This window comes from Alteromonas sp. CH_MED4-4 (assembly GCF_037029575.1).
Taxonomy (GTDB): domain Bacteria; phylum Pseudomonadota; class Gammaproteobacteria; order Enterobacterales; family Alteromonadaceae; genus Alteromonas; species Alteromonas macleodii.
This window is the reverse complement of sequence record NZ_JAYMEU010000009.1, coordinates 1-57671: the sequence shown is the minus strand read 5'-3', so window position 1 is coordinate 57671 and position 57671 is coordinate 1. Positions and strand designations below refer to the sequence as shown.

Here is a 57671-nt window from a genome sequence, read left to right as displayed (position 1 = left end):
GCAGCAAGTCGTTGGGAAACTCAATATCAGCCTTATCAATTTCATCAATTAATAGTACCGGGCGCTTTTCTGCGCTAAAGGCTTCCCATAATTTACCTTTTACGATGTAGTTGCTTATATCGTGAACGCGATCATCACCAAGTTGAGAGTCGCGAAGGCGTGACACTGCGTCGTATTCGTACAAACCTTGCTGTGCTTTAGTGGTTGATTTAATGTGCCACTGAATTAGTTCGGTGCCTAAACTCTCGGCCAATTCTTCAGCAAGCATGGTTTTACCTGTGCCCGGCTCGCCTTTAATTAAAAGCGGACGCTCTAGCGTAATAGCTGCGTTAACCGCCAGCTGTAAGTCTTTGGTTGCGATATAATTAGACGTGCCACTAAAAGCCATTATTGTTGTACTCCGTATAATTTTTCGTCTTTGCAATTTTAACTATAATATCAAGGCCTTCTCATGATTGCCCATAGATATAACATATAGCTAAAAAGCACTTTGCATTTTACTGATTGGGACCAATGATATAGGGGTATGACGAAATCCCCTAATTCAGGCTGTGAATTATTAACTATCACACGCGTTGAATTATTAACTATTAAAAAGGTCGTACAGATCACGACAGACGGGGTTTCCTATAAAATAAGGAACGAGGTAAGGATTTATAATGAACGTATTTGACGACAATTCCCTATCTATTGGCCGCACGCCACTAGTTAAGCTAAATCGCGTAACATCAGGTAATGTATACGCAAAAATTGAATCGCGTAACCCAAGCTTCAGCGTTAAGTGCCGTATTGGCGCAAACATGATTTGGGATGCTGAAAAGCGCGGTGTCCTTACCGAAGGTAAAGAAATTGTAGAGCCGACCAGTGGTAACACAGGTATCGCTTTGGCGTTTGTTGCAGCGTCTCGCGGTTATAAGCTAACGCTAACCATGCCTAGCAGCATGAGCCTTGAGCGTCGCAAACTTCTAAAAGCTTTGGGCGCAAACCTTGTTCTTACTGAAGCGCCTAAGGGCATGAAAGGTGCCGTTGCCGCTGCACAAGAAATTGTGGCATCAGATCCAGACAAATACGTATTGCTTCAACAGTTCGACAACCCGGCTAACCCGGCTATTCACGAAAAAACCACTGGCCCTGAAATTTGGGAAGATACAGACGGTAAAGTAGATGCATTCGTAGCTGGTGTAGGTACGGGCGGTACTATCACGGGTGTAAGTCGCTACCTTAAAAATACGAAAGGTAAAGCGATCACTTCAATTGCTGTTGAGCCAACAGACTCTCCAGTAATTACCCAAGCGCTTGCGGGCGAAGAATTAACCCCTGGCCCACACAAAATTCAAGGTATTGGCGCAGGTTTCATTCCAGGTAACCTAGACCTAGACCTAATTGACGAAGTTGAGCAAGTTACCAACGAAGAATGTATGGACATGGCGCGCAAGTTAATGACCGACGAGGGTATTCTTGCAGGTATTTCTTCTGGTGCAGCCGTTGTTGCTGCTAAGCGTTTTGCTGAACGCCCAGAAAACAAAGACAAAGTGGTTGTAGTACTTCTAGCAAGCGGCACAGAACGTTACCTAAGTAGCCCTCTGTTTGCTGGTGCGTTCGACGAACAAGAAGAAGTTCAATAACCGCCAAAATGTTTCAATTATTTAAAAACGAGGCCTAGTGCCTCGTTTTTTTATGCCTACTCTTTTCTGTTTCTCATGAAGTTTTATGAACACAAACACCTGACTTTTCCACTCTATTACTTTGCTTTTGTGCACAATATTGTGAATAATCAAAGCATAGATTAGCGAAGCGGCGAGCGCATTGACTTCGTTGAGATATAAAACTATCAATAAGAAACGGACCTCTTTACATTAAGGTAATCCAAATGAAAACGCGTATGTGGTACGCCCTGTTCGGGCTTTTTACAGTGTTGATTTTATCCGCTTGCGGTAAAAAGGAAGAAGGCATCGGGCGGTACGGCATGCTTGATGAAAGTACCCCTGAGTACACCACCGTAGCGTTTCTCAAAAGTGTTTATGAAGATGACAACCTTGATACAGCAATTCGACTATCAAGCGAAAAACTGTCTCGTATATTAACGAGATACCACACTAACAGTAACGTTCAGCGCCACCTCTTAAACCTTAAATATGACACCGTCACCATCACTCCTCAAAGTGCAGGCCGAGTTGGCCGCAACGAGTTCGCAGAAAAATCGACAATCACCGTATTTTTAAGTGGAACATACAACGACGATAAAATTGAAGACTTGCGTAGCCTAGACTTGATTAAAGAAGACGGTGAATGGAAGGTTAATAAAATTCATCCAGATGCCTATTTATAACGTGTAGATAAACGTTGTTTTTATGGCCAGCAACGTAGCTTTTTACAAATGAAGAAAATAAAAAGGATGTTTTCCGGCTTTTATGCTTAAAAGCGTTTATTTTTTGTTTAATGGGTTGTTTTAGGGTAATTATATCAAAACGCTCATAAGTGATATACGGATAGTTTCCACCTTGCATAAAGGATTTTTTCTGTACATTAAATTGTTATGTGTCAAAGGTAAATCAAGATAAGAAGGATTTTTAACTATGAAACTAGGAACTAAAATTGGTTTGTCATTCAGCTTTATTGGCTGTGCTGTCGGCGCTTACTTCGGTCTATCACCTGTTTACTCGCAATTACAGTCTGGTGTTTTATCTGGTCAAGAAGCCGGGCTAGCATTCTGTATCACCGGTATCTTTATTGGTAGTGTATTGGCTACTGCTAGCATTCTTTCTTCGAATAAGCATGCCACATAACAAGCCAATAAACTCACTCACTACGTTCGCTGGGACGCATACACGCAGGGCGGCTTCGCCATTGTGCCCTACGTGCCTGCGCCCGTTATTGAAAAGTTAGCTGCCCAATTAACAAAAAAGGATTTTTCATAATGGATGTTTCAGAATTGGAAATGTTAATCGATGGAATAAAAACAGAATTGCCATTTCCTCCTCCATTTCAATATAAGAAATTTGGTCACGCTCCTTTTCCTCAAATCTTCGACGAAGACGTCACCTATTTGGGTGATTGGTCTGCATTATGCCTTTATCCATTAGAGGATCTTGAGTGGATTTTTGTTCGTCCGCGTTACTTAAAGAGAATAGGCAGACTAGTTCCAAAGCAAGTTATTTCTTGTGAGAGTGAATTTCTAAAACTATTAACCAAATTAGGAGTTTCATTCAAAAACGAATCAGGGAATGTCTATATTTATGCAAAAAGCAGCTAACAAAACACTGTAGTCACTCGCTGGCGCTCGTTGGGACACAAACACGCAGGCTCCCTTCGCTTCGCTCCGTATTATAGCCTGCGTATTTGTGCCCCTAAGTGGGGTGTTAGGCGTCATTTACTTACAGCATTAAAAAGTAGGTTCTGCCGTGACATTCCTACATCAAGGTTGTTTCGCTAGGTTGTCTTTACGGCTTGCTTTTTCGGTAGTTTCAATAGCTTTAGCAACGCGTTTTTTTTCAACACCGCAACGCCAACATTCTGCATCACCACTTTTCTAAACTCGCTTGTTTGTCCAGCAATGTCCTTAACATCTGGCATTTCGCACAAGGTTGTTTTATCTTAAATTCAATTATTTAAACACGCGGTCTATTTGGCTAGTGGTGGCAGCAAAGCTGCGTACTTTCAGTTGTACGCCTAACAAAACGCTGTTGGCACTCCCTCCGGTCGCTGGGACGCTAACACGTGGGCTGGCTCGCTTCGCTCGGATTTTAGCCCACGTGCTAGCGCCCCAAAGCTTAGCGTTAGGTGTCAGGGATGAAAACGATACTACTGTCATTTTTTATCATTGTATTGGTTGGGTGCACATCAGTCGCTAAACCTACTATTCACCTCCATTCAAACGGAGTTAGCGAAGCTAAGCTAACTAACCTGAGAATCAAATTAGAAAAAAGTGGATACACCGTAATAAGTGGCCATCAAGACTTCTCTCACTTCTTATTCACGCCACTCATAGTTGTTCCAAAAGATTCAAAGTTCAGCACTCCAGAACTTCAACAACAAATAACCAACACTTTAGGCTCTATCCCAATTGTCAAACGTGGTAACTTTAAAAACCATAAGTATTCGGGCGACCATATTGGTGTATATCTTCGGGGAAACAATGCCACCTAACAACTCAATAAACTCGCTCACTTCGTTCGCTGGGACGCATACACGCAGGGCGGCTTCGCCATTATGCCCTACGTGTATGCGCCCGTTATTGAAAAGTTATGTGGCATGGAAGATTAAGTGAAAATATTTATTGGAATTGTAGTTTTAACGTCAGCTTTGATTGCGATTATTGCCTTTAGTAACCAGGCTCAAGTTTTCTTGCTCCACAAGATGTACTCTTTAGGTTCTGGTATGGACGATGGGGCAACAGAGTTATTTATTCGTAATAAACACCGCTACAAATCTGTTGTTTTGGAATTGCTTAATGCTGAAACTCCCAACACTTATAAAGCTCAAGCTTCTTTTTTGTTTGGCGAGCTACTATTAGATGACCCTGAAATTCATGAAAAGATCGAAGATATTTCGGTTAATCACCCAAACAAACAAATTAGATGCTTTTGGTTTGATGTAATGGATGGTCGGTTCGAACATGAGCTTATCGCAGGTAGTGAATCTGATAAGTTTGCTACTTATGTGGTTAGAGACAAAGGAAGTAGGTGCGAGTAAGTGCCACATAACAAACAAATTATGTCACTCGCTGCCGCTCGCTGGGACGCAAACACGTGCGCGGCTTCGCCATTATTGCACACGTGTTTGCGCCCCATATTTGGAAGTTATATCCCTAGGAGATTTTTTTGATAAAAGGATTCAATAAACAAACATTGATTCGTTGGAAGGTCTATATAGACCGGTCCAAAATGTACATTGGATACATTCAATTCTTGCTAATCATTTTTGTCTTTATCAACTCATTGGACAACAACCCTGTAAGCCAGTTTGTTTTAGAAAAACCACTCATTGCTGTACCAGTAATCTTGGTTTTATTTGTGCTTTGCTCGCTAGTCCTTGGCTATATGGATTCAAAATTAGGGTTCAGAGAAGAAGAAATAAGAAATCATGCACGGTCAAACCCTGTATTGCGCCAAATTCAAACTTCACTAGATGAAGTAAACTCAAAACTCGATAAACTTGAAAGGAGTCAAAGTAGAAATGGAAGCAACGGGATATAACAAAGCGCTTAACTCGCTCACTTCGTTCACTGGGACAGTAACGCAGCGGCGCTTCGCGATTATACCGCTACGTCACTGCCCGTTAGCTTAGCGTTAGACTTCACGTTTGGAATCTCTTGTCTTGAACATTCTTAGGACTTTATTACCAGAAATTTTCGGTGCTATTTTTGGCATAACCGCGATAGCTTTTGCTTACTTTCTATTTAGCCTTTTCTTTCTAGCAATTGAAGAGTTCAATCATCTTGATATGACAGATAATATGAATCCACTATCAATAGGCGCGATTGTCGCAATTACACTTTTCATCATAAAAGAAGTATTGGAAGCCTACCGTAAAAATGCATCGAAAAATCGGAAAATAAAGGCACTAAAGACAATATTGGCTGAGGAGATAAAACTCAATTATTGGGTTTGGAAACAGATCGAGAGTATAGTTAAAAAAGTTAAAGAAATGCCCCCAGAAACCTTATATCAAATCATTAGTTCTACTTCAGGAACGGAACGATTTGAGTACGTTCGCCCAGATGGTGGTGGCGGTGGTATTTTTGTTCCTGAAATAAAGGACCAAGTCTTTACTCAATTGATTACCGAAATAGCAGAATTAGATGAGGATTTTTATTCCAGGAGCATAGAATATGGTAAAGGAGTTGCTGAACTTCAACATCTTAGACATGGGGTGTTTGACTTCATTCATGAAACTCCAAAGGGAGAACACTATGCTGAAGGTTTTTGCGAGTATGCGTTAGATGAGCTTCCTGATATAAAGGATAAGTTTCAAAAACTTTATATAGAATGCACTGGTGATACAGAGTTACAACATCGCATGAGGTGAAGTCTAACAATCACATTAAGTCGCTTCGCTGGGACAGTAACACGTGGGCTCTGTCGCTTCGCTCGGATTTTAGCCCACGTATTACTGCCCCTTATGGGGGTGTTAAGTCTCTATGAATATTGAATACTTCGAAAGATTTGAATCGGAGCTTGAGTTAGGCCTCAAGAAGAAGGCCGCTGCTTCGATCAAGCAGTTTGTTGATTCATTTGAAAATGACGATGAAATAAAGAGTTGGGTATGGAGTTATTTGCCAAAGCTAGAAAAAAACAGGCATAGCTGCATTAGGCATGAGGTCTTTATTGATCTTGTTTACCCCGTACTAAAGAAAGGCTATGAGCGCAGTGACTATAATTCAACGTTGTGGCTAGGAAAGCTGGTTCAGAATGTATATCAAACCAAAGGTATCTTTGAAGAACTTGGCTCTAATGTTGAAATGGATTTTTATAGGAAATGCCACGAAATTGATCCGAGCATGGAAGAAGGTAATGAATTACTTTTACAAAGTATTTTGAGTTGGTTGTCACATTGCGTACATGAATGGCCTTCGGGGATTCTATATGGCATGGACGGAGCCTCAATTGCACAGTGCCAAGAGATTAGAGTTGAAGCAAATTTTGCAAAATCTCTAGCAAGCAAAGAGAGGGAATTATCGTTTATTGATGATTTCCTAGTTAAATTAACCGAGTACGAATTACGACTTAACAAGGCAAGCAAATCGGACTCGTAAACTCGCCGTTTCTTGCGGCGTTAAGCCTTCGAGTAGGAATATGGATCTATCTAAGCTAATAAAAGATAAAAGCAAGGTTTTTGAAGGTACTAGCAATTATCTTGGAATTGAATGCGTATTAAATCACATTGAAATTGCTGAAAAGCACCTTAGCAATGGGCAGGGAGGCGAAGACTATTTGTTCAATGATGTCGTTTACCGTACTAACCAGGCCTTCGAAGGTGCTTTAAAAGAGGCTTATGTCGTATTGACTGGTGAAGCTGCAGGAAGAAAAACACCAAACGATATAGAAAAGTATCTTGAAACAAATAATCTTCTAAAAGAAAGAGTTCTCGAGCTATTTTCAAACTACAGAAAAGAATGGCGTAATAAATCCACTCATGACTATAAGTTGTATTTCTCCGAACAAGAAGCATTTTTGGCAATAGTTAATATCTATGCATTTTTCAATATTCTACTAGATCAAATGATAGGAAAGCACGCGAAGGATAAAGAAGAAAAAGAAGCCAAGTTGTTTGCTGATAAACTGAAAGCTTCATCTGAAATGGGGTTTTATGAGCAAGTGATTTTCTTGCTTACTTCCTACTGTCAGGAAACGCCAAAAATACAAAGAGGACACGCTCCTAGATTTCTTGAGGCCGAAGTCATGGGAAGTCTACATGGCTTTCTTAGCGCTGTAGCTCCAGACATTACAATATTTTCTGATCAAATAATTCGAATTGGTAATGGTAGAGTGTTAAGGCCGGATCTTATTTTGGAAAAAGGAGATGAAAAAGTTATTGTTGAACTCAAAAGTCCGATTATGAACCCCTCAGCAATCAGAGTTAGCGGGCGTGAACAGCTATACACCTATATGAGTGCTGCTAGTATTAACCATGGAATACTATTTATTCCGGCTCTTTCAGAGGGTCAAGAAGTCGTCATTACAAAAACTGAAAGAGAGGTAGCTGATGTTCAGCAATTCATCACCGAAATTTATGGCGGCAAGGCTTAACAAGCGCATGTTGTCGGACTGCTTTTCCGCTGCGCTTCAAAGCAGCCGCAAATGCGGGCGTTAGTTCTTTAGGGAGGAATCGTGACTCTATCAGTAGCATGGATTAGAAAAGTAAAAAACACAGAGGAGTTAGTAATAGCAACTGATAGTAGACTTCGATGGGGAAGGGCTTGGGATTGCTGTCCGAAAATAATTCCCCTTGTAAGACAGGACTCTGTTTTATGTTTTGCTGGAAACACACAATATGCATATCCAATGATGGTACAAATAAATAATTCTATCTCCATGCATACAAAATCGTCATCTCGCGCCATAGATATAACAGATTTAAAAGGGCACATCCTAAAAGTTATCGAAGGAATGAGAGAGCATATTCATGATCTTCCAAAAGGTAGCGATGCATTTGAAGTACCAGATGCGATGTTTTTATTTGCTGGATATTCTTGGAAAACGAATAGCTTTAAGATTTGGACACTATATTACGATCAAGATAAAGATGAATTTCATTTTCGCAAAGCGTCTAATCATATAAAGAGAGCCGATGGTACGAAATATTATGCCTTCATAGGCAATAATACGGATGTTGCGAGGCGGAAAATGACAAAGCTTATACATTCAAAAGGTATTGCTAACATCCCAGGTCTAGATATGGAGCCGCTTGAAGTTTTGATTGAAATGATTCGTGATGAAAAATACCCACATATAGGCGGCGCTCCACAAATCGTTAAAGTTTATAAGCATATGAATGTACTCCCATACTCAGTTTACTGGCCAAACAAAGAATCTGGAACCAAAACATTTCTTGGTCGCCCAATGCTAGATTATGAAGTAAATGAATACTTTACGTTAGATCCTGATAGTTTAGAGCTAAACAAAAACTAACAAACAACTGTTGACGCTCACTTCGTTCGCTGGGACGCATACATGCGGGGCGGCTTCGCCATTATGCCCCACATGCCTGCGCCCCTTATTTAAAAGTTATGTTTACCCTAGGAATTAGGCATTAATGAGTATTAAAACGGCGCGCTATCCATTTATTGGGTTGAGCATTCTATTCTTCATACTCCTTATTCAAAATCCATTGCTGGAAGCTATATACAATACTCTGTATATAACTTATTTCGTTTTTTCTTTTCTCTTCTTTATGTCACTGGCCCTAGGGCAATACACAAAGGTGGCAGTACAAAAAAGCAAGTTAATGGTGCTGTTTCCTGTTTATTCAGTACTCTTTGTTATTTATTGGCTTTCTCAAAATTGGCATCAAGGAAGAGTAAACTTTATATTGGCAACACCTATTGTTTGCGGATTACTGCTGGCGTTTATGTTAAAAATACAACTGCGCTTTTTAGGCAAGTAAACATAACAATCACATTAAGCCGCTCGCAGGCTCGCTGGGACAGTAACACGTGGGCTCTGTCGCTTCGCTCGGATTTTAGCCCACGTGTTACTGCCCCTTATGTGGGGTGTTATGTTGCAGAAAGGAATTGGTAAAACGGAGGCTGTTTTATGCAGGTTGATATACTTGGTGTCAGGATAGTATTTGGATTTTTAACGGTCGCAATGCTTATTTTGGTTCACGGATTGCTTTTCAACTACAACCTCATAATACTGGCGCTGGCTACGAGCTGCATGGCTGCCTTCTTTTTCATTACCGCTGTAAGCGCAAAAAAGCTTGCACAATCAAATTTTAAATTTAACAGATTACAAAAAATTTCCATTGGCGCATGGGCGCTACTAAGCGTGCTGGGACTAGTGAGCATTGCAACATAACAAACAAATTATGTCACTCGCTACCGCTCGCTGGGACGCAAACACGTGCGCGGCTTCGCCATTATAGCCTGCCTGTTTGTGCCCCATATTTAGGCGTTATGCACAAGGAAGTATTGAATGAAACATAAGATTATTTGTTCACTATTCTCAATAGCCATTTTTACTTCGGGATTATTTCTCGGCGCATATATCAGTACGTCGGCGGGCGCTAGTTCAAACTCTACAGAGTTATATAGCAGCATTATTCATCTTTCTTCTGTTCATCAACAAATAGAAAATGGTGAATTAGAAAACGCAAAACAAGCCATCTGTAGTTTCGTCAGAACACGCATCGAATTACTAGAGCTTGGCCATCAAATTCTTAACGAAAATAGGGCCAAGGAAGTAATGGTTCTAAAACAAAGTATGGAGAAAATGCTTTCAAACACATCGCAAGCCAGCACTTCGTTAGCTGAAACTTGTGTTTAACGAGGCGCTTAACGCGTTCCCTTTGGTCACTGGGACAGTAACGCAACGGCACTTCGTAGATATGTCGCTACGTCACTGCCTCAAAGCTTAGCGTTATATCGCGGGATAGTTCGATGGAAGACAAGGACTTAGTTATTTACGATGGGGTGTGTAACTTCTGTAATGGAGCAGTTGCCTTTATTTTGAAGCGCGACAAAACTGAACGTTTTATATTCTCACCAATGCAATCAGAATATGCTCAAGAAGTTATCGAACGTTACAAAGTTGATACTGTAGGTGTTGATACTTTTATGTTAGTTAAGAACGGAAACGTTTTTCTTTGGTCTGACGCTGCACTAGAAATCGCAAAAGACTTAACTGGGTTCTGGTTTTTATTCGGTGTAACTAAAATCTTGCCGCGTTCTTTTAGAGACTTCTTCTACAGAATTTTTGCTCGCAACCGTATTAAGCTTTTCGGTGGTACAAAGCATTGTCAAATACCCGATAAAAAGGTCGTAGGGAGGTTCAGAGGTCTTGCGATGTAACAAACAAATAAAGCCGTTCCCGTTGGTCACTAGAAGGCATATATGCGGGGCAGCTTCGCCATTATGCTCAGCGCATATGCGCCTCTTAGCTTAATGTTAGAAGCTTCTGAGAAATCAATGGCTAAATCAGAAATAAGACAATTGTTAAAAGAGATACGTACTAAATTTCCTGACGTTGTGCCTCTTATGGAAAAACATGAAAATTGGGCACTCACATTTCTAATGGAAGAGTTCGCAAATTTGACAACCATTTTGTTTAACCAAGGTAATTTAGAAGAAGCATTAGAACAGTTGCTGTACATAAGCGAAAAACTAGATACTGCAACCGAAGCAGAATTCGAGTACATAGATGTATATTATACAGAGCACTTATTTTGGAAAGGTACCAAAGAAGGTATTGAACGTGGCTGGCCTCTGGTACCAGATAATCTCAAAAAACTGTACTTGGACTTTCATGGTAAAGCCCCTAACGTGGTGATTTAAAGATGCACGCACCGAACAATGGAATAAACTCGCTCGCAAATTCCCTAGGAACCATACATGTGGGCTGCTTCACATTTTAGCCCACGTGCTACAGCCCTCTATCTGGGTACTTTTTGTTTACAGGAGTAAGGATGAAGTCTTGTAGAATTGAAATCAATGGATTGGAAGCTTTTGACGTGGGTGCGAATATCGAAGATGCTCTAGAGATTCGAATTGAAAAGCTACAAAACTCAGAATCATTTGTTTTAAGTGTCACCTCATTCAGTGTTGGCGACACGCATACGCAAGATTGGGGGTTACATCAATTATCAGAAAACGATGTTATCCAACTATGCTTGGGTAACAGCTGTACTATCAAGCCTACCGAATACGAACCTTTCAAAAAGGAATCTTCGCTTTTAGTTTGTAGCTTTTGCGGAAAATCACGACAAGAAGTAACCAAGCTCATAACAGGTAAAGATGGTGCTATCTGTAACTTTTGTGCTGACACAGTTTATTCCATTGCAAACGAGTGAATGTAACTAGGCACTTAGTGTCTTGTGCAATAAGAGGTTTAGGTCAATGAAAAGGAATCTTTTAACTTTGTTTTTTGTTTTCGGGTGCCAATGTGCTGAACTGGCATCTGAGCAGACTGCTCAAGCAACTGTTTTAAAATTGGAGCTAACTATTCGTTTTCTCCATTCAAAAGTACGTTATTTGGAAAATGCGTAAACTAATTCCAAGACAGACACTTCAAAGTACTAGACCTAGTCTAACTTTATAAAACGCGTTCTCTAAGTTAAAAGTCAAGGAGACAATATGCATCTCGCTCAATTGAATATTGGAAAAGTCAGGTTTAACTTGGAGTCCCCCGAAATGGCGGACTTTGTAAATAACTTAGACCCTATCAACGCCATTGCTGAACAAAGTCCAGGATTTATCTGGCGTTTGAAAGACGAATCAGGTGATGCCACTAATATAGAGGTAGAAAATACCCCAGATATCATTGTTAACATGTCTGCTTGGGAAAGCGTAGAGTCCCTTAAGAACTTCATGTTCAAGACGCATCACATTGATTTCCTTAAGCGTAAAAAAGAGTGGTTTTTGCCCTTAAGCGAAGCATCTTATGTGCTTTGGTGGATACCGAAGGGTCATATTCCAACCCTTCAGGAAGCTATCACTAAATTAGACCATCTTCGGGAAAATGGAGAATCTCAGGATGCATTTAGTTTTAAAAGTAGTTACCCCAAGCCTGAATTGGAGAATCATTGATGTTTCCAAGGTCAGAAGGCAAACTAGTAAGGAGCTCGAACTGGCCGTTGAAATACGTAAGCACGGATCCCGACACGTAGATTCTAATTTTCGCACACGAGTTTCACATCTTAGATGGCTGCCGTGTTCTCTATTAGATAGTTTAATAAGAAAGGATATTTTATGAACTTATCGTTTTTACTTGTACTTTTTATCTCTTTTTTCACAATAAATATCCTACCTTGGGTTCTAGCACTTATATCTAAAAAGGCTTCTGGTAATAACAAGGTCATCTGGTTCTTGATGTCGTTTTTATTATCATGGCTAGGCTTTATCGTTTATTACTATCTTGTGATTAAGCCAGAATGGAAAGCTGAGTTAGAAAGAAAAAAATCAAAAAGAATACTCAGAAATGAAAATGGAATGCCTATTAAAATGTATGAGCAATCTTAAGGTGAAAATTGACACGCATTTTATCAACGCTTATATGTAGATGAACACTAGTGATAGCCTAAATCTATATTTTGAAAATTTACGAAGGAACGACAATGCCTATAAAAAAATGGACTTTACAATACCTAGTCGCATTTCCCTTGCTGGCCACTACTTTTTCCAGTGTTCAATACTTTAAAGGCCAGTCTTTTTCCTACTCTCTTGAATTCGGGGTTACATGGGCTTTTATATCCATTTCTATATTTGCAGCTCGCCGCATTTACAATTTTAAAAAGCGGATCCATTGCGAAATATGCAACGATATACAAAATCATAAGACCATTGAATAATCGAACGCGCTATTTCAGTTGAGTACTCAACCTTAACTTTATGTTAAAAAAACGGGTAAAAAAATGAAAACACAAACCTTACTTATCTACTTTTTCTTTTCCTTGCTAGTCTCTTTCTCGTGTGAAGCCTCTACGCGCTCGCTAAAAATAGAAGATGATGGTTTTGTTGCTACGTATTACTCTTCAGAGTCACAAGAACGTAAAGTTGGCGTTTTAGTGCTTGGAGGATCCGAAGGCGGCGTGCCAGAAAAGCTCGCTAGTCCAATCGTTGAAGCGGGATTCCCTACCCTAGCTTTAGCTTATTTTAAGGAAGAAGGCTTACCACCAGAGTTAGAGAGAATACCTCTTGAATATGTAATTCAGGCTATGTCGTGGTTAAAATCACAACCCGAAACCACGCCGGACAACATTATTGTAGTTGGCTGGTCGAAAGGCGCTGAACTGTCACTTCTTCTAGCGTCAAAAGAACCAAGTATTTCAAATGTGGTTGCTATTGCGCCTAGCTCTGTTGTTTGGGCAGGTATTTTGAAAGATTGGAGTAAAGTGCCTGGTTCCAGCTGGACTTACGACGGGCAAGACGTAGCGTTTGTTCCTTTCAACCCGTCGGGTGAAGTTAATGGTTTGCTAGATCTCTATACGCAATCTTTAGAAAATCGAGCAGACAACGGTAAAGCTAATATTCCTGTACAGAAAATCAGCGCCGATGTTGTGTTAATGACTGGCGAAAACGATGAAATTTGGCCCTCGCCTACTATGGCTGAAACAGTTTGTGAAAAAATGAATGCGCGCACTAAACAGAAGTGTAAGCACATAAACTACCAAGGGGCAGACCACTTGCTTAACTACGAGTTCTTAAAAGAGGGTAGCGATATGAACCAAACCTTTATTAAGATGCTTACTAATCACAATAACCACTAGTCAGCTTCTTCAATAAATAGAATCATATGACCATTGATGAATTCAATCACTATTGCAAAGCACTCCCCCACACTACTCACGTCGTTCAGTGGGGGAATTCAGAAGTATGGAAAGTAGGTGGTAAAGTCTTTGCTATAGGGAGCATTAGCAAGGAAGGACACCCTGCTTTTACCTTTAAAACATCTGAGCAAAACTATTATTTTCTGGAAGAAAAGCTTGGCTATAGGCCTGCGCCCTATCTCGCTAGTCGTGGAATGAAATGGATACAACAGTACAATTGCGACAGTAACGAAGATGAGGAATTAGAATATTATTTAAGCGCATCTTATAAACTAGTATCGTTAGGGTTAACCAAGAAAATGCAAAAAGAGCTTGGTTTAAATCAACCTCAATAAAGGTGCTTACACCATGTTCAAAGCAAAAGGCTTTACGCGCAATATTCGCCCTTATGTAGAAGCTGAACTAGCGCTAGCTGATAGAAAGCAAAACCAAAACAGCCAAAAGTGTGCTTTTTCACACTTAGAAAATGCCCACGTTCTTGGTCAAGCCTCTACAAGGCTACACGTTAAAGTACACGTTCAAATGCTTTTATGGGCAGTGAAACAAGGCAATATTGGTGAGTTTTTTGGTCAACTTTTCAGAATTGCGGGCGCTGCCACAAAAACTGTTTTTGGGCTAGTACCTCATGGAAATACAGGTGGCGCTAACGTTAGCCCATTTAAGGCAATGCCAATTAAACCAGACTTAAATATGATCATAAAAAAAGCGCGTTCGAATGAAAATTAAAATTAACGTTGTCGATGCATTTACTAATGTAAGGTTTAAGGGCAATCCTGCTGCAGTAGTTATAACGGGTAAATGGCTTAGCGATGAAAAAATGCAAGAAATCGCTGCTGAAAATAACCTTTCAGAAACCGCCTTTTTAGTTGAAGATGATAATGGCGTATTCGCTATACGTTGGTTTTCCCCCTTGACGGAAATCGACTTCTGTGGCCACGCAACGCTGGCATCCGCGTTCGTAATCTTTAGCGAAAATTACCAATTACCGCATATTTCTCTATTCGCCAAGTCGGTTGGGATGATGAAAGTCGTTAAGAAAAACGACGGATTCATTCAAATGGACTTCCCCAATAGAATGCCTCACCCAGTCAACGATGTGCCTGAAGCGTTACTACAAGGGCTTTCTATCAAGCCCAAAAATATTTTAAAAAATAACCAAGCTTACTTTGCTGTTTATTCTGACGAAGACGACGTTTTAAGCGTAATTCAAGACAGCGAGCAGCTTAAATCACTCGCCCCCTATGATGTGGTAGTGACAGCGCCTGGTACGCAATTTGACTTCGTATCCCGTTACTTCTGGCCTGCGAACGGCGGTGATGAAGACCCGGTTACCGGTTCAATCCACACTGGGCTAGCGCCTTATTGGGCAAAAGTATTTGGACGATCAAAACTTATGGCTTATCAGGCATCTAAACGAGGCGGCACATTAAAATGTGAGGTGGCAGGTGACCGCGTGCTTATTTCTGGCCAAGCGGTGTCTTACCTTGAAGGTTATATTAATATTTGATGGTTGATTGCCTTACACGAACTAGTCGATAAAAGATAACTCTTCTCTCGAGTGTTACCGTCCGCCTCAAACAAAAAAGCGGAAGATATCTAACCTTCCGCTTTCACTCACTCAACAGCGCATTGCTGCATCTAGTTTTAACTAGGCAAACGCCAAATTAGCGCCCTACTGCAATGCCTTCTCTGCGAGGATCTGCGCCGCCAATTAATTTACCTGATTTAAACTGAATGCCATGAAGACCGCTGTTTAAATCCACTACTTTAACGTTATGGCCGAGTGCCTTTAACGGCTCTTCAAGCTCAGCTATTGGTGTGCCCTTCTCTAACGCCGTATAGTCGTTTCGATTAGTAATTTTAGGAAGATTGATGGCTTGCTGAATATCCAAGCCAAAGTCTAAAACTCCAATTAGGGTTTGAGCGACGTAGCTTACAATTCTAGAGCCGCCCGGCGAGCCTACAACAACCTCTAAGTTCCCTTCTTTGTCGAACACCATTGTTGGGCTCATAGCACTTCTAGGGCGCTTACCAGGCTCTACGCGATTTGGTACTGGAAAACGGTTTTTGGTTGGTGAAAATGAAAAGTCGGTAAGCTGATTATTAAGCAGGAAGCCTTCTACCATAATCCCAGAACCAAACATAAATTCAATGCTGGTAGTCATTGATACTGCATTGCCCTCTTTGTCTACTATAGAAACGTGTGAGGTATTGGGCAGCTCCATTGACGTACCAAGTGCAACATTCGCATCGGCATAAGGATTACCCGCGCGTTTGCGGCGCCACTCTTTATCAACAGCAATACTCTCGGCTCGGCGCTGAAGATAAGCGGTATTAATCATGGCCGCAAACGGCAAGTTAGTAAAATCGCTATCCGCAATGAACTTCTCGCGGTCGGCATATGAAAGCGCACTTGCTTGCGTATACAGGTTGGCAAACTCTACTGAATCCGGTGCGTATTGGCTAAGGTTAAAACCTTCTAACATTTTTAGAATCTGATAAACGTTTACGCCACCTGAGCTAGGTGGTGCCATACCGCAAATGCGTTTTTCGTGGTACAGGCCACATACGGGTTCACGTTTTACTGGTTCGTAGCTTGCTAAATCTTCCAACGACATTTGGCCAGGGTTAATCTCCGCATTATTAACCGCTTCCACTATTTTTTCGGCAACGTCGCCTTTCAGTAAATAATCGCTGCCTTTTTCAGCAATACCTCTTAAGGTTTTAGCCAGCTTCTTATTTTTCTTTACCGTGCCTTCTTTTAACGGCAGGCCTGCCGGGAAGAAGTAAGTAGAGCTTGCAGGAAAAGTTTTCAGGCCAGGATGATAGTCTAATGCAACAAGTTTGGCTAAACGCGGCGATACTTTAAAGCCGTCTTCAGCTGTTTTGATTGTATCGTCGAACAGCGTATTCCAAGGCAGCTTGCCGAACTCGCCCTGAGCCATTTCTAGCGCTTTTACTGCTCCAGGCACGCCAACTGACTTACCGCCTACTACGGCATCTAACCAGCGCATTGGCTTATTACCTTCAATAAACCAATGAGAATTGACAGCTTTCGGTGCGGTTTCACGGCCGTCAAAGGTGTGAAGTACTTTGTTCTTATTATCCCAATAAAGGATAAACGCACCACCGCCAATACCTGACGATTGTGGTTCAACCAGCGAAAGCATCGATTGCACAGCTACCGCTGCGTCAATCGCGCTTCCGCCCTTTTCTAAAATATTCTTTCCCGCCCAAGACGCATAGGGATTTGCCGCTACAACCATATAATCTTCGGCTTCAAATGCCTTTTTCTCTATGTAGCCTGTTGCCGCTTCTGGTTCTCCGACTTCACGTGTTTGCTTCGCGTTCGCACCAAAAATAAAACAGCTAGATAATGCAAGAGTTACCACTGAAGCTCTGAAAAAAGCACTGCGTCTCAAAATAATACTTCCTCTTATTTAAATTTTTCGGGGTTTATTGGGCGTTTTTTAAGAAACGCATCAAACGCTTCTTGAGCTGCGGTTGTGCCCAACGCTTCTAAAAATATATCAAACTCTTCGTTCATTTGTTGGTTTGTTCGCTCTCCGTCACCTTTTAATAGCGCTTTTGTTTGTTTAAGCGAAAATGAAGGCTTGGCGACGAGTTTCTCTACCGTAGTTTGAACCGTTTGATCTATTTCGTGAGCGTCGACAATTTTTGTCAGAATACCAAATTGATAAGCATCAGCAGAGGTAAAGGGTTCGCCCAGCATTAGCCACTCTGCCGCCTTTATATGACCCGCAACCTTAGGCAAAAGATAACTTGATGCATATTCAGGAACAAGACCTAAGTTGATGAATGGTAGAACAAATCGGGTATCTGGAGTGGCGTAAACAAAATCGCAATGAAGTAAAAGCGTTGTGCCTATGCCCACTGCTAGTCCGTGAACTTGTGCAATAACCGGTAAATTACATGCAGCCAAAGCTCGCATAAAGGCAGCTGTTTCTGGCACCTGAGCGTGATCTTGTTGCTGTGCGAAGTCTCCAATGTCATTTCCTGCAGTAAAACAATCGCCCGCGCCTTTAATAACCACCACTTTGGTTGAGCCATCGTTTTTAACACCTATTATGGCATTCGCCATTTCTTGATACATGTCGCGTGTTAACGCATTTTTCTTATCGGTTCGGTTAAGTGTAATGGTTAAGCATTGCTGATTTGTTTCGGTAATAATGTAAGACATAATTACTCCTTTACTGTCGTCTTTTTGTTTTGGGCGTACTTCAGTTTTCACCCTGTAGGCAATTTCTGTATCATAGCCAGCAAATTCTAATTTCAAAAATAACTAACACTGATGATGTCACTGCCGTTTTCGCTTAAGTATAGCGCTGGTCCTTTATTTATTGCGCTATGCTCCGTTGTCGCGTTTTTCTTTGAGCCTATGTCTGGCAATTATTTGGCTTACGACAGGTACGCCATTCAAGGTCTAGAAACTTGGCGAATAGTCAGCGGCAATATCGTGCATACCAATGGCTACCACCTACTTTTAAATTTAGCAGGTCTGGCGCTATTGTGGGCCCTACACGGTGAACATTATCGCATTGGTTTGTATTTAAGAGTTTTTGTATGGTGCTGCTTAGGAACTAGTGTCGGGCTTTATTTCTTCTCTCCAGATCTAATATGGTACGCGGGTTTGTCTGGCGCATTACACGGTATTTTCGCATGGGGCGCCTGTGTTGATATAAAAGAGAAGATGAAGTCGGGCTGGTTACTACTTATTGGGTTAGCGATTAAAGTGGGATACGAGCAAATAGACGGTAGTAGTGAACAAGTTGCAAACCTTATTGACGCAAAAGTTGCCGTAGACGCGCATTTATTCGGTGCGCTTACGGGTATCGCAATCTTTTTACTTATGTTCATTACGGCGAAAAAAAATAGAAACTAGAGCGATATAGCGTCACTCTTTTTGCGCATTTTGATTTGTTAAAACAGATTAACGTGCTGAAGCAAAAAAAGAAGATTTAAAAAAAGGCCCGAATTCATTGAATTTGGGCCTTTTGCTGTATGCCTATTACTTTATGAGCAACCCAGCGCTTCTTAGACGTTAGGCGATTCAAGTAAAGGCTTTGCTTATAAGTTTTCTTCAAATAACTTATAGATACGGCGGTATTCATCAAGCCAAGAGCTTGGCTGCACAAAGCCATGTGGCTCTACCGGATAAATGGCCGTTTCAAAATCTTCTTTCTCAAGCTCGATAAGACGCTGTACCAATCGCACGGTGTCGTGGAAAAACACGTTGTCATCAACCATTGGCGCATTGATAAGCAACGGCTTTTCTAATCCATCGGCAAAATAAATTGGCGAGCTACGCTCAAACGCAATGGGGTCGATATCAGGCGTATTAAGAATATTAGCCGTATATGGCGTGTTGTAGTGGGCCCAATCGGTTACCGGACGAAGTGCTGCACCTGCCGCAAACAGATCTGGCGCAGTAAACATAGACATAAAGGTCAAGAAGCCGCCGTATGAACCGCCGTATGTGCCAATACGCTCACGATCTACATTTGCATTTTCAACAAGCCAGTTAACACCATCACGCAAATCTTGCACTTCAGGCGTACCCATTTGACGATAAATAGCGGTTCGCCAATCACGTCCGTAGCCAGCACTAGCGCGATAGTCCATATCTAGTACGACATAGCCTTGCTGCACGAGCATGCTATGGAACATGTATTCTCGGAAGTAACCAGACCACCCCATGTGGGCGTTTTGCAAGTAGCCTGCACCGTGATTAAACACTACCGCTTTATTTGGTGCCGTCTTGTCGTAATTTTCCGGTAAATATACTCGTGCGTAAATAGGTGCATCGGTATGCGACGATTCAATAGCAACGATGTTAGGCACCGCCCATGGAAGTGCATTAAAATCTGCACTGGTGCTTTGCGTGATTTGCTTTGCCGCTGATGTTTCGTTTGCTGGCTTAATGTAAAGCTCTTGTGGCTGATTCACCTTGCTATGGCTTAGCAGCAAATTTTTACCATCAGGGCTAAGTGAGTAGTCTGTCATACCATTCAAATCAGTCATGGTATCGATGGTATTGTCACTTAAATCTGCACGATAAACTTCGTAAAGCCCCGGGTGCTCCATGTTAGCTTTAAAGTAGATATAATTGTCATCGCTAGAAAGCGTTAAATCGTCAACAATAAAACGGCCGCTGGTTAGCGCGACAGGTTTCTCGCCAGGCTTTTGAACGTATAAGTGCGAGTAACCAGTATGCTCAGATTGATAGTAAAGTGTTTCGCTGTCATTTAGCCAATCAAATGCGTTGAAACGGTAGTTTACCCACGCATCGTCATGAAGCCTATGTTGGTTTTCTAGCGTTTTATTCGCTAAGTCGACCGTTGCAATCCAGCGGTCTTTGTTGTCCCACGCTTCTAGCATGACGGCAACAGCATTACCGTTTTTGTGCCAGCGAATCGAAGGCTTAGTCCAATACCAGCTTTGCAGTAAGGTAATGTCGCGCGGCAAACGATTAACTTCATAGGTCTCGCCTTTTGCCTTCGCGTTTTCTGCTTTTACGTCAGCAAGTACGTCGTCATTGTAGCCAGGCAAATTAAAGTATTTAAGTTCACTCTTCTCGCCAGTTTTCAAATTAAGCAGCCACAGTTCATGATTTACCGATTCTGCATCTGCAACACGTTGGCGTACCGGCTTCGCGGCAATACGGCTGTCTTCTTGGATATAATGCGGCATGATGTCGCTGTCATCACGAGTCGGCTTACTTTCCGTGGTTGCTACTACCGCGAAGTTACCCGCAGGTGATACGCTAATACCCGCTAGTCGATGCGACTTATCAAAGTAAAACGGCGTAGGTGCTACACTGCTGTTTTCTTTGGCCAACGCTTTTTGAGCGTCGTCTTTTTCTTGTCTGTTTTTGCGCTGTAGTTTGATGTATTCCACCAGCGACTGTTGCTGCTCGGCAATATAATCTTTAGGCGGCTCAACCGCTTTGGGTTCGTCGCTAAACTCCCAGCTCAATAATTCTTCGCGGGTGCCGTTAGATAGGTCTATAGCAATAAATTTGTTACCGCTTAACGCCATTAAGCGGCCATCAGTCATAAATGAAAGCGTTGACAGCGCATTCCCGCCACGCGCGATACGCACGGTTTCACCGTTGGTAAATTGCACATAAACACTGTCTTCAAATGAATAAGCAATTACACCATCATTTCTTACTACACGTTCGTCAAAACGATACTTGTGTAAATCTGATAATGGCGCTTTTACGGCATTTGCAGGGTTTGAGAGTTCAGCAACATAAACATCTGTTAACGCGCTATCTTGCCTTTCTTTTTCAAAAACAATTTTATCGCCATTGACCGACCACCCCATACCTTCGGGTAGCGCGCCCATCCATTGTGGGTCTGACATTATTTGCTTTAAAGTAATTTCACCATTTTTCGCGCTGTTCTGAGGCGCGACATCGGGTGTAACGGTTTGCTGGACAGTGGCAGCAGGAAGCGATGTAGACGCTGTTTGGCTAGATGGTTCGTTAGTAGTGCTTGCACATCCGCCCAACGCAAAAGTAACGCTAGCCGCGATGAGTAAAGAAGAGTATTTTTTCATTATTTTAAGTCGTTGTTATGTAAAAAACGTTAACATTATACGCAGGGCAGTTACTAATACGCTAACGTTCATCGATTTAGATAGTGAACCAAACGTAAACCATCTGCGTTTATGGTTGTGAAACTGGTCTGTCGGCCTGAACAAAATAACAAAAATTCACTGATGAGGTAAAACACTATGAAAGCGAAAGGTTTTGTACCTGCGTTGCTTGCGCTCAGCTTTTTCACGACTCCTAGCTTTGCGAGCGAGTGCCCCAGCGTACTAAAGTTCATGAAGCGTAAGCTCAACTCACAAGAAACGGTGAATTTGTGTAACGAATATGCCGGAAAGACCCTTTTAGTGGTGAACACAGCCAGCTATTGCGGCTACACGCCACAATTTGAAGGTTTAGAAGCCCTTTATAGTGACTACAAAGACAAAGATTTTGTAGTACTTGGCTTCCCGTCGCACGATTTTAACCAAGAAGATAATGATGAAGGCAAAACGGCAGAACTGTGTGAATTGACTTATGGCGTAAAGTTTCCGATGTTTGAACCAATATCGGTAAAAGGTGAAGACGCCGATCCTATGTATAGAATGCTAAAAACCGCCACCGGCAAAGCGCCATCATGGAACTTTAATAAGTACCTTATTGACAGCTCTGGTAAGCAAATAACCCACTACCCTAGTTCAACAAAGCCCACTGATCCGGCTTTTATCGCTGACATAGAGGCACTCCTCAAAAGCGAATAAAACCGCGAATATCAACGCTGCATATAGGTCACACCAAACGAGAATCTAAAAGCCGCGCATAAAAAAGCCCCGCGTAACACGCGGGGCAATCAAGCACACTCAACTTGGAACACACTTTTAGCTGAAAACATACTTCCTACGTTTTAGCTAACTGCATTAAATTAGTGTGTTTAGTTGTTGGTTAGTTCAATAATTTTTTCGCTTGCTTCAGAAAAAGCCTTGTTTGCTTGCTCTTCGCCCATGTTAAGTCCTTCAGCGTAAACGAATTTAACGTCACTGATACCAACAAAATTTAAAAAGTGTTTTAAATACGGCGTTTGCGTATCAAAGTCTGAACCTGCATACACACCACCACGCGCGGCAAAAACAGTCGCTGATTTATTTTCTAGCAATCCGACAGGACCTGTCTCGGTATACTTAAATGTTATACCAGCTCTTGCAATACGGTCGAAGTAAGCTTTTAAGCTCGATGGGATGCCAAAGTTGTACATTGGCACGGCTAGCACAATTTCGTCAGCCGCTTTTACTGCTTCAACAATGTCATCAGAGACTTTTGCCAATGCCTGTTGTGATTCATTTCGCTCAGACGTCTCAGTCATCCACGCCTGCATTTCTTCACCTGTTAAATGAGGCAGTGCCAGAGAGGCAACATCCACGCGGTTAATGTGCACAGAACCGTCATTCTCGATTTTTGAAAGATACTCGTTTGCAAGCTTTGAAGAATTACCTTGGTTGCCATTTAGGCTGGAAAATATAGCCAGAACTTTTTTCATGCCGAACTCCAATATTCGTTGTTTCGATAATATAGGGCTATATTACGGCAATCGGGTGGGATGAAAATATCAAAAACATGAAGACTTCGTTCTATTTTTTAGAACAAACTACCAAGGAACAGAGCAAATGTGAAATTATTGAAAACATTACATTACGTTAATGTTGCAAGGAGGTTGATCTTCTCTTATTTGCTCAGCGTAACCGAGTTTGCCACAACACAATTAAGAGGATACAAAATATGAGAAGGACCAAAGCGCTCCTTGCATGTTCAATATTACCACTGTTTTTAATTGGCTGCTCGGATGACGACGACGATGTCGTACAAGAGCCCACACCCGCCCCAGAATACGCAAACGTTCGAGTTGTTCACGCAGCATCAGACGCACCAATGGTAAACATCACTGCAAACGACGCCATACTCAACGATCTCGAAAGCGTTGATTACCAAGTTGCTTCATCTCGCTTCGAAGTTGAGACAGGCATGTACGATATTGGTGTTACAGGCATTCTTCCAGGTGAAAACGCTGAAGTGTTGCAAGCTGACGTTACTTTAGAAGCTGACATGAACTACGATATTTTTGCCGTAGGTAATGTTGGCGATGAGTCGTTATCGCTTTTAACAGTGACCAGTATGGAAACCGCAGTTGACGCGGGTAATGCTCAAGTACAGATTGTACATGCAGCATCAATGGCACCTATGGTTGATATTTATGTTACGGCACCAGATACAGATATCACTGCCGAGCAGCCGCTTGTTACTGCTGAATTTACTGACGCAACCGATTTAATTCAAGTACCTGCGGGTGATTATCAAATTCGTATTACACCGGCCGGTGAGACAACGGTTGTATACGACTCTGGTACGGTAAACCTTGCAGACGGTGCCGATTTGCTTATCGCTGCTACTAATAACGTAGGTACCGGCGATTCACCAGTAACATTACTGGCCGCGGACGGTGATGGAAGCTTCAAGATTTGGGATGCAGAAGCAGGTGCTGCTATCCGCGTTGTGCACGGTATCAGCGACGCACCAGCGGTTGATGTTGTAGCAAATAACGAAATAGTATTGGTGGACGGAATACAGTTCCCGCGAACCACAGACTATTTGTCTGTTGCAGCCGGTGACTATCTTATTGACGTTGTAGCCGATAGCGACAACAGTGTTTTGGCAATTGACGATGCTGAGTTGACGTTAGAAGTAGGTATGTCTTATACCGCTATCGCAAACAACGTTTTGGCTGCACCAGAACTTGATGTGCTTGTTGATATGCCCCGCTCCGTAGCGACAGAAGCGAAAGTGCGTATTGTACATGCTTCACCTTCAGCGGGTAACGTCGATATTTACGTAACCGCAGATGGTGAAATTGATGCGGTTGACCCGGCATTTGCTGATATAGCATATGAAACAGGTGACTTGGTTGAAACTGGTTATGTAAGTCTTGCTGAAGGTGATTATGTGGTCACTGTTACACCAACAGGTACCAAAACAGTAGCGATAGAAACAGGCGTTTTAACGCTTGAGAATGGTGAGATTTACACTGCTATCGCACTAGATGGCGCGATGGAAGGTGATTTACCTCAATTAGCGTTGCTTGATGGCCTAGCACCACCTCCACCAGCTTTTAATGCTGACATGACTTACAATGTAAACTTAAGTGGGTCACAAGAAGTGCCTGCCGTAACTACTATGTCTATGGCAACTGCAGTGGTCGAAATTGACGAAGACTTACCGGCGTTTAGCGTAAGTGTTGACGTATCAGGCTTAACGGATGTTACTGGTGTACACGTACACGATGGCGGCATTGGTATGAATGGTCCGGTTGCTTTCCCACTGACTGATGCTGGTAATGGTACTTATGTTCTCGCTGAAACTAATATTTCACCTAGCAACTTAGACGCGCTGACTAGCGGTGAGTGGTATTTAAATGTTCACACTACCGCTAACCCTAACGGTGAAGTGCGTGGTCAGATTGTTCCCGACACAACTGCGGTAGTAACATTCTCACTAAGCGGCAGCCAAGAGGTACCAGCAGTTGACACCATGGCAATGGGGTCTGGCTATGCGCTCTTCGACACCACAAACAACAACGTTTCTCTTGTGGCGGTAACCACTATTGAAAATGCGACTATGGCGCACATTCATACTGGGTTTGCTGGTGAAAATGGTGACGTACTTGTAGGACTTGTGGAAAGTGAAAGCACCGCTGGCGTTTGGATGACAGACGGAAGCATAGCACTAGATGAAGCCACAGCTACGCAACTACTGGCAGGTGGTCATTATGTGAATGTGCATACAGCAGCTAATACTGGTGGTGAAATTCGCGGCCAAATCACGCCTGATAATATTGAAGTGTACGGCATCATCGCAAACGGCCTACAAGAAGTGCCTGCAGTAACTACAACAGCAAGCGGCGCTGGTGCATTTACTTTGAATACATCTACAGGTGCACTGTCAGGCAGCGTTACCATTACCGGTATGACAGCAAACATGGCTCACATTCACGAGGGTGAAATGGGCGTAAATGGTGATGTTCTAATTGGACTTACTGCCGGAACCAGCGGTATGTGGTCTGTGCCAGCTAATACTACGTTAACCGCTGAGCAAATGAATGTTATGGCAGACGGAGGTCTTTACACTAACTTCCACTCAGATGCATTCCCAAGCGGTGAAATTCGTGGACAAATTACGCTAGGTTTTGACTAGTAAAAAATTGCTAAACCCATTGTGTTTCAATTATATTGAGACCCAATGAACCTAAAATAAAAAAAGGGGCAAACGCCCCTTTTTTGTGTTTCTCGACAAGAAGATTTTATCTATATGGTATTTAGCGCCGTGTCGAAATCTGCAATCAGATCCTGAGTGTCTTCAATACCTACCGAAATACGCAGCATGGTATCGGAAATACCCATTAACTCACGCTCTTCTGCCGTGTTCTCAAAATAAATAGTAGGCGCAACTGGTAGCGCTAAGGTGCGATTATCCCCTAAGTGCGTGGCGCAAATAACTAACTTCATTTCGTTTAAAAACGCCACTGGATCAGCACCGTCGATAAGGTCAAAACTCAAAATTGCGCCGTAGCCGTCGTTTAGGTATTCCCTTGCAATGAAATGCTGAGGGTGGTCGGCAAGACCTGGATAAAAGACTTTAGATACCTTGGGGTGATTATCTAGGAACGTCGCCAACTGCATAGCATTATACTGACTTCGTGATAAACGTAAATCTAAGGTTTCCATGCCTAGGGCAATGGCCGTCGCTGATTGCGGTGCCAATGTAGCGCCTAAATCGCGTAAACCTTTCTTTTTAATTTGCGTAATGCCCCACTGTGCAGTATCTGCAACCTGATAAGCCGGTTTTAGGTTACTAAACTTAGTCCAATCATAGTTACCCGTATCGATGACAGCACCACCTAAAACGTTACCGTGACCTGCAATGTATTTTGTCAGCGAGCAAAACACTAACGACGCTTTAACATCTTTAGCGTAAAAAACAGGGGGTGGCGTCATGGTGTTATCAACCATAAACAGCATGTGCTTCTCTTCGCAGAATTGACCAATGGCGTGAAGGTCGGCCACCTGTGTCACAGGGTTAGCTACGGTTTCGGTGTAAACGCCTTTTGTGTTTGGCTGGTAAGCTTCTTTGACTTGCTGAATGTCGGTCACATCTGTGTAGGTAACCTGCACACCAAAATCTTTAATGGTTTCAAAAAAGCTTCGCGTATTACCAAATAGGTATTGGCTTACAATTAAATGGTCGCCGGCTTTGAGTAAAGCAAATAACGAGCTGCTTATCGCCGCCATTCCGGTTGAGTAACATAAGGTACCCACACCGCCTTCCAGATCATTAAGCATATTTTGCAGTGCCGCCACAGAAGGTGACGATGAACGAGAATAAACATGAGCAGCTCGTTTACCTTGAAACGCATCGATGATGCCCTGCGCATCTTTAAACTCGAAAAGAACTGAATTAGACGTGCTGCTGTGAACACCACCATGTTCAGGCGTATTTAGCATGCGATCAGAATGAACCTGACGGGTTGTGAATCCCAATTTTGTCACGGGTGAAGCTCCGAAAATAGATGTTTGCGACCGAGCCGAGCGCGCACCAGTACTCTGAGTTGATACGGTTGCGTACTTACCACTTCAATAGAAATGATTATGGCTTTGTAATGCAGTTTTTAGGATATTTTGCGCAAACATTATCATAAAACGTATAAATAGTTTGCATTTGTTCATCTATGTTAGTCACTTTCTGAATAATTGGCCCCAACACAATCATCTTTCTGGCGTAGTCCAACCCAATGACTTGTATAGGAATTTCGGCTTCTCGTGCAATGTGCATAAAGCCTGTTTTCCATGGATAAATGGGGCTTCGCGTACCCTCTGGCGCTAACGCGAGTATTAATTGATCGGCTTCCTTTATCTTATTTGCTATAGACGTGACCACCCCATGCGCTTTACTTCTCTCTATAGGAATGCCGCCTAATCTTTTAACAATAGCGCCCAAAGGGGGCGCAAAGATGGTGTGCTTTCCGAAAAAATTAATGTTTAGCTTAAAGGAAAAAACCACGAACAAGCCAATAAAGAAGTCCCAGTTCGATGTATGCGGTGCTACCGCTAAAATGGCTTTTTTCTGATTGATTAGTTCACCTTCTACACGCCAGCCCCTTTTTGTCAGCACCCAAGCTGCGAACGACGACAACCAGTTGGGCCACTTGCGAGGGACATGCTCTCCAACTTTAACACTATTGGCCCGTTGAGAGTGGGTTTGAGGGTGTGAGGTTTCTGTCATTATTATTTTGCTCTGCTTACTACACTTAGGTTATCTATTTGCTAATTTATTTTCTGAGGCTTCGAAGTGGAATGCCGTAACGAAAAGCGCTTTACTTTCCATATTGTACCCGCATATTAATTAGCAGAGTAAAACGTTGGAGTGTGCGCAATTTGGCGAAGAGTAATCAAAATGGGTTTGTAACGCAATTGTTAACAATGCAGCGTTTTGAATTCTTAGAGAATATGGGCTTAATATAGCTATGTGTATTTTATTTATCGCAAACAATATGCGAGATGACTACCCGCTTATCATCGCTGCGAATCGGGATGAGTTTTACGCACGACCAACCGCGCCGTCTTCATTCTGGAAAAGCCACCCGCATTTGCTCGCCGGACAAGACTTAGAAGCTAATGGAACCTGGATGGGTGTTACGCGTAACGGATATGTGGCGGCACTTACTAATGTAAGGGACCCACACAACATCAATAAAAATGCGGTATCGCGAGGTGAATTAGTCGCCAACTGGCTGAAGCACGACTCAGTCGAAATGAAGTCTGTTGCACAATCACAATACTTGGCAACGCTAGAAAAAACGCGCCACCGATACAACGGCTACAACCTGTTATTCGGAGATATAAATTCGCTTAAGGTTTACAACAACGTAAACAATTCGACCCACATTATCGACACTGGTGTCTACGGTTTGTCTAACGCGGATATTGCCACACCTTGGCCAAAAGTCACGCAGGGCGTTACCGCATTGAACAATTATGTCACCAAACAAAAAATCATTAATGATGAAGACTTATTTGATATTTTACGTTACGACAATAAAGCTGACGATGCCTTGTTACCCGACACGGGCGTAGGCTATGAGTGGGAAAAGGCGTTGTCTTCCATTTTTATTCAATCCGAAAAATACGGAACGCGTACCTCTACACTGCTATTAGTAGATAAAAACAATACGCTGACCTGGAAAGAACGACGCTTTTCAGACAAAGGCGAAGCACAAGAAACCCGCGCTTTTTCTTTTTCAATTTAGGGTGTTTTTGAAATGAAACTTTCGTTTACGTTTTCTTTCCTCGACTAATTGAAATATTTTCAACCTTTAGGGGTCGTTTTTTCTACCATCGGTGGCATAATGCCAGCCTGCTATCTTTTGCATACCAACGTAACGTGAGGACATATCGTGTTTGAAGTATTACCCCATCTCGCCCCAGATCCAATTCTTGGCCTGTCAGCTGCTTTTCGTGAAGACACCAACCCAAACAAAATCGATTTAGGTGTTGGCGTATATAAAGATGAGCAAGGTAATACCCCTATTCTTTCAAGTGTCGCAAAAGCGCAAAAAGTGCTTTTAGATACCGAAACTAGCAAAACCTACATCACGCCTCAGGGCAACCAAGGTTTTATCGACGGTATGTTGTCTTTGCTATTAGGTAAGACTAGCCCCGTTCTATTAGCAGACCGCGTTGCAGCGGTTCAAGCTCCAGGTGGTTGCGGTGCATTGCGTATTCTTTCAGAACTACTTGCCCGTTGTAACGACAACGCTAAAGTATGGGTAAGCGACCCAACATGGGCGAACCACATTCCACTTATCGGCTCTGCGGGTCTTAAAATCGAAACCTACCCGTACTTCGATAAAGCGTCAGCAAGCATTCGCTTTGACGCTATGATGGAAACCCTTCGCAAAACTGAAAAAGGCGATATCGTTCTTCTACACGGTTGCTGTCACAACCCTACAGGTGCTGATCTTACTAATGCACAATGGGATGAAGTACTAGAAGTAGCGAAAGAGCGAGAATTCCTGCCTTTCATCGATGTGGCTTACCTAGGTTTTGGTGAAGGTTTAGAAGAAGACGCGTACGGCATGCGTTTGTTGGTAGAAAACCTACCAGAGGTTATCGTTGCAGCTTCTTGTTCTAAGAACTTTGGCCTTTATCGCGAACGTGTTGGTTTGGCTGCCATCATTACTGAAGATTCAGCAACCCGTAAAATTGCTCAGGGTCAAATTCAGTCAATCGCACGTGGCATCTACTCTATGCCACCGAGCTACGGCGGCGCGTTGGTAGACATTATCCTAGCTGACGAAGCCCTTAACAACGAGTGGGTATCTGAAGTGAACGAAATGCGCGATCGCATGAAATCACTCCGTGCAATGCTAGTTCAAAACCTTCACGATAATGGCTCGCCTAAAGACTTTAGCTTCGTAGACGACCAAAAAGGTATGTTCTCGTTCTTGTGTATTACTCCAGAGCAAGTGCGCGAAGTGCGTGAAAAGCACAGTGTGTATTTTGTTGATTCTAGCCGCGTGAACATTGCGGGCATCAACCAAGAAAACGTAGAAACACTTGCTAAAGCATTGGTATCAGTGCTTTAAGTACGAACTATTGATTCTTAAGATTCGAAAGGCAGGGTTCACACCCTGCCTTTTTTATTGCCTTCAAATTACCCGTCTTCCTATTTCTGCGATGAACGCCCCAACCACGCTGTCAGTAGCGGTTAGTCACACTTTTTAACAAATTCACGCAGTGCGCTATACGCCTTTTAGTAGGGCAAGCCGGATATAATCGTTACACTGTAACAATGTTGACGTACACGTTAACTTGGTATTTATTACGACTGACTTATAACAATGAGATTAACGACAAGAACAAGGATCACCCATGTCTAAAGTAAGTGTATTTTGTCTTTCTGCCGCGCTACTTGGCAGTGCAATGCAAGTAAATGCAAAGGAAGGCATGTTCACGCCAGAACAACTCCCTTCAATTGCCGGCGATTTAAAAGAAACAGGCTTAGCAATCCCTGCTAGTAGTATTAACGACCTAACCGCGTTTCCTATGGGCGCGATTGTTTCATTAGGTGGCTGTTCAGCATCGTTTGTCTCTGACAAAGGCTTGGCCGTTACTAATCACCACTGTGCGCGCGGCTCTGTTCAATATAACAGCACCCCAGAAAACAACTATTTAAAAGATGGTTTCCTAGCAAAAGAAATTGGTGAAGAACTGCCGGCCGCGCCGGGTACACGCATGTTCGTTACGGTCGATTTTTCTGATGTAACCGACAACGTCATTGGCGGCATCAGTGATGACGTTCAAGGCCGCGAGCGCTACGACCTCATTGAAGCAAACCGCAAAGCGTTAATTGCAGAGTGTGAGTCTGAAGCGGGCTTCCGCTGCTCTGTACCTTCGTTTTTCCAAGGCCTTGAGTATAAGCTAATTAAGCAAATGGAAATTCGTGACGTGCGCATTGCCTACGCGCCTGCTGATTCAATTGGTAAATACGGTGGTGATGTAGATAACTGGATGTGGCCTCGTCACACGGGCGACTTTTCTTTCTATCGTGCTTATGTGGGTAAAGACGGTAAACCTGCTGATTACAGTGAAGAGAACGTGCCGTTTAAACCTGAGCATTTCTTAAAAGTTTCGGCAGCTGGACTTGAAGACGGCGACTTTGTTATGGCAGCGGGCTACCCTGGCTCTACTAATCGCTATGCACGTTTATCACAAGTGTCGTACACGTTTGATTGGTTATATCCCACTTACCTTGAACTGGTAGACGCGTGGATTAAAACTATTGAAAGTGCATCTGAAGAAGGCAGCGATGCGCGTATCAAATACGAAGCATTGTTAGCGGGACTTAACAACTTCCACAAGAATACGTTGGGCCAGCTTTCTGGCGCTAAACGCGTTGGACTTGTTCCACGTCGCGCTGAGCGTGAAGAGCAACTAGCTGCATGGCTTGATAAAAACGGAAAGAGTGAAATGAAGCAAGCACTAGCCGATCTTGATGCGGTTAGTGCTGAACAAATGCAAATGAACAAGCAGAACTTCTGGTACAACAACCTAAGTCGTGCACAACTCTTGTCGTCAGCCCAAACCCTTTATCGCAATGCCATCGAAAAAGAAAAGCCGGACGCAGAACGTGAATCTGGATTTCAGGAGCGCGATCAAATTCGTCTGAAAGAAGGCGTAGAGCGTATTGAGCGTCGCTTTGATCCGGCCGTTGATCAGGCCGTTTGGCAAAAAATGATTAGTATGTACCTTGAACAGCCAGAAGAAAACCGAGTAGCCGCGTTCGATAAAGCAGTAGGCATTGATGGTGATACCGACGGAAAAACACTTCAGAAGAAGTTAAAGGCGTTTTACGACAAGACTTCATTGACTAACACTGAAGAACGTTTGAAATGGTTAACTGCAAGCCGCGCTGATTTCGAAAATAGCAACGACCCGTTCATTAAACTTGCGGTTGCCCTGTTCGATACCGAGATGGCTATTGAAGATAAGAGCAAAACGCTAAGCGGTAAAGCTGCAGCGCTTCGCCCTAAATACATGAGTGCCATTATTGAGTGGCAAAAATCTTTGGGCAGCCTTGCTTATCCAGATGCAAACAGTACGCTACGCGTCACTTACGGTAACGTAATGGGCGGCTCGCCAAAAGACGGCCTAATTTACGAGCCGTTTACTCGTCTTGAAGGTATTACCGAAAAAGACACGGGCGAGACACCGTTCGACTCACCTAAAAAGCAGCTTACGCTTATTGAGGACAAGAAATACGGCCCTTACAAGTTAGAAGCTATTAACAGCGTGCCGGTGAACTTCCTTACCGATTTAGATTCAACAGGTGGTAATTCAGGCTCAGCAACGCTCAACGCAAAAGCAGAGCTTATCGGTCTGTTGTTTGACGGTACGTTCGAGAGCGTTAATTCTGATTGGGATTTTGACCCGAAAACAACCCGTACCATCCATGTAGATAGCCGCTACATGTTATGGGTAATGGAATACGTTGACGGTGCAACAAACCTCATCGAAGAGATGACCATCGTTAAATAACCACCAAATAATGGGGTCAAATAATGGGGTCAGAGTACATTAATTGGGGGGTCAGAGTACATTTCCCCCTAATGCCTTCCGGTAAAAAGGAGATCGTTATGAGGTTACTAATAAGGCTTGTTAGTTTAGCCGTGGCTGCGTACTCGTGTTATAGCGGAGCTATAACCGGTGAATGGAAAGCATCTATCGCTATTATTTCGCTATGTGCGTTGGTGTTCCTAATTACATTTATTTCCAAGACTCGCGGCGGTACGTCGGGCTCTCAAAGCGATGGCGCCTCAGCGATATACACGCCAAGCAGTAACTCAAGCTCATCTTGTAGCAGTGATGGCGGTGGTGGAGATTGCTAAAACCCAATGGGGGTCAGAGTACTTTTTTCAGTATTTAAAGTACTCTGACCCCATTATTTTCGCTGCTCAGATCGCGCTATAGAAATGTACTCTGACCCCATTATTTTATTTGAGGTTGCGAAGGCCTTGGGTGAGGAGTCGGTCTAGTGCGTTGGCAAAGTTTTGTTTGTCACGTTGGGAGAAGGCTTTTGGACCGCCTGTGTGTTCGCCGCTTGAGCGCATGGTTTCCATGAAATCACGCATGCCCAGTATCTGCTTGATAGACGACTTGTCGTATTCTTCACCACGATTATTCAACGCTAGCGCATTTTTCGACAGTACATCTGCGGCCAATGGAATGTCATTGGTAATCACCAAGTCACCCGCTTCACACTTCTCTACTATATAATCGTCAGCAGCATCGAAGCCTGACGGCACTTGCGTTAAGGTTATGTGCTTGTCTGGTGGAACAGACATGGAATGGTTAGCCACCAAAGACAAAGGCAGCTTGGTACGCCTGGCTGCCTTAAAAAGAATGTCTTTGATCACTGCAGGGCACGCGTCGGCGTCAACCCATATATGCATGGTCGTATCTCGTAACTGTATCTAATTACGCTAGCATACCACCATCTACTACCACTGTCGTGCCGGTCGTGTAGGTTGAAGCGTCTGATACTAAATACAATACCGTGCCCGCCATTTCATCTGGGTCAGCGACACGACCTAGTGGAATAACTTTAAGTGCGTGCTTCAGGATTTGCTCATTAGTTGTTAACGCTGACGCAAATTTAGTATCGGTTAAACCTGGCAATAATGCGTTTACGCGAATGTTCAAGCTACCGCACTCTTTTGCAAATGACTTAGTCATGCTGATGACCGCAGCTTTCGTAATAGAGTAAATACCCTGCATGTCGCCTGGTGTTACGCCATTTACCGATGCCGTGTTGAGAATGACGCCACCACCCTGCTCTTTCATCATTTTTCCAGCTTCAATTGACATGAAGAAGTAGCCACGAATATTGACGTCTACAGTTTTATTGTAGGCACCAAGGTCAGTATCTAAGATATGCCCAAAGTAAGGATTGGCTGCCGCGTTGTTTACTAGAATATCCAGTTTTCCAAAATCGCGTTTAATGACGTTAAATGCTTCTGTAATTTGCTCCATCTCACCCACATGACACGCTAGCGCTGTCGCCTTACCACCTGCGTCACGAATTGAAGAAGCCACGGCTTCACAGCCGTCAATTTTGCGGCTTGATACAATTACATGCGCGCCATACTGGGCAAGCAAACGGGCAATAGACTCACCGATACCGCGACTTGCACCTGTAACCAGTGCCACTTTTCCTGTTAAATCAAAAAGGTTCTTCATTGTCATATCCTTAATTCTTGCTGATAAAGTGCTTTGTGCTTAATTTCTATTATTAACGCTTGTTGCGGTGCCTGCTCTAGGCCAACATACCACCGTCGAGTACTACGGACTGACCCGTCATGAATGACGATTCATCACTACACAACCAAGCAATGGCGTTAGCAATCTCTTCTGGTTTACCCAAACGCTTCATTGGATTTGCGCCAATAAGCCCTTTTTGGCCTCTTTCATCCAATTTTGATAAAACGCCTTGCACCATAGGGGTATCTACAAAGCTTGGACAAACAGCGTTTATGCGTATGTTCGCCCTTGCGTATTCCACCGCCGCCGATTTAGTAAGCCCCACTACCCCATGTTTTGAAGCGCTGTAAGCACTAATCATAGGCGCAGACCGCAATCCAGCTACAGAGGCAATATTGATGATGTGACCACCGCCTGTCGTCGTCATATGCTTAAGGGCGTTCTTCATGCAATACCACACGCCAGCTAAGTTGACCTGAATATTCTTCATAAACATGGCGTCATCGACTTCAGTTAGCGGAGCTGGAAAATGGTCGATACCCGCGTTATTAATAATTACGTCAATCTTGTCGTTATGAGAAAGCGCCGTGTCGAACATCGCTTTGACCTGAGCCGGTTCGGTAACATCCACTGCCACCGCATAGGCTTTGCCACCTGCAGCAACAATTTCTTCAGCCAATGTTTTGGCATTTTCTTTGTTTAGATCGGCAATACCGACTGTTGCACCACGCGCACTCAATACGCGAGCCGAAGCAGCACCGATACCCGAGCCACCACCAGTAATAAGAATATGTTTACCTTCAACATTTGCAGCTACATTCATTAGCTGTACTCCAATTTCGTGAACAAGCGCAACGCTGTTAAATAAAAGTCACTGCGCATGCTCTTTGTTTTGAATGATTAAAAATAACTCGCTTTTACGTTGTTACACGTTGCCTCGCGTGAAGAAAGCACCTCAATATCGCGACTGACTAGCGGTAACTCCCAATTTAAGAAGTATTCAGCTGCTGATAACTTACCTTCATAAAAGTCAACGTCTTGCTCGCCAGCACCATTAGCGAGTGCTTGTTCGGCAACATTTGCCTGGCGCAGCCAAATCCAGCTCACCACACAACTTGAAAAGATATTTAAAAAGCAGCTCGCGTTAGTTAGTAAAACAGGCTGTTTATCAGAGCGCAAATCGGCTGCTGCCTGTTGAATAAAACCACCAAGCTGGTCTAGATAAGGTTTTAATTTTGCAGCTAGTGCCTGCGCTCGCGGTGTTTCTGCGCGCTTCATATCGCTTGTTACACGAGAAAGCAGCACCTGAAGGCCTTTGCCGTCGTGCTGCCATAACTTTCTTCCCAGCAGGTCTAACGCCTGAATACCATTCGTGCCCTCATGAATTGGGTTTAAGCGGTTATCGCGCCAGCACTGCTCAACAGGATATTCACGGGTGTAGCCCGCACCACCTAGAATTTGAATTGCCAAATCGTTGGCTTTAGGGCCAAACTCCGAAGGCCATGCTTTGAACACGGGTGTTAAAAGATCTAAAAGCTGAGAAAGTTCGGTACGCTTTTCGCTGTCAGTTTCCGTTTCCATCTCATCGATGAGCATGCTGCCGTACAAGCAGAGGGACATACCGCCTTCACAGTAGGCCTTTTGCGCTAGCAACATACGTCGCACGTCACCGTGATTGATAATAGGTGTAGGCTCGTCTTCTGGCGCAAGATTAGGCGCAGCGCGACCTTGGGTACGATCTTTTGCGTATTCTAGTGAGTAACGGTACCCGCGATACCCTATCATGGCAGCACCATAGCCCACGCCAATGCGTGCTTCGTTCATCATCATGAACATGTAGCGCAAACCCTGGTGCGGCTCGCCAATCAGGTAGCCGTGGCAGTCACCATTTTCGCCAAAGGTCAGTGCGGTTGAAGTTGTACCTCGGTAGCCCATTTTATGGATAAGACCAGCAAGGGTTACATCGTTGCGCACATCTGGGTTGCCCTCAGCGTCGAGACGGTATTTAGGTACAGCAAACAAGGAGATGCCTTTTACACCAGCTGGACCACCTGGAATTTTCGCCAACACCAAATGTACGATGTTGTCAGAAAGCTCATGCTCACCACCTGATATATAAATCTTGCTGCCTTTGATTCGGTACGTACCATCATCTTGCGGCCTTGCTGATGTACGAATATCAGCAAGTGACGAACCGGCATGGGGCTCGGTAAGTGCCATGGTGCCAGTAAAGTCACCCGCTAGCATTTTTGATAGAAACGCACTTTTGATATCTTCGGAGGCAAAGTGTTTAATGACATTAGCGGCCGCCGCAGTTAAGAAAGGGTAAGCGGTTGACGATGGGTTTGCCGCTAAAAAATAGCCCGCGCAGGCATTCATCACGGTAACAGGAAGCTGCATGCCGCCATCTTCAAAATCGAAGTGACCCGCGATAAAGCCCGATTCTCTATAAGTATCGAAGGCCACTTTTACGTCGTCAATCATAGAGACTTTAGTGCCATCGAATGTAGGCTCGTTTTTATCAGCAACGGCATTATGAGGAAGAAATAACTCTTCTGCCATCTTCTCGGCCATATCAATAACAGCGTTGAAGGTTTCTACATTGTGCTCTTCGAAGCGAGCTTTTTCACATAAGGCTGCGGTGTTTAATACTTCGTACAGCTGAAATTGCATTTCACGGCGGGGAATAAGTTGATCGGCCATGGTGTCCTGTCCTCTACGAAAACTTGTTAACACATTGTGTCATATTCGTTATCGTGCCATCATTGTCATTAATGACACAATAATGGCCAATCACGCCAACAATCACTGAGTTTTATCTTATTTTATAACTCGAATTATTTTTATGAATAACACGAAGTTCACCGTTACCGTACTCGGCTTTAACCAAGCCTTGGCATCTGCCATTACAGGAGCCCTCGATGTATTTGCTTTCGCAGGTATTAGTTGGCAGCGAATACACAACTTACCAACCAACCCTCAGTTTAAAGTACAGTTGGCCAGTCACCATGGGCAGCCTATTCTTTGCTCTAATCAAGTTGTTCTACAGCCCAATATCGCCATCGAAGAAGTCTCACAGACTGATATCTTGTTAATTCCTACCATTGGTGGCGATATTGATGAAGTGCTAGAAAGCACAGCGCCTCTGCTTGTACATATAAGGCGTCTTCAGAAAATGGGGGCCGACATAGCCGCCAATTGCACCGGTACTTTCCTTTTGGCCCAATCTGAATTATTGGATAATAAAATTGCCACTACACATTGGGGATATGCAGATAAATTTAAGGCCATGTACCCTACCGTAAACTTACAACCCGAGAAAATGGTTACTGAAGACGATACGGTGTTTTGTGCAGGCGGCGGCATGGCGTGGATTGACTTATCTATCTTGTTGATAGAACGCTACTGTGGTCATCAGATTGCGAGCGATACGGCAAAATCCCACGTTTTGGATGTGTCCAGAACAAGCCAAACTATTTATGCCAGCAGTCGTCAGCGACGATTTCACTCAGACAAGGACATTAAAGCGGTACAGTCTTTTCTGGAAAAGAACGTACAAAATAAATGCACGCTTAGCGAATTAGCACTACGGCATAATATGACCGAACGCACACTTATACGCCGATTTAAAAACGCGTGTGATATTACACCAGGTCAGTATTTACAGTCGCTGCGCATTGAACACGCGAGAAAGCTCTTAGAAACCTCTAGTATGCCGTTAGAGATCGTGATTAGCGCTGTAGGCTATGAAGACCTTAGCTCGTTCACTCGACTATTTAAAAAAACGACTGGTTTATCACCTTCTCAATACCGAGCGAAATTCAAGCGAGGCTAATTTGATTTAGATTGTTAGTAGACTACTTGCACCAAAAAATATCTCTCTATTAAGTTTGATGTTCCATGCCTGTGCACACAGGCTTTTTAGTTATATTCAATCTAACTAATATTGTGCATTTTCGATGAAAAACGCCTTGGTTTGCACAAATTTGAAGTTTTTATGTAAAAGTTTGTGTAAAATGCAGAGCCAAGCATAGATTGTTAATTTTTGTGCTAAAAACACTACAAAAGTATAAATTTAAAATCATCTTGGTGGAAACATGAGAACACACAAAATCGCCACACTAGCGTTAGCCGTTAGTGCTGCGTTCAGCTCTTCAGTTCTTGCACAAGAGGCCGCGACGACAGAAAAAAAAGAAGCCTCACTTGAACAGATTACCGTTACTGCGCAAAAGCGTACTCAGTCAATTCAGGAAGTACCTATTTCTGTTGCGACACTAAGCGGTGAGAAATTCGAAAGCCTATTCTCTGGCGGTGAAGATATTCTTGCTCTAGCGGTTCGCGTACCTGGCCTTTATGCTGAGTCATCAAATGGTCGTGTTGCCCCGCGTTTTTATATTCGTGGTCTAGGTAACACCGACTTCGACCTTGCTGCATCACAACCTGTTTCTATTATCATGGACGAAGTGGTAATGGAAAACGTGGTACTTAAAAGCTTCCCGCTTTTCGACGTTCAGCAAGTTGAAGTACTTCGTGGTCCACAAGGTACACTATTTGGTCGTAACACCACTGCTGGTATCATCAAATTTGATACAGTAAAACCAACCCAAGACGTTGAAGGTTACGCGAAAGCAGGCTTCGGTTCATACGGTACAATGAACTTCGAAGGCGCTATTAGCGGCGGTCTTACTGACGAACTTTCTGCCCGTCTTTCGGTATTGTCACAAGAGCGTGATGATTACATCGACAACGCAGCAACAGGTCAAAACGACGCATTAGGCGGCTTCGACGAAAAAGCATGGCGCTTACAGCTTCTTTGGGAGCCATCAGCGGACTTCTCTGCACTTCTCAACGTACACGGCCGCGACTTAGACGGTACTGCTTCAATTTTCCGTGGAAACGTTTTTAATAAAGGCAGCAATGATCTTAACGATAGCTACGACCGCGAAACAGTAAGCTACGACGGCGATCTAGAAGGTAACGGTACAGATAACAACCCACAGTCTTATGAAGGTTTAGGTGCATCACTTAAATTAGAATACGACATGGACGATGTAACCTTTACTTCAATCTCTGCAATTGAAACCGCTGAAGGTTCTAGCCTTGGCGACATCGACGGCGACGCGATTGCTTCACAAAACTTTGTGACTCAAGATAACCTTGACGATCTAGAGCAGTACACGCAAGAATTTCGTTTAGCAAGCAACACCAGCGACCCAATGAACTGGCAAGTAGGTGCTTTCTATTACGATGCATCGTTCAACGTAACCAGCATCGACGGTTTCTTTGGCGCGACTACGGTATTCCATGAAAACCAAACATGGGCGGTATTCGGTCAGTCATCTTACCAAGTTAACGACAAGCTAAACGTTACTGGTGGTATCCGTTACACTCACGACAAGAAATCTCTTGTTGTTGGCGAACAGAACGTTGACGGGTTTGCCGTTGTTCTAGGTATTGCATCTGTTCAAGATTATGACGATATCAATGTAGATGACGGTCAAACAAGCTTTGAACTAAGTGCAAACTACCGTGTAACTGACGACATGTCTGTTTTTGCTCGCTATGCTAATGGTTTCAGAGCGCAAACTATCCAAGGTCGTGACGTTGCATTTGAAGGTGCACCTTCAGTTGCAGACGCAGAAACGATCAACTCTTTTGAAGTGGGTATTAAGTCAGACCTATTCGACGACACGCTACGTCTAAACGCTGCTGCGTTCTACTATACCGTTGATGACATGCAGTTCTCGGCCATTGGTGGTGGTAACAACTTTACTGCGCTAGTGAATGCTGACGAAGGTGAAGCTTATGGTTTTGAAGTAGACGCTCAATGGCTAGCGACTGACGAACTTACCTTTACTGCTGGCTACAGCTACAACCACACTGAGATCAAAGATGACTCTCTAACGGTTGCACCTTGTGGTACAAGCGCATCTGATGGCTTCACTGGCTACTGTACAGTAACTGACGAGCGCCCAGATGGATTCAATGCAATCATTGACGGAAACCCTTTCCCGCAAGCACCTGAATCAATCTTTAACTTCACTGCACGTTACACTATCCCTATGGGTGATGACGGTGAATTCTTCGTGTTTACTGATTGGGCGTTCCAAGGTGAAACCAACATCTTCCTATATGAAGCGGTTGAGTTTACTACAGACGACAATTTCGAAGGCGGTCTACGCATTGGTTATGAGAACTTTGCGCACAACTACACGGTAGCGCTATTCGGTCGTAACATAACAGACGAAGACAACGTTAAAGGTGCAATCGACTTTGCAAACTTAACGGGTATTGTAAACGAACCTCGTATTTGGGGTGTTGAGTTTAAGTACACATATTACTAAGAAAAGTTAAGTGGCTACTCTCTTCCATTGTAGCTACCTATCTATTTAGTAGAAAAGCGGTGACGTTGAGAAACGTTACCGCTTTTTTTACCTGTTACGCCGCCATATGAATATCAGACGTAGGCATTTGTACTAGCTGCTGTAATTTTCTGCACACTTCCACCCAGCGGGCAACTTTCTGGTAGTAGACCTGCTCAATTAACTGCCCTTTTTCATTAAACAAAAAGCTCGCTAATTTCCCCTTATTACCCGGCATATAAAAGTGATGCACGGTAAACTGATGAGACAAAGGGGCATGTACCACCTTTTGATACATACAGAAAGGCAACCCATTTGCACGCTCGGCGCCCCCAGTCAAGCGGCTACGGCGTTGAAACGTGTCTGATCCGAATTCTGCCATAATGCCGTGTTTTGAAATAAGCTGATCAACCGCTTTAATGCCTGTTTGCATAACTATCTCCTAAACGTTGCGCTTTTTAGCGAACCAAGATAAGACTCAAAATAAACCATACTGATATTTATACAGTATATGTCCATTTGTTTAAAATGCAAACAAAAAAGCCGCTTTTTAAAGCGGCTTCTATTTAATAGCAGTATATATGCGCTAGTCGAGAGCGGATTCCAAAAAGGCCCACTGGTCGGCATACCCTTCTATTTGCATCCACGTTGGCGTACCCGCACCGTGACCAGCTCGAGTTTCAACACGAAGTAGAATTGGGTTATCGCAGCTTTGGTCAGCCTGTAGTTGAGCTGCAAATTTATAGCTATGCCACGGCACAACACGGTCATCGTGATCACCTGTAGTAACTAATGTAGCTGGGTAGCACGTGCCCGGCTTAGTGTTGTGAAGTGGCGAATAAGCATAAAGCGCTTCAAATTCGTCTTTGTTTTCACTTAACCCATAATCAGAGGACCATGCTCGCGCATTTGCACTAGGTGTGTGATAGCGAAGCATATCTAACACGCCGACTGCAGGTAAGGCAGCAGAGAAGAGATCCGGGCGCTGTGTTAAGGTCGCACCAACAAGCAAACCGCCATTCGACCCACCTTGAATACCCATTTTCTCAGGCGTGGTGTAGCCACTTTCAACCAAATACTCGCCCGCTGCGATAAAGTCATCAAATACGTTTTGCTTATCTAACTTAGTCCCAGCCTTGTGCCACTGTTGCCCATACTCACCACCACCACGTAAGTTAGCTATGGCCAGTACATTGCCCTGCTCTACCCATACCATGCGTGATACTGAATAGCGGGGCAGCAGTGAAATATTAAAACCACCATACCCGTACAGTAACGTTTTATTATTTCCATCTAGCTTCAAGCCTTTTTTATGCACGATAAACATGGGAACTTTTGTTCCATCTTTACTGGTGTAAAAAATTTGCTTTGTTTCGTAATCATCATAATTAACACCTGTATCGATGGATTTAAATAATGATGACTCGCCGCTTTTTACGTCGTACGCAAATACTTGGCCAGGATTTGTGAATCCCGTAAGTTTATAGAACGTTGTATCGGCATTTTTGCTTCCGTAAAACCCGCTTACACTTCCAATATCAGTAAACGCAATTTCATCTATTTTCTCGCCGTTTAAATCAAATACACTTACCTGCCCTTTTACATCTTTTAGATACTGAGCAAAAAGTTTTTCACCCAATAGTGAAACGCTCGACAAGGTATCAGATGTACTTTCAATTACGGTTTCCGTTGCTTTAACGCCACCATCGAAATCAACCTTAATAACCTTACCTGTAGGGGCATTTGCTGTAGATGTGAAAAATAACTCGTCGTCATGCTCGCCAATTAGGTCGTAACGGCCATCCCATTTGTCGAAAACCGGAACGAGCTCACTGTTATCATTTACCAGCGATTTAGCATAAACACCATTCGCCTGATATCCCTCGAACACAGAAATGAGCAGTGTTTTGCCATCTTGAACAACCGAAGGATAAGGGTTCCATGTAGGTTTATTGTCAAACGCAAAAACCTTTTTGTCTTCACTTTGCGCTGTACCTATTGCGTGAAAATAGATAGATACGGTTTGGCTATCATCATACTTACCAGCTTCATTTTGGGGGTAACGTGAATAGAAAAAGCCGCTTTCATCGGGCAACCACGCGATATTTGAAAACTTAATGCCTTTAATAGTGTCAGTTAAATCCGACTTCTTACTGGTGTCACGAACGTGAATAGTTTTCCAGTCTGTACCACCGTCAGAAAGCATGTAGGCCAAGAACGAGGCTTTAGGGCTTAGTTCAGTTGACGCCATAGACACTGTGCCATCTTCACTCAATGTATTTGGGTCAATCAGTACTTCAGGCTCACCGTTAACGCCGTCAGCCATATAAAGCACATATTGGTTTTGCAAGCCGTCGTTATAAGAATAAAACAGCTTGCCGTTTACCATATATGGTGTTGAGTATTTTTCGTAGTCCCACAGCGCTGTTAGACGTTCTTTGTATCTTTCTCTAGAGGGCAATTCAGCCAGGTAAGGACGAGCAAGGGTGTTTTGAGACTCAACCCAAGCACTTACCTCTTCGCTCTTTTCTTCTTCTAGCCAGCGGTATGGGTCGCTCACTACAGTGCCATGATAGTTGTCTTGCTGAGTCACAGTTTTGGTTTCTGGATAGTCGGACACTTTTGGCATGCCGCCACTTTGTGATTCACCTTGCACTGAACTAGTAGATTCGGTATACGAGCTTGTACACGCCAAGGTTAAACCTGCTGATGCCGCTACTATGGCAGCGTATATTAGATTTTTCTTCATTTTTATTCCTTAAACGAAAAATGCCGGTTTCAACCGGCATTTTCTATTTAGCTTTCTGTCGTAACTTGCGTATGTTTTCGACCTTTAAACACGCTTTTAAGGTCATTTAAAATAAGGTACAGCGCTGGGACAAGCAGCAAGGTGATCACCGTGGCGAACAAAATACCGAAGGCCAATGAAATAGCCATTGGGATCACAACTTGAGCCTGTAAACTGCGCTCAAAAACAATTGGCATAAGCCCCATAAACGTTGTTAGTGAGGTGAGGATAATTGCTCTGAAACGCTGAGTACCTGCGCTAATAGCAGCATCCATTAGCGACATGCCTTCTTTGCGCGCACGGTTAACGAAATCCACCATGATCAAGCTGTCGTTAACTACAACCCCAGACAACGCAATTATACCGCAGATAGAAAGTACGCTTACCGCCATACCTAACACCAAATGCCCCACAATGGCGCCTACGATACCAAAAGGTATAACCGACATAATAATAAACGGCTGGCTGTACGATTTAAGCGGAATAGCAAGCAAGGTGTAAATGGCAAAGAGCGCAAATAGAAGCCCCTGCATTAGGCTGATCATAGCGTCAGCCTGCTCTTTCGAGTTACCTTGAAGCTGGAAGTCCACCTTGGGATACCGCGCTAGTAGATCCGGCATCAAATTTTCAATCACATCATTGGTTACTTCTGACGGGTCAAGCAACGCTTTATCCACTGCACCAGTTACGGTTACCGAGCGTTTACCATCGACACGAATAATTGAATCAAAGCCCTGACCAACTGTAAATGTCGCCACCTGCTCAAATGGAATTTCTTGTCCATTTGGCGCGCGGATACGCATGTTTTCAAGGTGCTCTATAGAGCTACGTTCCGTTTTCGGATAACGCACCATTACTTTGATTTCTTCATCGTCACGCTGGATACGCTGAACTTCCGCACCATAGAAACCAAAGCGAACCTGCTGACCTAAATCACGCAAAGAAATACCTAGCGCATCAGCCTGAGGTTTCAGTGCTAGTTGAATTTCTTCGCTTCCGCCTGAGAAGGTGTCGTTAATGTCGGTAACACCTTCGTATTTATCCAACGCTTCTTTAAGTTCATCACTTATCGAACGAAGGGCCTTAATATCGCTTGAGCTAAATTCAAAGCTCAGGTCTGAACCACCACCTGGGCCACCCGGAGAGCTAATATTAAACGACTTAACACCTGGGATTTCTGGTAACTCTTGACGCCACATGTCTTGAATTTCAAAATCTGTCAGCGTACGCGTTTCACCTTTGGTAAGCTCTGCGAAAATCTCTCCCCCAAGGTTGCCGTTATCAAAGGCAATGGCGTGCTTTATAACGTTTTCACCCGACTCTTCAGCTACTTTGTCGTCCATGCGGTGCATGGCCTCGCGAAGCGTAGTCAGTACATTATCACGCTGTTCAAGCGATGAGCCTGGCTCAAGCTCGAAACTTGCAATCATAAAATCGCTAGGAATATTCGGGAAAAATACAAAACGTACAATACCACCACCGAACAGGCCTACTGTGAGGATCAGCATAGCCATAAACACAGCAACCGTGGTGTAGCGATTTCGTACAGCTGTAGCCAAAAATGGCGCGTATTTATTGTTTATAAACGTCTTAATACCTTCGCTGAAGAAATCTCGGAACTTTTGAAATCTATTCGCCTTTTCAGGATCGTAAGGCTTAAGCTTCATGTGTACCAAGTGAGCCGGCAATATTAGTTTGGACTCAATGAGCGAGAAAATAAGGCATACGATAACCACCATACCGATGGTTTTCCAAATAATTCCAAACGGCCCAGATACCATCAGCATGGGCGAGAATGCGGCAATGGTTGTCAACACGCCAAATGTTGCTGGCATAGCGACCTTTTTGACGCCCGCTATCACGTTTTCAGCGCTATGGCCTTTTTTGTCTATTTCAGAATACGCCGATTCCCCCATGATAATGGCGTCGTCAACCACAATACCCAGCACAAGAATAAACGCGAACAGGCTAAGCATGTTGATAGACACACCAACCATATCTAGCGGCATAACTAACAAGGTGCCAAGAAAACAAACCGGCAAGCCCACAATGACCCAAAACGCGAGCTTAATTTTTAAAAACAAAGAAAGTACCAAGAAAACCAGAAGCGCGCCGAAGAACATGTTTTCCAGCATCATGTTAAGTCGGTCAGCTAAGTAGAACGAACTGTCGCCCCACGTATCAGCTGTTATATGCGCCGGAAATTCCGATTTCTGACTCTCAATATAGGTATTAACTTGCTCAGAAATTTCTAATGCGTTTTGATCACCTACCGCACGCACTCGCAAACTAACAGCGGGTTTATCGTCGAATAGCGCATATTGGTTATTTTCAATAAAACCATCGTTGATATACGCCACATCACCTAATGTCACGCGCGTGCCGTTACTGTTTGTTACTAAAACAATCTGCGAGAAATCCCAGCCCGTATAGGCTTGCCCTTTCGTTCTGAGCAGAATATCGCCATTTTCAGTGCGAATTGAGCCGCCAGGTAAGTCAACGCTGGTTTGACTTAAACGCGCAACGACATCGGCGAATGTAAGGTTGTATTTTTGCAAATCGACTTCCGAAAGCTCAACGGAAATCTCATAGTCCCTTGCCCCAACAACTTGAACACTTGAAATACCAGGTAGGTTAGCAATGTCGTCGCGCAAATCTTTGGCAAACTCTTTTAATTCCCGTTCAGACGCGTCACCGTAAACCGAGAGCCAAATTACGTCTTGTTGTATTTTTTGACGGTAAATAACGGGCTTTTCAGTGTCTGCGGGGAAGCTCGGAATAGCGTCAACTTGTACTTTTACTTCATCAAGTAAAGATTGAACATCATAGTCTTCTTCCACCTGAATACTTACCGTACCCATACCTTCAACGGCTGTGGAATTAAGCTGCTTAATACCTTCTAGGTCTTTAATTGACTCTTCAATTTTAAGCAGTACGCCCTCTTCTACTTCCTGAGGTGCGGCCCCCAAATACGGTACGCGAACGTTAATAACGTCTATCTCGAAATTGGGAAATACTTGCTTCTGAATACTGAAGGCACCAAATAATCCGCCAACTACAAGCAACCACATCAGAAGGTTTGCAGCTACGCTGTTACGCGCGAACCAGGCAATAAGCCCTTTATTGGTATCAATACGGCTCATTCGCTTTCACCTTCCGTGGACGTGCTCTCTACTTTATCAGTATCTTCGCTAGCATCTGATTCGGCGGCATCAGAAAGGACAGGCTCATCGCCAGGAAGACGAACTTTCATGCCATTATATGGGTTTGGTACGGCACTTCTCACTACCAGGCTTCCATGCTCAATGCCAGAACGAATAAACACTTCTTTAGCGGTTGTGCGCGCAACCTCAACAGGCTTTATTTCAATCTCACGATTGTCGTTAACAGTCAGTACGGTATTGTCTAAACGTAAAATGCTACGAGGCAACACCACCAATTCTTCATTCTGACGAGACGTGATTTCTGCTTCTACAAACTGACCAAAACGAAGGGGGGCATTGTGTGAAGATTTCAGATTGTAAGGATCTTGTACTTCCACAATGGCATATACTACTCGGCTGCCCGTATCTAAAATACCTTCTGAACGCACCAGTTTACCTTCCCAAGTACGTTTCACACCGCCCACAGAGGCCGTCAACGAAACCGGAGCGCCGTCATTGGATTGTCCGGCAATATTGATAAACATTAAATCGCTGTCAGTAATAGGCAGCCTGACTTCTGCGGTATCGGTGGAGTAAACGGTACCAAGTACTGCGCCCATTGATACAAACTGACCCAGGTCAATATTACGTTCAACCACAATGCCATTATAAGGGGCTGTAATTTGTGTTCTTGCCAAGTTGCGTTTTGCGCGCTCTAGTTTGGCTTCTGCAGCTTTAACGTTTGCTTGTTCTTTTGCCAGTTGCGGCTTACGTAAACCCAACTCAGGCGGTGCAACGCTACTTACCGATCGCCATTCTTGCTCTGCTACTTTGCCGCGAGCTATTTCTTCTTGAAGCGCTGCTTGCGCTTGAGCTAATTCAGCCTCTGCAAGCTTAAGATCCGTGCGATAATCATCTTGTTCAAGTGTTGCCAGTACATCCCCTTTTTTGAACGTACCGCCAGCTATAAATACATCAGACAAACTTACTACTTGGCCACTGACCTGCGCACTTAACGCAGTTTTATTTCGTGGAACAACGTTACCCTGAGATTTTACGATAAAGCTCACGGCCTCTGCTGTTGCTTCTTTCGCTTCAACCAAAAATGCAGGAATTTCCACGGGTACTTGCTCTGGTGGCTTACGTGATTTGATCATGACTGTCGCGGCGATAAACGCGACCAAAACTATGATTAGTGGAATGCCACTTTTCATCAAGATGGAGTTTTTCATTTACTATCCCTAGGAACGAAGGAAATCCACGCGAGTGAAACGGACGCAACGATGTATTGCACTTTCACATACCACCTGATAACCCACGAAAATCTATTATTATTGTTTCAACACTAGTGTACTGATTTGTGGTTATTGTGCCCACTTAAGATTGTTAAATTTTGTGTCTGTTAATTGTTTTTAAAATACACATAAAAATCAGCCGCCCTAATATAAAAAATTATCAAAAGAATACAAAGTAAGATTGATAATTATCAGATTTTCGTTGATTATTTAATCACTCATTGATTATGAGTTAACCGGCGGTTGTTATTTGAGCTTAGTCTTTAATGCGAAGTAGCCTCGGGAATGATTTCGCTACGTTGAAGGGAAAACACATTATGAGTCTTAAGAAACAATACCTTAAATCAAAACCTCTGTGCAAAGTGACATTTCGACTAAATGCGGAAGCGGCGCAAGACGCCAAAGAAGCAGCGTTGTGTGGTGACTTTACTGACTGGAAATCACAGCCACTAACGATGAAGAAACTGAAAAGTGGAGACTTCACGTTAACGGTGGATTTAGAGAAGGATCACGAGTACCAGTTTCGCTATCTCATTGATGGTGAAAAATGGGAAAACGATTGGGAAGCAGATGCTTATATTCCCTCACCTGTGAGCATAGAAGACAACTCAGTGGTGCGCGTTTAAATTATTGTTCCATTAAAAAACATACCCGTAACTACTCTAGTTATTTTATAACGATTCCCTACAAAAAAGGCTGCGTATACGCAGCCTTTTGTCTTTATTTTGCTTAACCTTAAAATTCGATCTACAACGAATTTTCCAGCTCTGGAAGTACATCAAACAAGTCACCTACTAACCCGTAGTCAGCAACCTGGAAGATTGGCGCTTCTTCATCTTTGTTGATAGCAACAATGACTTTAGAATCTTTCATACCTGCAAGGTGCTGAATAGCGCCCGAGATACCTACAGCAATATATAGCTGAGGCGCAACAATTTTACCTGTTTGACCTACCTGCATATCATTCGGAACGAACCCTGCGTCTACTGCGGCGCGTGATGCACCAATAGCAGCACCTAGCTTGTCAGCAATGCCCTCAAGAAGCTTGAAGTTGTCACCGTTTTGCATACCGCGACCACCCGAAATTACCACTTCTGCTGCAGTTAATTCAGGTCGCTCAGACTCAGTAAGCTCTGCCGATACGAAATCAGACTTATCACTGCCTTTTACAACGTCCACTGCTGCAACTTCTGCGCTGCCGCCTGTTGAAGCTGCATCGAACGATGCGGCACGAACTGTAATTACCTTCTTCGCGTCAGATGATTGTACGGTAGCAATAGCGTTACCTGCGTAAATTGGGCGTACAAACGTGTCTTCACTCTCTACACCAATGATGTCAGAGATTTGCGCTACGTCTAATAAAGCCGCTACGCGAGGCATGAAGTTCTTACCTGTAGTGGTTGCAGCAGCAACAATGTGGCTGTAGTCAGCAGCAAGTTCTACTACTAGATCAGCCGTATTCTCAGCAAGCTGATGCTTGTATGCAGCATTGTCAGCAACAAGTACTTTTGCAACACCATCAATTTGCGCCGCAGCTTCAGCTACTGCTTGGCAACCTTCACCTGCGACTAGCACGTGAATATCGCCACCCATTTTCTGCGCGGCATTCACAAGCTTATGCGTTTCAGTCTTTAAGCTTGCATTATCGTGTTCTGCATATACGAGTACGCTCATGAGATCACCTTTGCTTCATTTTTTAACTTGTCGACCAACTCAGCAACATCTGCCACTTTAATGCCACCCTCGCGCTGAGGCGGAGGCGTCACTTTTAGCACCTTAACGTTTGAGTCAAGTGAAACACCAAAATCCGCTGCCGCTTTAACGTCTAACGGTTTGCGTTTTGCTTTCATGATATTAGGAAGCGATGCATAACGCGGCTCGTTCAAGCGAAGATCTGTGGTTACTACCGCTGGAAGCGAAAGTGCAACAGTTTGAAGACCGCCGTCAATTTCACGGGTTACATTTACTTTTTCGCCGTCAACAACGACTTCTGACGCAAAAGTCCCCTGCGGCATACCAGTAAGTGCTGCAAGCATCTGTCCTGTTTGGTTATTGTCAGAGTCGATACTCTGCTTACCAAGAATAACAAGCTGTGGTTGCTCTTCTTCAACTACTTTAGATAACAGCTTTGCCACTTGAAGTGAATCAAGATTTTGGTCGGTATCGATTTGAATACCACGGTCAGCACCTAGGGCTAATGCTGTACGTATTTGTTCTTGGCAGCTCTTATCACCAATTGAAACAACAACGATTTCAGTGGCCACACCTTTTTCTTTTAATCGAACGGCTTCTTCAACAGCAATTTCGCAAAAAGGGTTAATGGCCATTTTTGCGTTGGTAAGATCTACGCCAGACTCATCGGCCTTCACTCTTACCTTAACGTTGTAGTCGATCGCGCGTTTGACCGGTACGAGTATTTTCATATTTACCTCAATTGTTGAGTTCGTCGGTGTCTATTACGTTTCATTAATAATTAACTATTAATAATTAAAAACGTATTACTTCACCACGCTTTTTGAAACTTTAACAATGTGCTCTACGTTAAAAAAGAATCCGTGGAACGTACGTTTTTTAAAGGCTAGCCTTAAAACGCCGTTAACACCACGTTTACGAGCAGTTATAATACACTGCCAGTTAACGTTAACGTAAACTGCTTTGCAATGTACTTACTGTTGACGTAAACGTCAACCTGCATTACCTTGCAAAACGACAATTAATTTACATGTTTTTGACACAAAGCATTATTTGTTTCATCAATAGTGCATTATAAAAATACAAACATAAGGAGCCTCCCGTGGAACGAGAATCGATGGAGTTTGACGTAGTCATCGTCGGTGCCGGCCCAGCTGGATTATCAACGGCTTGTAAGCTTATGCAGCTTGCAAATGAAAAAGACCAAGAGCTAATGGTTTGTGTGGTCGAAAAAGGCTCCGAGGTAGGTGCACACATTCTTTCTGGCGCCGTGTTTGAGCCGCGCTCACTAAACGAACTTTTCCCTGATTGGAAAGAAAAAGGCGCACCTCTCAATACACCCGTAACTGAAGACCACATTTACCTACTTAATGATGAGGCTTCAGCGAAAAAGTTACCAAACGCTATTACCCCGAAAACCATGCACAACGATGGCAACTATATTGTGTCTATGGGTAATGTGTGTCGCTGGTTGGCAGAACAAGCTGAACAACTAGGTGTTGAAGTATTCCCTGGCTTTGCGGCCTCTGAAGTCATTTACAATGAAGATGGCAGTGTTGGCGGTGTACTTACCGGCGACATGGGCGTGGGTGAAAACGGCGAACCTAAAGACGGCTACATGCCAGGTATGGAACTACGCGCTAAATACACAGTGTTTGCAGAAGGCTGTCGCGGTCACTTAGGAAAAGACCTCATTTCGCACTTTAAGCTGGACGAAGACAGTTCACCGCAACATTATGCCATTGGCTTTAAAGAGATTTGGGATATAGACCCATCCAAGCACCAGCCAGGGCTTGTGGTTCACAGTGCAGGCTGGCCACTTGACGATGCAACAGGCGGTAGCTATTTATACCACGCTGAAGATAACCAAGTGTTCGTTGGCCTAATCGTAGACCTAAACTACGACAATCCATACCTAAGCCCATTTGATGAATTTCAACGCCTAAAGCACCACCCCGTATTTAAACAGTACCTTGAAGGCGGTAAACGTGTCTCTTATGGCGCAAGAGCTATCGCTAAAGGTGGGTTTAACTCGTTGCCTAAAATGACCTTCCCAGGTGGTTTACTCGTCGGCTGTGAAGCCGGAACGCTAAACTTTGCCAAAATTAAAGGTAATCACACGGCCATGAAGTCGGGCATGCTTGCAGCAGAGAGTATTTTTGAAGCCATTTCAGAAAATGCTGAGGCACCAGTAAAAGAGTTAACAAGCTTTACAGAGAAATTTAAATCATCGTGGCTATACGACGAATTGTTCCGCTCTCGTAACTTTGGCCCCGCTATCCACAAACTCGGAAATTTCTGGGGTGGCGCATTTAACACGCTAGAGCAAAATATCTTTAATGGTAATTTGTTTTTCACTATGAAAGACGAACATAAAGACTACGCACAGCTTAAAGAAGCGAAAGATGCAAAAGAGATTTCATATCCTAAGCCAGATGGCGTGTTAAGCTTTGATAAATTGTCTTCTGTATTTTTATCTAATACAAATCACGAAGAAGACCAGCCTTGCCACTTAAAATTAAAAGACCCGTCTATTCCTTTGCAGGTTAATTTACCTAAATTTGCAGAGCCAGCACAGCGCTACTGCCCTGCTGGTGTATATGAAGTAATTGAAGAGGAAGGTGAAAAACGGTTCCAAATTAATGCACAAAACTGTGTTCACTGTAAAACCTGCGACATAAAAGACCCAAGTCAAAATATTAAATGGGTAGTTCCGGAAGGTGCCGGCGGACCAAATTACCCGAACATGTAATTTAAAGTATTAATTTGCTATTTAACGGATATTTTTAAAAAGCGAGCTTGGCTCGCTTTTTTTTTGTGCTACTTTTATTTATTATCCAATAGAAATTAAGTACAACGTATTAAGGTTAATTAATGAGCGATTTTTTAGATATTTTAACCCATGGAAGACGTTTACAAGGTGCTGTTAAGGAATTAAGCATTGAAGAACTTGAACAAATTCAAGAAAAACTTAGCGGTATAATTGAGAAAAGAAAAGAAAAATTAGTAGAACAAGAAAAGCTTGAGAAAGAAAAATTAGAGAAGCTCGCTGCTATTAAAAAGCAAATGGAAGAAGCGGGTTTAAATTTTGAAGATCTACAGGCATTAAATGTAGAAACAAACAAAAAGGTTGGCAAAAAACGTCCGGTTAAATACAAGCTTGTTGATAGCAAAGGTGAAGAACACCTTTGGACAGGTATTGGACGCATGCCTCGCGTTTATAAAGAAGCGCTAGATAGCGGTAAGTCACTCGACGATTACGCCATTAATTAATTGAAATTGTGAATTAAACAAGGCCTGTTTTTACAGGCCTTATTTTGTTTGAACAGCATGTTCAGAAACGGATAAGTATATTGTGAAGTTGAACTACAAACTTTCGGAATGCGCTTCTACCTCTCCCTGGCTGATTCTCATTCATGGACTATTTGGAAATGCCGATAATTTAGCCGGCATTAAGCGCCACTTTGAGTCTAATTACAACGTGATCAGCATTGATCTGCCTGACCACGGTGAATCCCCATGGACATCTTCATTTTCTGTCGACGATGCTGCAAATGGGGTGTTCGAGATTATGCAATCGCTTAATATTGGAGAAAGCGCGGTTTTAGGCCACTCATTAGGCGGCAAAGTAGCCATGAGATTAGCCTTAAACCACGGCGACGTTGTTTCTCACCTCATTGTCGCCGATATTGCACCAGTATCTTACGACCATAGCCACCAAACCGTATTTGATGGACTCAAGGCCGTTCCCTTAGATGCAATTCAAAGTAGAAAAGATGCTGAAAAAGAAATGGCTAAACATGTGAAAGAGCCAGGCGTTCGACAATTCTTATTGAAGAGCCTATATCAAGATGAAAATGGCGATTGGAAATGGCGTTTTAATGTCGATGGATTAATTGCAAGTTATTCACACATTATTGATTGGGAACAAACAAATCAAACATTTGATGGCGTAACCTTATTCATCAAGGGCAGTGAGTCTGATTATATTACGCCAGCCTATCGCGATGAAATAACGCGTTATTTTCCCAAGGCTAAAGCACATGTAATAGAAGGTACTGGCCACTGGTTACATGCAGAAAAGCCAGCGGTCTTTAACGCCGTTGTAGAAAGAACGCTCAATAAATCGTCTTAAAGAAGGGTTTTCATCATCATTTAAGATGAGAATGACTATTATTACCTATTTTTGAACGTTTTAGGCTCTTACAGGCGTATATACTGTGATATAGTTGCGCCAGATTTTTTTAAGTAACAACACTATGCTTGCAGAAAATTACGAACTCATTGAGTCCATCATGCTGTATGGCGGCTTATCTATCCTTTTTGGGTTGATGGGTTTTGCTGTACACGATGTACTGCGTAAGAACGATGTGCCACTTATTGGACGAGTGGTAACGTACGGTGTGCTAGGTTTAGGCGCATTAGGGTTTCTTGCGAAGGGCATTATTGAATGGTTTTGGCTAAGCACAGGCGTTTAATTAGTAACGATTAATAGAGGTTAGATATGGCAAGCGTTGGCCTATTTTTCGGAAGTGACACGGGTAATACCGAACATGTTGCGAAAATGATCCAGAAGGAATTGGGTAAACAGCTAATTGATGTTAAAGACATTGCCAAGAGCAGTAAAGAAGACATCGCTGAATTTGATTTGCTTATCTTTGGTATCCCTACGTGGTACTACGGTGAAGCGCAATGCGATTGGGATGATTTCTTTCCTGAACTAGAGCAAATTGACTTCAACGACAAGCTAGTTGCTATTTTTGGTTGTGGAGACCAGGAAGACTATGCAGAGTACTTCCTAGACGCGATGGGCATGGTACGTGACATCGTTGAAGCCAAAGGTGCGATTTTAGTAGGTCAATGGTCAACTGAAGGCTACGACTTTGAAGCGTCTAAAGGCATGGCTGACGACAATCACTTTGTTGGCTTGGGTATTGACGAAGACCGTCAACCAGAACTGACTGACTCGCGCGTTAAAGCGTGGTGCAAGCAAATTCACGATGAACTTTGCTTGGCCGAACTTGCTTAAGCACAGCTGCGAAAAAGAATACAAAAAACCGCTCTGATGAGCGGTTTTTTTTGATAATTAATCAGCAGCGCCTGCTGTCAGTTACGCTAATTCAGCGATTACAGGTGAAACCGCTCTACTGCTTTTCGCAAGCTCTCGGTTTGTGCGTCCAACAACATTGTCGACTCGTTCGACTGGCGCGTGCTTTGCGCACTGGAGTCGGCTAGTGCAACTATGCGGTTCAAACTTTTTGCAACATCACCAAGTAAAACATCTTGTTGTTCGGTATCGGCCACAATGTGTTCGTTAATATCGCTTAACCGCTCAATGATTTCTCTAATACTCTCTACTTGTTGAGATACTTGCTGGGTAATTTCCACCCCTTCTTGCGCTTGTTCGCGCCCTGCATTAATTGCTTTTACTGCCTGCGCAGCATCTTTTTGTAAGTTCCCAATCATCTGCTCAATTTCTTCCGTAGAGTCATGGGTGCGGTTGGCTAGCGTTCGCACTTCATCCGCAACAACCGCAAAGCCTCTACCTTGTTCACCAGCTCTTGCAGCTTCAATGGCTGCATTCAATGCTAACAAGTTGGTTTGCTCTGCAATCGTTTTAATCACGTCTAAGATACTGCCAATATTGCGAGAGTTGTCGTCCAAACGATTGATGATCTGCGCCGAAGACTCCGCCTGTTTGGCTTGATTACCCACCTGCTGACTGCTTTTTTGTACCAATTGACCAATGTCTGTACTTTGCTTTGTTATATCGCGTAGGGCGTCCATTGCTTCGTTAATTTGGGCGAGGTTGCTGCGGCTTTTTTCCTGTACATGTTTTGTATTCGTAGACGTTACCGTTACTTGCTCACGTTGCTTGTCTACCTCAGATAAGCTCTTATTACCCAGCTCTACGCTTTCTTTTGTAATGTCTATAAGGCGTTTTTCTTGCTCTAATATATTACCCACCAATTCACGTAAACTATCGGTTAGGCTGTTCACTTTTGCGGAAAGGGCAGAAAACTCGTCATTGCCCTCTTGAGGCAATTTGGTGCTTAAATCTCCTTTACTTAGCTGACTTAAGCCTTTATTGATACGGCCAAGGGGCTTGGAAATACTACGGGTTACAATAACCGCCAAAAATATTGCAGCAACCAAGCCCAGTGCCGCGACAATGATATTGCGCACAAGGTTGGCCTGAACAGATTCAAGAATAGCGTTCTGCCCTTCAAGAGATTGCTTCTGGACAGCGTCAAACAAAGTATTAATGTCGGCAAGTGCGGTTTCTAACGCTTCTTTTGCTTCCTTCTGAGCTTTCGCCGCTTTGTCTACTTCAGAAAGCTTTTGTCGCTGCAAAGCAATTAATCCATTTGCACCGTTTACCGCTTCCATCAGTAAACCATACTGTTCGTTAAAAGAAGCTATCGTACCGCCATCATCTACCCCTGTGGCCAAACGATTTACATAGTCTTTATCTACCTGCAAATTACTCAATTGGTATTCCAAATCTTCAATAATACTCGCACTTTGCGTAGCGTTATCGGTTTCAGCGAGTTCAATAAATGAATCATTCATTGTGAGCAATTTGTTGTCTATTGCAGTACCCGCACCAATTAGCGTTTCAATACTGGGGTTATTTCCCTCTAAATAGGAAAGATCTAGCATTAACGCACTAGCTTCATCGGCCGTCATTAAGACTTTTTCAAGCTGTGCAGCAAGAGCCTTCTCGATATTCATTCGTTCGTTGATAGCGGTATACATGTCGTTACTACTATTAACGTAGGCTAAACTAACGTCGACAGCGTTACTGGCTACCGCGTTATTTGGCATAAGTGAGTTTAAACGAGACAAGTCGTCAGAGAATGCGGAAGATAAAGTATCAAACGTCTCTTTGTTTGCGACCAGCTCTTCTCTATTTTCGACATGATACCCGTTGGCAGTAATCACTGATAAAGAGAGGATCTCAGTCTTTACTTTTACCATGCTGGTCTGAACTGGCATCTTTTGCTCTACAACGTCTTGTGCAGAATCTTTTATTCCGCTAAGACCAAAATAGGAAAGAATACTGGTAAGTAATAATAAGCAGCCGAATAAGCCAAAGCCTAACGTGATTTTATTTATAATTGTTAACTGCATGGGCACTTCCACCAAAAAAACATGCCAAAAAATAAAAAGGGTTGTATCGCCTTTTTAAGTTTAGTTTAACAGGATGTTAATTCAATGCATCAAAAGTTTTATTTATTTTGCACATTTGTTAGATAAATCGTGCACTTACAATCTGGTCAGGCCAGACAACATGCGGGCTGTATCGAAGTAACAATTTTTATCGCACCGGTGCAATGGATAAATTTTCAGCGAGAAAACAAAGTTTCCACGGTTTTGCTTTTAAATTGTTTCAACTTACCTATAATAACCACCAAATACTTATTCACTCGTTCTTAGTAGGTTGTAATGGATCAAAATAAAGAATTGAAAAAAGCAGGGCTAAAAGTCACTCTGCCTCGCCTTAAAATTTTACAAATTCTGCAAGAGCCAGAAAACCAACACATCAGCGCTGAAGACGTTTACAAAATCCTTATCGAACAGGGTGAAGAAATTGGTCTTGCCACCGTGTACCGCGTGTTAAACCAATTTGATGATGCAGGCATTCTTAACCGCCACCATTTCGAAGGTGGAAAATCTGTATTTGAAATCAGTCACAAAGATCACCACGACCACCTTGTGTGTTTGAAGTGTGGCAAGGTCATTGAGTTTGAAGATGACATTATCGAAGAACGCCAAGAGATGATTGCAAAGCAACACAAGATGAAGCTAACGCATCACAGCCTTTACTTATACGGTGAGTGTACAGACGGTAACTGCGACAACTTACCTGAATAAGTAACAGTTTTATTCTAGCAAAAGGCCCGCTTAAAGCGTAATGCCAGTCAGTTAAGCTGACTGGCATTTTTCTTTGTGGGGTATTTAGTCGGTCTTTTCCTCACTACTCTGGGGT

General features: G+C 43.2%; 57 protein-coding genes (1 of these 57 running past the window's edge). 38 read left to right on the top strand and 19 right to left on the bottom strand.

Annotated features, from left to right (window positions below):
- Positions 1 to 388: the beginning of an AAA family ATPase gene (locus WA381_RS08230; protein WP_014976699.1), read on the bottom strand. It extends 449 nt beyond the left edge of the window; 388 of the gene's 837 nt are visible here — the first part of the coding sequence; the start codon lies at positions 386 to 388; the stop codon falls past the left edge of the window.
- 271 nt (positions 389 to 659) lie between these two features.
- On the opposite strand from WA381_RS08230, the gene cysK reads away from it, so the two are divergent.
- The 4 genes from cysK to WA381_RS08210 all read left to right on the top strand — a co-directional run bounded on the left by cysK (position 660) and on the right by WA381_RS08210 (position 3253).
- Positions 660 to 1625, top strand: a complete 966-nt coding sequence (gene cysK, locus WA381_RS08225) for a cysteine synthase A (RefSeq protein WP_014949690.1) — start codon at positions 660 to 662, stop codon at positions 1623 to 1625.
- Between the two features lie 245 nt (positions 1626 to 1870).
- Positions 1871 to 2329, top strand: a complete 459-nt coding sequence (locus WA381_RS08220) for a hypothetical protein (protein ID WP_014949692.1) — start codon at positions 1871 to 1873, stop codon at positions 2327 to 2329.
- Between the two features lie 247 nt (positions 2330 to 2576).
- On the top strand, positions 2577 to 2786 hold the full coding sequence (locus WA381_RS08215) for a hypothetical protein (protein WP_156085915.1): 210 nt from the start codon (positions 2577 to 2579) through the stop codon (positions 2784 to 2786).
- Between the two features lie 131 nt (positions 2787 to 2917).
- The gene (locus tag WA381_RS08210; RefSeq protein WP_014976701.1) at positions 2918 to 3253 is read left to right on the top strand and encodes a DUF6678 family protein; all 336 of its coding nucleotides are present in this window, start codon (positions 2918 to 2920) and stop codon (positions 3251 to 3253) included.
- A gap of 351 nt (positions 3254 to 3604) precedes the next feature.
- On the opposite strand, the gene WA381_RS08205 is transcribed toward WA381_RS08210, so the two are convergent.
- Positions 3605 to 3811 (bottom strand): hypothetical protein, encoded by a 207-nt coding sequence (locus WA381_RS08205; RefSeq protein ID WP_197044412.1) that lies wholly within the window; start codon positions 3809 to 3811, stop codon positions 3605 to 3607.
- A gap of 452 nt (positions 3812 to 4263) precedes the next feature.
- On the opposite strand from WA381_RS08205, the gene WA381_RS08200 reads away from it, so the two are divergent.
- The 18 genes from WA381_RS08200 to WA381_RS08115 all read left to right on the top strand — a co-directional run bounded on the left by WA381_RS08200 (position 4264) and on the right by WA381_RS08115 (position 15490).
- Positions 4264 to 4692 carry a hypothetical protein gene (locus WA381_RS08200; protein WP_014976703.1) on the top strand — a complete coding sequence of 143 codons (429 nt, stop codon included), beginning with the start codon at positions 4264 to 4266 and terminating at the stop codon, positions 4690 to 4692.
- A 128-nt stretch (positions 4693 to 4820) separates the two neighbouring features.
- Positions 4821 to 5195: a hypothetical protein gene (locus WA381_RS08195; RefSeq protein WP_014976704.1), complete on the top strand. Its 375-nt coding sequence runs from the start codon at positions 4821 to 4823 to the stop codon at positions 5193 to 5195.
- Between the two features lie 106 nt (positions 5196 to 5301).
- Positions 5302 to 6027, top strand: coding sequence for a hypothetical protein (locus WA381_RS08190; protein WP_156086480.1), 726 nt, complete (start codon positions 5302 to 5304; stop codon positions 6025 to 6027).
- A 112-nt stretch (positions 6028 to 6139) separates the two neighbouring features.
- Positions 6140 to 6754: a hypothetical protein gene (locus WA381_RS08185; protein ID WP_014976706.1), complete on the top strand. Its 615-nt coding sequence runs from the start codon at positions 6140 to 6142 to the stop codon at positions 6752 to 6754.
- Between the two features lie 40 nt (positions 6755 to 6794).
- Positions 6795 to 7748, top strand: a complete 954-nt coding sequence (locus WA381_RS08180) for a hypothetical protein (RefSeq protein ID WP_150141393.1) — start codon at positions 6795 to 6797, stop codon at positions 7746 to 7748.
- An 81-nt stretch (positions 7749 to 7829) separates the two neighbouring features.
- A complete protein-coding gene (locus WA381_RS08175) occupies positions 7830 to 8630 on the top strand; it encodes a hypothetical protein (protein ID WP_150141304.1) in 801 nt (266 codons plus the stop codon).
- Between the two features lie 124 nt (positions 8631 to 8754).
- Entirely contained in the window at positions 8755 to 9105 is a 351-nt protein-coding gene (locus WA381_RS08170) for a hypothetical protein (protein WP_014976709.1), read from the top strand.
- Between the two features lie 149 nt (positions 9106 to 9254).
- Positions 9255 to 9518: a hypothetical protein gene (locus WA381_RS08165; protein ID WP_014976710.1), complete on the top strand. Its 264-nt coding sequence runs from the start codon at positions 9255 to 9257 to the stop codon at positions 9516 to 9518.
- Between the two features lie 117 nt (positions 9519 to 9635).
- Complete coding sequence (locus WA381_RS08160; protein WP_014949701.1) at positions 9636 to 9986, top strand: hypothetical protein; 351 nt, start codon at positions 9636 to 9638, stop codon at positions 9984 to 9986.
- Between the two features lie 113 nt (positions 9987 to 10099).
- Positions 10100 to 10510: a thiol-disulfide oxidoreductase DCC family protein gene (locus WA381_RS08155; protein WP_014976711.1), complete on the top strand. Its 411-nt coding sequence runs from the start codon at positions 10100 to 10102 to the stop codon at positions 10508 to 10510.
- A gap of 117 nt (positions 10511 to 10627) precedes the next feature.
- Positions 10628 to 10993 carry a DUF7674 family protein gene (locus tag WA381_RS08150; RefSeq protein ID WP_044583858.1) on the top strand — a complete coding sequence of 122 codons (366 nt, stop codon included), beginning with the start codon at positions 10628 to 10630 and terminating at the stop codon, positions 10991 to 10993.
- A gap of 131 nt (positions 10994 to 11124) precedes the next feature.
- Positions 11125 to 11508, top strand: coding sequence for a ClpX C4-type zinc finger protein (locus WA381_RS08145; protein ID WP_014976713.1), 384 nt, complete (start codon positions 11125 to 11127; stop codon positions 11506 to 11508).
- Positions 11509 to 11791: 283 nt separating this feature from the next.
- A complete protein-coding gene (locus WA381_RS08140; protein ID WP_014976714.1) occupies positions 11792 to 12244 on the top strand; it encodes a DUF3291 domain-containing protein in 453 nt (150 codons plus the stop codon).
- Between the two features lie 162 nt (positions 12245 to 12406).
- Positions 12407 to 12676, top strand: a complete 270-nt coding sequence (locus WA381_RS08135) for a hypothetical protein (protein ID WP_014949705.1) — start codon at positions 12407 to 12409, stop codon at positions 12674 to 12676.
- Between the two features lie 392 nt (positions 12677 to 13068).
- Positions 13069 to 13923: an acyl-CoA thioester hydrolase/BAAT C-terminal domain-containing protein gene (locus tag WA381_RS08130; RefSeq protein WP_156086481.1), complete on the top strand. Its 855-nt coding sequence runs from the start codon at positions 13069 to 13071 to the stop codon at positions 13921 to 13923.
- A 26-nt stretch (positions 13924 to 13949) separates the two neighbouring features.
- Entirely contained in the window at positions 13950 to 14318 is a 369-nt protein-coding gene (locus WA381_RS08125) for an MmcQ/YjbR family DNA-binding protein (protein ID WP_156086482.1), read from the top strand.
- Between the two features lie 13 nt (positions 14319 to 14331).
- Complete coding sequence (locus WA381_RS08120) at positions 14332 to 14709, top strand: DUF3703 domain-containing protein (protein ID WP_156086483.1); 378 nt, start codon at positions 14332 to 14334, stop codon at positions 14707 to 14709.
- Positions 14699 to 15490: a PhzF family phenazine biosynthesis protein gene (locus WA381_RS08115; protein WP_156086484.1), complete on the top strand. Its 792-nt coding sequence runs from the start codon at positions 14699 to 14701 to the stop codon at positions 15488 to 15490. Before WA381_RS08120 ends, WA381_RS08115 begins: the two co-directional genes overlap by 11 nt.
- Before the next feature lie 157 nt (positions 15491 to 15647).
- Here the strand turns inward: WA381_RS08115 and ggt are convergent, their stop codons facing one another.
- Complete coding sequence (ggt, locus tag WA381_RS08110; protein ID WP_014979475.1) at positions 15648 to 17405, bottom strand: gamma-glutamyltransferase; 1758 nt, start codon at positions 17403 to 17405, stop codon at positions 15648 to 15650.
- Positions 17406 to 17419: 14 nt separating this feature from the next.
- A complete protein-coding gene (locus tag WA381_RS08105; RefSeq protein WP_231506488.1) occupies positions 17420 to 18184 on the bottom strand; it encodes an enoyl-CoA hydratase in 765 nt (254 codons plus the stop codon).
- A 111-nt stretch (positions 18185 to 18295) separates the two neighbouring features.
- On the opposite strand from WA381_RS08105, the gene rrtA reads away from it, so the two are divergent.
- A complete protein-coding gene (gene rrtA / locus WA381_RS08100; RefSeq protein ID WP_156086486.1) occupies positions 18296 to 18886 on the top strand; it encodes a rhombosortase in 591 nt (196 codons plus the stop codon).
- Between the two features lie 185 nt (positions 18887 to 19071).
- Here rrtA and WA381_RS08095 read toward each other — a convergent pair whose 3' ends face one another.
- A complete protein-coding gene (locus WA381_RS08095; protein WP_156086487.1) occupies positions 19072 to 21567 on the bottom strand; it encodes a S9 family peptidase in 2496 nt (831 codons plus the stop codon).
- A gap of 177 nt (positions 21568 to 21744) precedes the next feature.
- Between WA381_RS08095 and WA381_RS08090 the strand changes: the two genes are divergently transcribed.
- Entirely contained in the window at positions 21745 to 22299 is a 555-nt protein-coding gene (locus WA381_RS08090) for a glutathione peroxidase (RefSeq protein ID WP_014949715.1), read from the top strand.
- Positions 22300 to 22469: 170 nt separating this feature from the next.
- On the opposite strand, the gene WA381_RS08085 is transcribed toward WA381_RS08090, so the two are convergent.
- Positions 22470 to 23072 carry an FMN-dependent NADH-azoreductase gene (locus tag WA381_RS08085; protein WP_039225536.1) on the bottom strand — a complete coding sequence of 201 codons (603 nt, stop codon included), beginning with the start codon at positions 23070 to 23072 and terminating at the stop codon, positions 22470 to 22472.
- Positions 23073 to 23311: 239 nt separating this feature from the next.
- Between WA381_RS08085 and WA381_RS08080 the strand changes: the two genes are divergently transcribed.
- Positions 23312 to 25777: a CHRD domain-containing protein gene (locus WA381_RS08080; RefSeq protein WP_156086488.1), complete on the top strand. Its 2466-nt coding sequence runs from the start codon at positions 23312 to 23314 to the stop codon at positions 25775 to 25777.
- 110 nt (positions 25778 to 25887) lie between these two features.
- Here WA381_RS08080 and WA381_RS08075 read toward each other — a convergent pair whose 3' ends face one another.
- Together WA381_RS08075 and WA381_RS08070 are read right to left on the bottom strand one after the other, a co-directional pair.
- Positions 25888 to 27129 (bottom strand): cystathionine gamma-synthase family protein, encoded by a 1242-nt coding sequence (locus WA381_RS08075; RefSeq protein WP_156086489.1) that lies wholly within the window; start codon positions 27127 to 27129, stop codon positions 25888 to 25890.
- Between the two features lie 97 nt (positions 27130 to 27226).
- Positions 27227 to 27862, bottom strand: coding sequence for a 1-acyl-sn-glycerol-3-phosphate acyltransferase (locus WA381_RS08070; protein ID WP_156086490.1), 636 nt, complete (start codon positions 27860 to 27862; stop codon positions 27227 to 27229).
- Between the two features lie 241 nt (positions 27863 to 28103).
- Between WA381_RS08070 and WA381_RS08065 the strand changes: the two genes are divergently transcribed.
- From WA381_RS08065 to WA381_RS08050, 4 genes are all read left to right on the top strand, one after another.
- A complete protein-coding gene (locus tag WA381_RS08065) occupies positions 28104 to 28886 on the top strand; it encodes an NRDE family protein (RefSeq protein ID WP_156086491.1) in 783 nt (260 codons plus the stop codon).
- 147 nt (positions 28887 to 29033) lie between these two features.
- On the top strand, positions 29034 to 30224 hold the full coding sequence (locus WA381_RS08060; protein ID WP_156086492.1) for an amino acid aminotransferase: 1191 nt from the start codon (positions 29034 to 29036) through the stop codon (positions 30222 to 30224).
- Between the two features lie 286 nt (positions 30225 to 30510).
- Positions 30511 to 32676: a S46 family peptidase gene (locus WA381_RS08055; protein WP_069944444.1), complete on the top strand. Its 2166-nt coding sequence runs from the start codon at positions 30511 to 30513 to the stop codon at positions 32674 to 32676.
- Between the two features lie 98 nt (positions 32677 to 32774).
- Entirely contained in the window at positions 32775 to 33026 is a 252-nt protein-coding gene (locus tag WA381_RS08050; protein WP_156086493.1) for a hypothetical protein, read from the top strand.
- A 105-nt stretch (positions 33027 to 33131) separates the two neighbouring features.
- Here the strand turns inward: WA381_RS08050 and WA381_RS08045 are convergent, their stop codons facing one another.
- The 4 genes from WA381_RS08045 to WA381_RS08030 form a co-directional block, all read right to left on the bottom strand.
- Positions 33132 to 33590, bottom strand: a complete 459-nt coding sequence (locus WA381_RS08045; RefSeq protein WP_049589157.1) for a YaiI/YqxD family protein — start codon at positions 33588 to 33590, stop codon at positions 33132 to 33134.
- Positions 33591 to 33615: 25 nt separating this feature from the next.
- Positions 33616 to 34377, bottom strand: coding sequence for an SDR family oxidoreductase (locus WA381_RS08040; RefSeq protein ID WP_014949725.1), 762 nt, complete (start codon positions 34375 to 34377; stop codon positions 33616 to 33618).
- A gap of 76 nt (positions 34378 to 34453) precedes the next feature.
- Positions 34454 to 35221, bottom strand: coding sequence for an SDR family NAD(P)-dependent oxidoreductase (locus WA381_RS08035; RefSeq protein ID WP_069944445.1), 768 nt, complete (start codon positions 35219 to 35221; stop codon positions 34454 to 34456).
- A 77-nt stretch (positions 35222 to 35298) separates the two neighbouring features.
- The gene (locus tag WA381_RS08030; protein ID WP_156086494.1) at positions 35299 to 37101 is read right to left on the bottom strand and encodes an acyl-CoA dehydrogenase; all 1803 of its coding nucleotides are present in this window, start codon (positions 37099 to 37101) and stop codon (positions 35299 to 35301) included.
- A 142-nt stretch (positions 37102 to 37243) separates the two neighbouring features.
- Here WA381_RS08030 and WA381_RS08025 point away from each other — a divergent pair, with 142 nt between their 5' ends.
- Both WA381_RS08025 and WA381_RS08020 read left to right on the top strand, forming a co-directional pair.
- Positions 37244 to 38233, top strand: coding sequence for a GlxA family transcriptional regulator (locus WA381_RS08025; RefSeq protein WP_156086495.1), 990 nt, complete (start codon positions 37244 to 37246; stop codon positions 38231 to 38233).
- Between the two features lie 262 nt (positions 38234 to 38495).
- Complete coding sequence (locus WA381_RS08020; protein WP_014949729.1) at positions 38496 to 40742, top strand: TonB-dependent receptor; 2247 nt, start codon at positions 38496 to 38498, stop codon at positions 40740 to 40742.
- A 94-nt stretch (positions 40743 to 40836) separates the two neighbouring features.
- On the opposite strand, the gene WA381_RS08015 is transcribed toward WA381_RS08020, so the two are convergent.
- The 4 genes from WA381_RS08015 to WA381_RS08000 all read right to left on the bottom strand — a co-directional run bounded on the left by WA381_RS08015 (position 40837) and on the right by WA381_RS08000 (position 47923).
- On the bottom strand, positions 40837 to 41193 hold the full coding sequence (locus WA381_RS08015; protein WP_156086496.1) for a hypothetical protein: 357 nt from the start codon (positions 41191 to 41193) through the stop codon (positions 40837 to 40839).
- Between the two features lie 153 nt (positions 41194 to 41346).
- A complete protein-coding gene (locus tag WA381_RS08010; RefSeq protein ID WP_156086497.1) occupies positions 41347 to 43509 on the bottom strand; it encodes a prolyl oligopeptidase family serine peptidase in 2163 nt (720 codons plus the stop codon).
- A gap of 47 nt (positions 43510 to 43556) precedes the next feature.
- Positions 43557 to 46691: an efflux RND transporter permease subunit gene (locus WA381_RS08005; protein WP_039225505.1), complete on the bottom strand. Its 3135-nt coding sequence runs from the start codon at positions 46689 to 46691 to the stop codon at positions 43557 to 43559.
- Positions 46688 to 47923 (bottom strand): efflux RND transporter periplasmic adaptor subunit, encoded by a 1236-nt coding sequence (locus tag WA381_RS08000; RefSeq protein WP_156086498.1) that lies wholly within the window; start codon positions 47921 to 47923, stop codon positions 46688 to 46690. Before WA381_RS08000 ends, WA381_RS08005 begins: the two co-directional genes overlap by 4 nt.
- A 380-nt stretch (positions 47924 to 48303) precedes the next feature.
- Here WA381_RS08000 and WA381_RS07995 point away from each other — a divergent pair, with 380 nt between their 5' ends.
- Complete coding sequence (locus WA381_RS07995; protein ID WP_014949733.1) at positions 48304 to 48612, top strand: isoamylase early set domain-containing protein; 309 nt, start codon at positions 48304 to 48306, stop codon at positions 48610 to 48612.
- A gap of 121 nt (positions 48613 to 48733) precedes the next feature.
- On the opposite strand, the gene WA381_RS07990 is transcribed toward WA381_RS07995, so the two are convergent.
- On the bottom strand, positions 48734 to 49660 hold the full coding sequence (locus WA381_RS07990; protein WP_075177384.1) for an electron transfer flavoprotein subunit alpha/FixB family protein: 927 nt from the start codon (positions 49658 to 49660) through the stop codon (positions 48734 to 48736).
- On the bottom strand, positions 49657 to 50409 hold the full coding sequence (locus WA381_RS07985; RefSeq protein ID WP_014949735.1) for an electron transfer flavoprotein subunit beta/FixA family protein: 753 nt from the start codon (positions 50407 to 50409) through the stop codon (positions 49657 to 49659). Before WA381_RS07985 ends, WA381_RS07990 begins: the two co-directional genes overlap by 4 nt.
- 371 nt (positions 50410 to 50780) lie before the next feature.
- Here WA381_RS07985 and WA381_RS07980 point away from each other — a divergent pair, with 371 nt between their 5' ends.
- The 5 genes from WA381_RS07980 (at position 50781) to fldA (ending at position 54707) form a co-directional block, all read left to right on the top strand.
- Positions 50781 to 52430 carry an electron transfer flavoprotein-ubiquinone oxidoreductase gene (locus tag WA381_RS07980; RefSeq protein WP_156086499.1) on the top strand — a complete coding sequence of 550 codons (1650 nt, stop codon included), beginning with the start codon at positions 50781 to 50783 and terminating at the stop codon, positions 52428 to 52430.
- A gap of 122 nt (positions 52431 to 52552) precedes the next feature.
- Positions 52553 to 52951, top strand: coding sequence for an H-NS histone family protein (locus tag WA381_RS07975; RefSeq protein ID WP_156086500.1), 399 nt, complete (start codon positions 52553 to 52555; stop codon positions 52949 to 52951).
- An 82-nt stretch (positions 52952 to 53033) separates the two neighbouring features.
- A complete protein-coding gene (locus tag WA381_RS07970; RefSeq protein WP_039236069.1) occupies positions 53034 to 53813 on the top strand; it encodes an alpha/beta fold hydrolase in 780 nt (259 codons plus the stop codon).
- Between the two features lie 124 nt (positions 53814 to 53937).
- A complete protein-coding gene (locus tag WA381_RS07965) occupies positions 53938 to 54156 on the top strand; it encodes a DUF2788 domain-containing protein (RefSeq protein WP_012519093.1) in 219 nt (72 codons plus the stop codon).
- Positions 54157 to 54182: 26 nt separating this feature from the next.
- Complete coding sequence (gene fldA, locus WA381_RS07960) at positions 54183 to 54707, top strand: flavodoxin FldA (RefSeq protein WP_014949739.1); 525 nt, start codon at positions 54183 to 54185, stop codon at positions 54705 to 54707.
- Between the two features lie 98 nt (positions 54708 to 54805).
- Here fldA and WA381_RS07955 read toward each other — a convergent pair whose 3' ends face one another.
- Positions 54806 to 56812: a methyl-accepting chemotaxis protein gene (locus WA381_RS07955; protein WP_156086501.1), complete on the bottom strand. Its 2007-nt coding sequence runs from the start codon at positions 56810 to 56812 to the stop codon at positions 54806 to 54808.
- Positions 56813 to 57127: 315 nt separating this feature from the next.
- Here WA381_RS07955 and fur point away from each other — a divergent pair, with 315 nt between their 5' ends.
- On the top strand, positions 57128 to 57556 hold the full coding sequence (gene fur, locus WA381_RS07950; RefSeq protein ID WP_014949741.1) for a ferric iron uptake transcriptional regulator: 429 nt from the start codon (positions 57128 to 57130) through the stop codon (positions 57554 to 57556).
- The last annotated feature ends 115 nt before the right edge of the window (positions 57557 to 57671 follow it).

What these genes read in the sequence shown, in the direction of transcription:
- WA381_RS08035 (WP_069944445.1), bottom strand. Translation starts at nt 35,221, where the DNA reads ATGAATGTAGCTGCAAATGTTGAAGGTAAACATATTCTTATTACTGGT.
- WA381_RS08115 (WP_156086484.1), top strand. Translation starts at nt 14,699, where the DNA reads ATGAAAATTAAAATTAACGTTGTCGATGCATTTACTAATGTAAGGTTT.
- WA381_RS08205 (WP_197044412.1), bottom strand. Translation starts at nt 3,811, where the DNA reads ATGACAGTAGTATCGTTTTCATCCCTGACACCTAACGCTAAGCTTTGG.
- WA381_RS08145 (WP_014976713.1), top strand. Translation starts at nt 11,125, where the DNA reads ATGAAGTCTTGTAGAATTGAAATCAATGGATTGGAAGCTTTTGACGTG.
- fur (WP_014949741.1), top strand. Translation starts at nt 57,128, where the DNA reads ATGGATCAAAATAAAGAATTGAAAAAAGCAGGGCTAAAAGTCACTCTG.
- WA381_RS08140 (WP_014976714.1), top strand. Translation starts at nt 11,792, where the DNA reads ATGCATCTCGCTCAATTGAATATTGGAAAAGTCAGGTTTAACTTGGAG.
- WA381_RS08215 (WP_156085915.1), top strand. Translation starts at nt 2,577, where the DNA reads ATGAAACTAGGAACTAAAATTGGTTTGTCATTCAGCTTTATTGGCTGT.
- WA381_RS07990 (WP_075177384.1), bottom strand. Translation starts at nt 49,660, where the DNA reads ATGAGCGTACTCGTATATGCAGAACACGATAATGCAAGCTTAAAGACT.
- WA381_RS08000 (WP_156086498.1), bottom strand. Translation starts at nt 47,923, where the DNA reads ATGAAAAACTCCATCTTGATGAAAAGTGGCATTCCACTAATCATAGTT.
- WA381_RS08105 (WP_231506488.1), bottom strand. Translation starts at nt 18,184, where the DNA reads ATGTCTTACATTATTACCGAAACAAATCAGCAATGCTTAACCATTACA.
- WA381_RS08005 (WP_039225505.1), bottom strand. Translation starts at nt 46,691, where the DNA reads ATGAGCCGTATTGATACCAATAAAGGGCTTATTGCCTGGTTCGCGCGT.
- WA381_RS08030 (WP_156086494.1), bottom strand. Translation starts at nt 37,101, where the DNA reads ATGGCCGATCAACTTATTCCCCGCCGTGAAATGCAATTTCAGCTGTAC.
- WA381_RS08095 (WP_156086487.1), bottom strand. Translation starts at nt 21,567, where the DNA reads ATGAAAAAATACTCTTCTTTACTCATCGCGGCTAGCGTTACTTTTGCG.
- WA381_RS08135 (WP_014949705.1), top strand. Translation starts at nt 12,407, where the DNA reads ATGAACTTATCGTTTTTACTTGTACTTTTTATCTCTTTTTTCACAATA.
- WA381_RS08165 (WP_014976710.1), top strand. Translation starts at nt 9,255, where the DNA reads ATGCAGGTTGATATACTTGGTGTCAGGATAGTATTTGGATTTTTAACG.
- rrtA (WP_156086486.1), top strand. Translation starts at nt 18,296, where the DNA reads ATGATGTCACTGCCGTTTTCGCTTAAGTATAGCGCTGGTCCTTTATTT.
- WA381_RS08210 (WP_014976701.1), top strand. Translation starts at nt 2,918, where the DNA reads ATGGATGTTTCAGAATTGGAAATGTTAATCGATGGAATAAAAACAGAA.
- WA381_RS08050 (WP_156086493.1), top strand. Translation starts at nt 32,775, where the DNA reads ATGAGGTTACTAATAAGGCTTGTTAGTTTAGCCGTGGCTGCGTACTCG.
- WA381_RS08025 (WP_156086495.1), top strand. Translation starts at nt 37,244, where the DNA reads ATGAATAACACGAAGTTCACCGTTACCGTACTCGGCTTTAACCAAGCC.
- WA381_RS08120 (WP_156086483.1), top strand. Translation starts at nt 14,332, where the DNA reads ATGTTCAAAGCAAAAGGCTTTACGCGCAATATTCGCCCTTATGTAGAA.
- WA381_RS08185 (WP_014976706.1), top strand. Translation starts at nt 6,140, where the DNA reads ATGAATATTGAATACTTCGAAAGATTTGAATCGGAGCTTGAGTTAGGC.
- WA381_RS08070 (WP_156086490.1), bottom strand. Translation starts at nt 27,862, where the DNA reads ATGACAGAAACCTCACACCCTCAAACCCACTCTCAACGGGCCAATAGT.
- WA381_RS08150 (WP_044583858.1), top strand. Translation starts at nt 10,628, where the DNA reads ATGGCTAAATCAGAAATAAGACAATTGTTAAAAGAGATACGTACTAAA.
- WA381_RS08160 (WP_014949701.1), top strand. Translation starts at nt 9,636, where the DNA reads ATGAAACATAAGATTATTTGTTCACTATTCTCAATAGCCATTTTTACT.
- fldA (WP_014949739.1), top strand. Translation starts at nt 54,183, where the DNA reads ATGGCAAGCGTTGGCCTATTTTTCGGAAGTGACACGGGTAATACCGAA.
- WA381_RS07955 (WP_156086501.1), bottom strand. Translation starts at nt 56,812, where the DNA reads ATGCAGTTAACAATTATAAATAAAATCACGTTAGGCTTTGGCTTATTC.
- WA381_RS08065 (WP_156086491.1), top strand. Translation starts at nt 28,104, where the DNA reads ATGTGTATTTTATTTATCGCAAACAATATGCGAGATGACTACCCGCTT.
- WA381_RS08170 (WP_014976709.1), top strand. Translation starts at nt 8,755, where the DNA reads ATGAGTATTAAAACGGCGCGCTATCCATTTATTGGGTTGAGCATTCTA.
- WA381_RS07995 (WP_014949733.1), top strand. Translation starts at nt 48,304, where the DNA reads ATGAGTCTTAAGAAACAATACCTTAAATCAAAACCTCTGTGCAAAGTG.
- WA381_RS08040 (WP_014949725.1), bottom strand. Translation starts at nt 34,377, where the DNA reads ATGAAGAACCTTTTTGATTTAACAGGAAAAGTGGCACTGGTTACAGGT.
- WA381_RS07975 (WP_156086500.1), top strand. Translation starts at nt 52,553, where the DNA reads ATGAGCGATTTTTTAGATATTTTAACCCATGGAAGACGTTTACAAGGT.
- WA381_RS08020 (WP_014949729.1), top strand. Translation starts at nt 38,496, where the DNA reads ATGAGAACACACAAAATCGCCACACTAGCGTTAGCCGTTAGTGCTGCG.
- WA381_RS08085 (WP_039225536.1), bottom strand. Translation starts at nt 23,072, where the DNA reads ATGAAAAAAGTTCTGGCTATATTTTCCAGCCTAAATGGCAACCAAGGT.
- WA381_RS08015 (WP_156086496.1), bottom strand. Translation starts at nt 41,193, where the DNA reads ATGCAAACAGGCATTAAAGCGGTTGATCAGCTTATTTCAAAACACGGC.
- WA381_RS08125 (WP_156086482.1), top strand. Translation starts at nt 13,950, where the DNA reads ATGACCATTGATGAATTCAATCACTATTGCAAAGCACTCCCCCACACT.
- WA381_RS08090 (WP_014949715.1), top strand. Translation starts at nt 21,745, where the DNA reads ATGAAAGCGAAAGGTTTTGTACCTGCGTTGCTTGCGCTCAGCTTTTTC.
- WA381_RS08220 (WP_014949692.1), top strand. Translation starts at nt 1,871, where the DNA reads ATGAAAACGCGTATGTGGTACGCCCTGTTCGGGCTTTTTACAGTGTTG.
- WA381_RS08180 (WP_150141393.1), top strand. Translation starts at nt 6,795, where the DNA reads ATGGATCTATCTAAGCTAATAAAAGATAAAAGCAAGGTTTTTGAAGGT.
- WA381_RS08080 (WP_156086488.1), top strand. Translation starts at nt 23,312, where the DNA reads ATGAGAAGGACCAAAGCGCTCCTTGCATGTTCAATATTACCACTGTTT.
- cysK (WP_014949690.1), top strand. Translation starts at nt 660, where the DNA reads ATGAACGTATTTGACGACAATTCCCTATCTATTGGCCGCACGCCACTA.
- WA381_RS08010 (WP_156086497.1), bottom strand. Translation starts at nt 43,509, where the DNA reads ATGAAGAAAAATCTAATATACGCTGCCATAGTAGCGGCATCAGCAGGT.
- WA381_RS07985 (WP_014949735.1), bottom strand. Translation starts at nt 50,409, where the DNA reads ATGAAAATACTCGTACCGGTCAAACGCGCGATCGACTACAACGTTAAG.
- WA381_RS08045 (WP_049589157.1), bottom strand. Translation starts at nt 33,590, where the DNA reads ATGCATATATGGGTTGACGCCGACGCGTGCCCTGCAGTGATCAAAGAC.
- WA381_RS07965 (WP_012519093.1), top strand. Translation starts at nt 53,938, where the DNA reads ATGCTTGCAGAAAATTACGAACTCATTGAGTCCATCATGCTGTATGGC.
- WA381_RS08055 (WP_069944444.1), top strand. Translation starts at nt 30,511, where the DNA reads ATGTCTAAAGTAAGTGTATTTTGTCTTTCTGCCGCGCTACTTGGCAGT.
- WA381_RS08155 (WP_014976711.1), top strand. Translation starts at nt 10,100, where the DNA reads ATGGAAGACAAGGACTTAGTTATTTACGATGGGGTGTGTAACTTCTGT.
- WA381_RS08130 (WP_156086481.1), top strand. Translation starts at nt 13,069, where the DNA reads ATGAAAACACAAACCTTACTTATCTACTTTTTCTTTTCCTTGCTAGTC.